Raw genomic sequence first — 57,671 nt, 5'->3', positions numbered from 1 at the left:
ATTTTAAACTTCTGTATAATTCGATTTCTTGTTCTTCAGTTACTAATTTTATTTTATGAGGGGCAGTACATGTTTCAAAATAAATTATATCGCTAAATGGGATTCTCCAAAGCTCAAATTTTCTATAAATAACAAAAAAATTTTCTGGATAATTTATTTCCTTTAAATATCTTTCATGAGAGGTTTTAATACAAGCTCTTATTCTGCCTTCAGCAATATCCATATCGTATTTAGATATAAAATCCATAGCTTCAAGCCTATAATAAAAAATACTCATACTTATTTCAACATAATTTGAAATAAATATAATAGGACTTAAATAGTCATTTCTTCTAATTTCTTGGGCCAACCATAGTCCATCACACATATATTTATTTAAGTTATATTCAAAATCAACTCCAATAAAAAATATCCTTACTTTATTTTTTGCATCAATATCCTTTAACAATAAATCTACATTATGATATAGTTTTACAATATCATTATCAAATCCCTCTTTAATTAGTATGTTATTTATACAGTCTTTTAACTTTCTTCCAAAATTTACATCGTTATCAAACAATAATATATCCATTCATATTCCTCCTATTACAATAAAATTTTCGAATATTCAAAAAAAAGAAAAATATATAAATATATATATATAATATAACGTTTTGCAAACTACATCAATAAAATATTTTATTTTTGTAGTTTACAAATAAAATATTTTTTTTCTTTATTCACTTAATTTATTAAAATACATTTCTAAATTTGTTAATTAAGTCAATTTTTAAATTATATATATTCTAGAAACTATTGCAACTATATAATTTATTTATGCATAAATGTTGTCAAATCCCAAAAAAAAATATCATTATACATATAAAAGGGGATGATTTTATGCAAAAGTCTTTTTATGAATTAATTATTTTATCAAGAAGTAATTCAGCAGAAAATTTACAAGAACTTCTAATTACATTTAAACCATTAATAAAAAAACTTAGTAAATTTTTATATTATGAAGAGGGAGAAACAGACTTAATAATATTTTTTATTGAGTTAATAAAAAGTATTAATTTAAATAACTTCACAAAACAAAATGATGCTATTATAGTTAAATATATTCATAAATCTTTATTAAATAAGATGTTTCAGTTGTCTAAAAAACAATCTAGATCAAAACTTCAGTTCTTAGAACTTAATGAAAATATGCTGAATTTAAGAAATAATTATCCAAATGAGTATATATTTGAAGAAGATATTTGTTTTCAGGAATATATTTTTAACGAACTATCTGGTATTCAGAGAAAAGTTATTTTTTATAAATATTTAGAAGGATATTCTGACATAGAAATATCAATAAAATTAAAAATATCAAGGCAAGCTGTCAATAAAGCTAAAAATAGAGCCTTTAAAAAAATAAAAAAGGACTATGAAGATTATTTTAATTTATAACTAATGTATTTAAAATAATGCTTGCTCATTGAAATAAGATTTTAAAATTAAAATTAATTTAAAACTGATAATTTAATTCAAGAATATCTTAATTTTTTATATTATACTTACAAAAATGTTTACACATTTGTCTAAAATAATATCCTTATTCAATAGAAGATCAAATTAATCAATTTAATATCTTCAATTTAAAATGTTAGGAAGTGAATATATATGAAAACTTAAATTAAGATTAATCTATTCTTCAATTAGAAAGGAGGATATATAATAAAATTTTATAGTTTATAGGTAGAATAATCCAATAAAAATAAATAGTAAAGGAGAAGTTTTTATGAGCTTAGTTAACAGAAAGCAATTAGAAAAAATGGCAAATGTGAGATTTCGTGTTCAGGAAGATGAATATGTAGCAATATTAGATGCATTAGAAGAATATCATAATATGTCAGAAAATACTATAGTTGAAAAGTATCTAAAATTAAAAGATATAAACAGTTTAACAGATACCTATATAGATACATATAAAAAATCTGGTCGAAATAAAGCCTTAAAAAAATTTAAAGAGTACTTAGTTACAGAGATATTAGAATTAAAAAATAGCAATTTAACTCCAGTCGAGAAAAATTTACATTTTATATGGATTGGAGGGCAAATAAATGATACTGCTATTAATTATATAAACCAGTGGAAAGATGTAAATAGTGACTATAATGTTAATGTATTTTATGATAGTAATGCATTTTTGATAAATACATTGAAAAAAACTATAATAGAATCCGCATCAAATGACACTCTTGAATCATTTAGAGAAAATTTAAATGATCCTGAATTTAACCACACTGCATTTTTCAGAAAGCGTATGCAAATAATCTATGATAAACAGCAAAATTTCATAAATTACTATAAGGCTCAGAAAGAAGAAAATCCTGACCTTATAATTGATGATATTGTGAAATCATATCTTTCAGATGAGTATTCAAAAGATATAGATGAACTTAATGCTTATATTGAAGAGTCATTAAACAAAGTCACAGAAAATAGTGGAAATGATGTTAGAGACTTTGAAGAATTTAAAACTGGAGAAGTATTCAATTTATATGAACAAGAGCTAGTAGAAAGATGGAATCTTGCTGGTGCATCTGATATATTAAGAGTCGCTATATTGAAAAATATTGGTGGAGTCTATCTAGATGTTGATATGTTACCAGGAATACACCCCGATTTATTTAAAGATATAAACAAGCCTGATTCAGTAAAGACAGCTGTAGATTGGGAAGAAATACAATTAGAAGCCATAATGAAATATAAAGAATATATACCAGAATATACTTCAAAACATTTTGATACATTGAATGAAGAAGTTCAAAGTAGCTTTGAATCTGTTCTAGCTTCTAAGTCTGATAAGTCAGAAATATTTTTACCACTAGGAGATATAGAGGTATCACCTTTAGAAGTAAAAATTGCATTTGCCAAAGGTTCTATTATAAATCAAGCTCTAATTTCTGCAAAAGACTCATATTGTAGTGACTTACTAATAAAACAAATCCAAAACAGATATAAGATACTGAATGATACTTTAGGTCCAATTATTAGTCAAGGTAATGATTTTAATACTACAATGAACAATTTTGGTGAAAGTTTGGGAGCTATAGCTAATGAAGAGAATATAAGTTTTATAGCAAAAATCGGAAGTTATTTAAGGGTTGGATTTTATCCTGAAGCTAATACTACAATTACTTTAAGTGGTCCTACAATATATGCAGGAGCTTATAAAGATTTATTAACATTTAAAGAGATGAGCATAGATTCTTCTATATTGTCATCTGAGTTAAGAAATTTTGAATTTCCTAAGGTTAATATATCTCAAGCAACAGAACAAGAGAAAAGTAGTTTATGGCAATTTAATGAAGAAAGAGCTAAAATTCAATTTGAAGAATACAAGAAAAATTATTTTGAAGGTGCGCTTGGAGAAGATGATAATCTTGATTTTTCTCAAAATACAGTAACTGACAAAGAATATCTTTTAGAAAAGATCTCTTCATCAACGAAGAGTTCAGAAAGAGGATATGTTCATTATATTGTTCAATTACAAGGAGATAAAATTAGCTATGAAGCAGCATGTAACTTATTTGCAAAAAATCCTTATGACAGTATACTATTTCAAAAAAATATAGAAGATTCAGAAGTAGCATATTACTATAATCCTACAGATAGTGAAATACAAGAAATTGATAAGTATAGAATTCCTGATAGAATTTCTGATAGACCTAAGATTAAATTGACACTTATTGGTCATGGCAAAGCTGAGTTTAATACTGATATATTTGCAGGTCTTGATGTGGATTCATTATCTTCAGAAATAGAAACAATAATAGATTTAGCTAAAGCAGATATTTCTCCTAAATCTATAGAAATAAACTTACTGGGATGTAACATGTTTAGCTATTCTGTAAATGTAGAAGAGACTTATCCTGGAAAATTATTACTTAGAGTTAAAGATAAAGTATCAGAATTAATGCCATCTATAAGTCAAGACTCTATTATAGTAAGTGCAAATCAATATGAAGTTAGAATAAATAGTGAAGGAAGAAGAGAATTATTGGATCATTCTGGTGAATGGATAAATAAAGAAGAAAGTATTATAAAGGATATTTCATCAAAAGAATATATATCATTTAATCCTAAAGAAAATAAAATTATAGTAAAATCTAAAAATTTACCTGAATTATCTACATTATTACAAGAAATTAGAAACAAGTCTAATTCAAGTGATATTGAACTAGAAGAAAAAGTAATGTTAGCAGAATGTGAGATAAATGTTATTTCAAATATAGAGACACAAGTGGTAGAAGAAAGGATTGAAGAAGCTAAAAGCTTAACTTCTGACTCTATTAATTATATAAAGAATGAATTTAAACTAATAGAATCTATTTCTGATGCACTATACGACTTAAAACAACAGAATGAATTAGAAGATTCTCATTTTATATCTTTTGAGGATATATCGGAGACTGATGAAGGCTTTAGTATAAGATTTATTGATAAAGAAACTGGAGAATCTATATTTGTAGAAACTGAAAAGGCAATATTCTCTGAATATGCTAATCATATAACTGAAGAGATTTCTAAGATAAAAGGTACTATATTTGATACTGTAAATGGTAAGTTAGTAAAAAAAGTAAATTTAGATGCTACACATGAAGTGAATACTTTAAATGCTGCATTTTTTATACAATCATTAATAGAATATAATAGTTCTAAAGAATCTCTTAGTAATTTAAGTGTAGCAATGAAAGTTCAAGTTTATGCTCAATTATTTAGTACTGGTTTGAATACCATTACAGATGCAGCCAAAGTTGTTGAATTAGTATCAACTGCATTAGATGAAACTATAGATTTACTTCCTACATTATCTGAAGGATTACCTGTAATTGCAACTATCATAGATGGTGTAAGTTTAGGTGCAGCAATCAAAGAGCTAAGTGAAACAAGTGACCCATTATTAAGACAAGAAATAGAAGCTAAGATAGGTATAATGGCAGTAAATTTAACAGCAGCTACAACTGCAATAATTACTTCATCTTTAGGAATAGCTAGTGGATTTAGTATACTTTTAGTTCCTTTAGCAGGAATTTCAGTAGGTATACCAAGTTTAGTAAACAATGAGCTTATCCTAAGAGATAAAGCAACAAAAGTTGTAGATTATTTTAGTCATATATCATTAGCTGAGTCTGAAGGAGCATTTACTTCATTAGATGATAAAATAATGATGCCACAAGATGATTTAGTAATATCTGAGATAGACTTTAATAACAATTCAATAACTTTAGGTAAATGTGAAATATGGAGAATGGAAGGTGGTTCAGGTCATACTGTAACTAATGATATAGATCACTTCTTTTCATCACCATCAATAACATATAGAGAACCACATTTATCTATATATGATGTATTAGAAGTTAAAAAAGAAGAACTTGATTTGTCAAAAGATTTAATGGTATTACCTAATGCTCCAAATAGAGTGTTTGGCTGGGAAACAGGATGGACACCAGGTTTAAGAGGCTTAGAAAATGATGGTACAAAACTGTTAGACCGTATAAGAGACCAGTATGAAGGCCAGTTTTATTGGAGATTTTTCGCTTTTATAGCTGATGCTTTAATAACAACATTAAAACCAAGATATGAAGATACTAATGTAAGAATAAGTTTAGACAGTAATACTAGAAGCTTTATAGTCCCAGTGATAACTACAGAATATATAAGAGAGAAATTATCATATTCTTTTTATGGTTCGGGAGGAACTTATGCATTATCTCTTTCTCAATATAATATGAATATAAACATAGAATTAAATGAAAATGATACTTGGGTTATAGATGTCGACAATGTTGTAAGAGATGTCACTATAGAATCTGATAAAATTAAAAAAGGAGATTTAATAGAAAATATTTTATCTAAATTAAGTATTGAAGACAATAAAATTATTTTAGATAATCATGAAATTAATTTCTCTGGAACATTAAATGGAGGTAATGGATTTGTATCTTTAACATTCTCAATCTTAGAAGGAATAAATGCAGTTATAGAAGTTGATTTATTATCTAAATCATATAAAGTTCTTATTTCTGGTGAACTAAAAACATTGATGGCAAATTCAAATTCTGTTCAACAGAAAATAGATTATATAGGATTGAACAGCGAATTACAAAAAAATATACCTTATAGTTTTATGGATGATAAAGGAAAAGAAAATGGATTTATTAATTGTTCTACAAAAGAAGGTTTATTTGTATCTGAATTATCTGATGTAGTTCTCATAATTAAAGTTTATATGGACAATAGTAAACCTCCATTTGGATATTATAGTAATGATTTGAAAGATGTTAAAGCTATAACTAAAGATGATGTTATTATATTAACAGGGTATTATTTAAAAGATGATATAAAAATCTCTCTTTCTTTTACTATACAAGATAAAAATACTATAAAATTAAATGGAGTATATTTAGATGAAAATGGAGTAGCTGAAATATTGAAATTTATGAATAAAAAAGGTAGTACAAATACTTCAGATTCTTTAATGAGCTTTTTAGAAAGTATGAATATAAAAAGTATTTTCATAAAATCCTTAAAATCTAATGCTAAGCTTATATTAGATACTAATTTTATAATAAGTGCTACTACTTCTATTGGTCAATTTGAGTTTATTTGTGATAAAGATAATAATATACAACCATATTTCATTAAGTTTAATACGTTAGAAACTAAATATACTCTATATGTAGGTAATAGACAAAATATGATAGTAGAACCAAATTACGATTTAGATGATTCTGGAGATATCTCTTCAACTGTCATTAATTTTTCTCAGAAATACCTTTATGGAATAGACAGTTGTGTTAATAAAGTTATAATTTCGCCAAATATATATACAGATGAAATAAACATAACACCTATATATGAAGCAAATAATACTTATCCAGAAGTGATTGTATTAGATACAAATTATATAAGTGAAAAAATCAATATTAATATCAATGATTTATCTATACGATATGTATGGAGTAATGATGGAAGTGATTTTATTCTTATGTCAACTGATGAAGAGAACAAGGTATCACAAGTTAAAATAAGATTCACTAATGTTTTTAAAGGTAATACTATATCAGATAAGATATCTTTTAATTTTAGTGATAAGCAAGATGTATCTATAAATAAAATTATTTCAACATTTACCCCTTCATATTATGTGGAAGGATTACTTAATTATGATTTAGGTCTGATTTCTTTATACAATGAGAAATTTTATATTAATAACTTTGGAATGATGGTGTCTGGATTAGTATATATTAATGATTCATTATATTATTTCAAGCCACCAATAAAGAACTTGATAACTGGATTTACAACTATAGGTGATGATAAATACTACTTTAATCCAGATAATGGAGGAGCTGCTTCAGTTGGAGAAACAATAATTGATGGCAAAAACTACTATTTCAGCCAAAATGGAGTGTTACAAACAGGTGTATTTAGTACAGAAGATGGATTTAAATATTTTGCTCCAGCAGATACACTTGATGAAAATCTAGAAGGTGAAGCAATTAATTTTACTGGCAAACTAATTATTGATGAAAATATTTATTATTTTGGAGATAATTATAGAGCAGCTGAAGAATGGCAAACATTAGATGATGAAGTGTACTATTTTAGCACAGATACAGGTAGAGCTTTTAAAGGGCTAAATCAAATAGGTGATGATAAATTCTATTTCAACTCTGATGGTATTATGCAAAAAGGATTTGTTAATATAAATGATAAGACATTCTATTTTGATGATTCTGGTGTGATGAAGTCAGGATATACTGAAATAGATGGAAAATATTTTTACTTTGCTGAGAATGGAGAAATGCAAATAGGAGTATTTAATACAGCAGATGGATTTAAGTATTTTGCTCATCATGATGAAGATTTAGGAAATGAAGAAGGTGAAGCACTTTCATATTCTGGTATGCTTAATTTCAACAATAAGATTTATTATTTTGATGATTCATTTACAGCAATAGTTGGATGGAAAGATTTAGAAGATGGTTCAAAATATTACTTTGATGAGAATACAGCAGAGGCATCTATAGGTATATCAATAATCAATGATGGTAAATATTATTTTAATGATTCTGGAATTATGCAAATTGGATTTGTCACTATCAATGATAAAGTATTTTATTTCTCTGATTCTGGAATAGTAGAATCTGGAATGCAAAATATAGATGATAATTATTTCTATATAAGTGAAAATGGTCTAGTTCAAATAGGAGTGTTTGACACTTCAGATGGATATAAATACTTTGCTCCAGCTAATACTGTAAATGATAATATTTATGGACAAGCAGTTGAATATAGTGGCTTAGTTAGAGTTGGTGAAGATGTATATTATTTTGGAGAAACATATACAATTGAGACTGGATGGATATATGATATGGAAAATGAAAGTGATAAATATTATTTCGATCCAGAAACTAAAAAAGCATATAAAGGTATTAATGTAATTGATGATATAAAATACTATTTTGATGAGAATGCCATAATGAGAACAGGTCTTATAACATTTGAAGATAATCATTACTATTTTAATGAAGATGGTGTTATGCAATATGGTTATCTAAATATAGAAGATAAGATGTTCTACTTTAGTGAAGATGGTATTATGCAGATTGGAGTATTTAATACGCCAGATGGATTTAAATATTTTGCACATCAAAATACTTTAGATGAGAATTTTGAAGGAGAATCAATAAACTATACTGGTTGGTTAGATCTGGATGGTAAAAAATACTATTTCACAGAGGAATATATTGCAACAACTGGTTCAGTTACAATTGATGATGAGGAGTATTATTTTGATCCTGACACAGCTGAATTAGTAGTTAGTGAATAAATCAACTATATGATTTTATACTTGAATATAGAAAAAATGATTAATCAAATAAAGTTTTCTATCTAAAATAGAGATTTGAGAATAAAAAGGTGAACTATAGTTAATATATAGTAGTTCACCTTTTATATCCATAATAGTAGGAAAAATTTATCTTACTATAAAACCAGGAGGAATCATTAACATGACAGTATTTTCTTTGGTAGATAATATATTTATAAAATTAGTTATTTTAACCATTTCATTTGATACGTTATTGGGATGCTTAAATGCAATAAAAAATCATAAGTTTAATTCAAGTCTTGGAATAGATGGAGGAATTAGAAAAGTAGCAATGATAGCATGTGTATTTTTTTTGTCAGTGCTTGATGTTCTTACAAATTTCAACTTCTTATTTATGCTACCACAGGACTGGATCAACTTTCTAAAATTAAATCGCCTTGGAATATCTGAATTTTTCTCTATTTTATTCATTTTATATGAAAGTGTAAGTATATTAAAAAATATGTATTTATGTGGATTACCAGTACCTAAGAGATTAAAGGAAAAAATAGTAGTTTTACTAGATACAATAACAGATGAATTGAATGTTAAGGATGGAAAGTAAGCAATGGTAGATATAATAAAGATGTTAACAAATAAAAAGTGTTATCCAAACAAAAATAGCCCCAAATTTATAGTTATACATGAGACTGACAATGAGGACAAGGGAGCAGATGCTAAGAGACATGCACAAGCACTTAATAATGGTAACTTAGAAGCAAGTGTTCATTATTATGTTGATGATAAAGTAATATATCAAACACTAGACCACAAAAATGGAGCTTGGGCAGTTGGTAAAAGCTATGGTACTGCACTAATTCAAGGAGTAACAAACTACAATAGCATAAACATAGAAATATGTGTAAATAAAGATGGAAATTATACAAAAGCAAGACAAAATGCAATAGATTTAACTAAAAAGTTAATGAAAGATTTAAATATAAGTTCAGACAAAGTGATTAGGCATTATGATGCTAAGAAAAAATATTGTCCTCGTAATATACTTGATAATCCTTCTCTATGGATAGATTTTAAAAATCAAATAAAAAATAGTAAAAAGGATGATAAAATAATAAGATACACAATTGTTTATGATGGAGAAGTGGATAAAATATCAGCTGAAGTCATTAGTTGGAATTATAAAGAAGAAGAATATTTAGTATGTGATATAAGAGATTACAAACCAGGCATGACACAAAATTTATATGTTGTAGGTGGAAGAGCATGTGAGAAGATAAATTCTATAACTAAAGAAAAATATACTATGATAAAAGGCGAAGATAAATTTGATACACTTTACAAGGCATTAAAGTTCATTAATAGATAGAGTTGGCAGCTTTAACATATATTCAGTAAATTTGTCTAAAGTAATGAAAAATGACATTAAGTAAGCTATACTTATAATGTAGAATATAAATAATTGGAGGGATAGACCAATATGTTTCAAATAGAAGTTGGTAAAAAATTAGAAGCAGAAGTACCAGATGGTTTAAGTATTACTTTTAGTGAAACTGGATTTAGAGCTATATTTAAATTAGACAATTTATCAGAAAAAGAAATAATGGAATTTCGAAAAGGTAATTTAAGAATAGATGTATCTTTTTTAGACAAAATTATTTTCTTCGTATTTACAAATACAATGGGTATAGGAGATGCAGATATACCATTTACAATTCATTTATCTAAATGTAAAGAATTTCAAGAACTTGAAGAAAATGAAGGATATGCAATGGATCTAATGTTAGTAGAAGCTAATAATAATATTGTAAAAGGTTTCAGACGTGTTGGTCTTAATGTAAATACATCTAAATATTTAAAAAAATGTGCAATGGAACAATTATCACATGATTTTAATAAGGATGAACATGTGAGAAAGATCAAGGAAATACAAAGAAAATACAACTCAAGAGAAATAAAAAAATTAGCAGGAGCATATTCTAAGTTTGAAAGAAAACAGTAATTATAATATAAGTATTAATAAATCATTGCAAAAAAAATTAATTATGTTTTATTCAAAGAAGATGTGAAAATAAATGACAATGTAGCTTTAAAAAATACATTGACACTGATAATATTATAGAGTTAGATATATGATTTGTACATATAAAGAGAAATAAAATATCTTAATTTAGTATTGTATAGAGAGTTACTTGATTAAAATTAAAATAAAAGCTACAGGATAAGAAAATCTGTAGCTTTTTAAGTTATTATTTATTTGATTAGTTTTAGCTTTGTTATATTTATCTAATTTATAAATTTAATTATAATATATGCTAATATTTTTGCTACAAACCATTTAAATTCAGGCTCGATTCCTAAATCCATTAATATATGGGAGATAAGAATTTCAATCACTTTACCTAAGAAAATATTTATAAACCTCGGAAATTTATAAGGTATTTTATGATTCATTATTAATATTTTGTTTACTTTTAAATTAAAGTTAATACAATTTTGTTTTCCATCGCAATATTTTAAAACTAATTTTAATTTACGTTTACCCATCCCATTAGTTTTAATCTTTCTTTTTTTCATATTTTTTTCCTCCGTTATTTGTAGTCAACATAAATTCGTAATAATTAATCGAAATAATCACAGAAATTTACATTGCTATATATATCAAGAAAATATGAAAAAAAAATTGCTGATTTTTTTGCTTTTTTATTTTTAAAGTTTTTTAATAAATCTGATTCGAATTAGGTTTTTTAATGTATAATTTAATAAGAAATTGATAAAGGAGAATTTTATGCTATTATTAAATATAATTTTTATCTGCATAGTATTTTTTATTTTATGTTTTTTTTTAAAAAACAAATTTACTTTTATGTGTACACTAATCACATTAACTTTTTACACATTTTTAATTTCATTTATAAGTTTATTCATTTTAATAAATTATAAATTTATGAAATCATCAATATTAGTATACTTTATACCTACATTTTCATTAATTGCATACTTATATTTTGGTGTCTTTATTAATAAAATAATGCTTATCTTTTTTAGTAGAAAATTTTATGCATTAAAAAATATTGAATATAATTTCAATATTTTAAGATACCATTTAATTTTAATTTTTGTAATACTCTTTATCTATTTAAATATTAATGGCTTTTTTTATAAAAAAGATTTAAATGACACAGTTTTTTTAGTGAGAAATGTTTTTTTTACAATCATTCCATTAGCTATGATAAATATAACTCCTATATTTGATATAGATTCTTTGTCAAATAGATGGATTAAGAGATTTGAGCCTACAAAATAATATACTTAAAACAAATGATAGTTTATCAATATAAGGAAATGAGTCCTGCTTTAAGAATTCATTTCTTTATTCAGCTTTTCTTACCTTTACTCCTTCTTTTTCGTTACTTAACCTTTTAAACTCCAATATATTAATAAATATATTCCCAATTACTCGTCTTTTAATCTATTAGTAATATAGAGCTTATTGTTTAAAGTGTTTAGTCATATATGCTGACTAATTGCTTTCCTGCATTTTTCAATTTTAAATAATTCAATTACTTTTATACCTCAAAAACATTTATATTAAAGTGCAGTAGGTCCTAATATATTAAAAGATTTTTCAAAAAAAAAATAAATCTGCCCCATATTATTTATGTAAATAAAAAATAAGCTATTTTAAGCAAACAAAGAATTAAATTGCATTAGTCAATTAAATAATGAGGGGGGTAATTATATTAAAAAGAGATTAATTAAGAAAAAATTGGTATAATAAAAAAAAGAGGTGTTAAAATGAAACAGATATTAGAAGAAAAATCTAAAATTACTAAAATATCAAAGGAATATAAGCGAACTAGAATTGAAGAAAAAAACAGAGAATGGACTCAAAAACTAAATGATATACTCAGTAAGGGTGATTTTTCTAATGAGGAATTACATAAAATCAAAAATTTAATTCCAGAAGAGATATTGACTAGTGAAAATGTTGGCGAAGTTGTGACAGAAGATGGTTACGCTAAGCCTGAATATGACGAAGTATTTAAATCATTATTTACTTTAAATAATGATTACGATTTACTCATTAACTTTATCAATGATATTCTCAAAGATGCTCCACATGCTAATAGAAATATTAAACCTTTTACTCAAATAAAAAAAATAATCCGAGTTGAAACTGATCCAACGATTAATTATGTTGGTGAGAAAAGACCTAGACTTGATATTTTGGCTGAAGATGAAGAAAATAATCACATTAATATTGAGATGCAAAGAGCTTTTGAGGACGATTACTTAGAAAGAGCTGAATATTATCTTAGTCGTGTGCATGGTAGAAAATTAGAAGAAGGTAAAGAATACAAAGAAATTGGAAAAACTATTGGAATACACATATTAAATCATGTAAAATATAATCAAATAGATGATTATATAAATTGTATGAGACTAACTATGGATGGTCATCCAAATATTTATTCAGAAAAAACGGCATTGTACTTTGTAGAGCTTCCTAAAATTAACAGACATAACAATATAGTAAATAGAATCATGTTGTGGGGAAAATTAATTAGTAATCCTTCTAATTTAGATGTTAGGTTTATAGCTAAGAATGATTCTGTTGTTAAGAAAGCTTTAGATAGGCTAAAAGAGCTAGGAAGCAATGAAGACTATTTATTAAATTTAAAGCGAGGTGCATATATTATGAATAAAAGTAGAAACTTCAAAGAAGAAATTTTTAAAGAAGGCATTGAAAAAGGGAAAAGAGAAGAGAAATTTAATTTTATCATAAAGTTAAAAAATAAAGGTTATAATTTAAATGAAATATGTGACATTATAGATGATTTAAATAAATCAGAGGTCGAAAAAGTATATAATCAAAACTAATAAAAATAAAACATTAACTAAATAGTTAATGTTTTATTTCTTTAAATCTAAATGTAATAGTTTCGCAGTTATATTTTACTCCATAAAATAATAGTTCACCAAGAAATGTTAAACTTGAATAAAGGTGGTATATTTATATGAGTAAAATAGAAAATGTAATTAAAATTATATTACTTCTAAGAAAAAATGAAAATTTAAACTCTAGTGAAATATACAAAACTAGGTATACTGGAGAGAAAAGTAAAGGAATATATATGTCAACTAAGAAAGGCTGGAGTTGACATCAAAAGTAAACCAGGTATTAAGGGAGGATATTGTATAGAAGAGTGTTCATTTTGTATTAGATAAATGAAGATATTAAAATATAAGAAGAAATTTTAAAGAAGGTACGAAAGATAGATGACTATTAGAGTTGCAAAAGAAAAAAATTATAAACTACTTTAAAGGATAGGTGTTTAACATGAAAAAGGAACTATTAGCTGGACCATGTAATTTAAATGTCAATAAAAAAGAGCAAACATTAGTTGAACATATTAAAGATTTATTTGAAGTATTAGAATCTATATTAGACCCAGATTTGTATTCATATAAAGATATAGAAATACTAAAGATATGCTGTGCTTTGCATGATCTAGGAAAAATTAATTTAATTGTTCAACAAAAAATAGAGATTAATAATAAAATATCATCTAGTTTTTCAAAAGAAGAAATAGAAAAATTAGAATATAAAAAAAAATCTTTAGAAAAGATAGCAAGACACAATGTATTTTCTGGAGCATTTTTGCAATCAATATTGGAAAAAATGAATTTATCAGAAGAAGATAAGTTATACATATATAAAACTATAATGTTACATCATGGAAACTATATAGATTATATGAAATTAACTACTACTAAAGTGCAAGAAGAAATTTATAAGTATATTGAGAGTGGAATTTTAGAAAATAAAGATTCTTTCAATCTAGAAGATATAGAAAATTATATAAAATACATTTTAGATATAGAATTTAAATTCAATGAAGATATGTTAGATTATGATTATCTAGACAAAGTAAGCGAGAATATGGTTATAGAAAGTGATTATAACAATGGTCAAATAGATGACTCGGTTTTAAATGATAGAAGGTCTAAACATATTTTTTATAAAGGAATGTTAAATTTAATAGACCATAGAGCTCAAAGTATAAATAAAGATATAAAATTCTATAATGATTTTACAGATAAAGAAATTGATGAGATGATTTTAATTGATATCTGTAAGAATCATTCTGATTTAGAAAAAAGTAATGTAGAATTTAATATTATACAAAAAAGACTGAGAGAGCTATCTGGAAAAAATGTATTGACTGTTGACTTTACAAACTCAGTAAAAATGTATGCTGATGATAGAAAACGATTTAAAAGAAAATTATTTTTGGTTTCAAATCAATTATCATTAGAAAGTCTTTACATAAAAAATATATTTAAGAATAAAAATAATTTAGATAGAAGAAATGATGATTGTATTGGGTTAATTGATGGTGATATAAACTTATATTCATATACTGAAAACAATAAAGAACTAGATTTTGTAGTAACATCAAAGGATATAGATTTAAGTGTAAACTTTTGTAAACCATATATAATTGCAACAATTGACCAGTTATTACTTAGTATGTTTAAATTTCCAGGATATGAAATGACATTTGCAGCTATTAAAAATTCATCTATAACTGTTGATGAGGTACATTTGTTGCATCCAAAGATATTTTTGATTTTAATATATTTTATGCAATTTGCATGTAAATATTTAAACGTTGACTTTCACTTAATGACAACTATACTTCCAAAACCGTATAAAGATCAAATGATAAGTAAGGGCATTATTTTTCAAGAAGAATGTAATGAAAACATTACTGCTAAAGGAGAAATAGTTTTTATTGAGAGCAACAAGGAAGAAGAACTTTGTGAAGGTAAAAATGTAAAGGTCTCTTTTATAAAGGAAGAAGAAATTAAGTTAATAGTTGAAGAAGCTTTAGAAAAGAAACAAAGGATTCTAATAATAAAAAATACTATTGATTCAGCTAATAGTTCATATGAGTTTTTAAAAGAAAACTTATCAGATAAATATAATGGTATAGATATAAATGTTTTGCATAATAGATTTAAATTCAAAGATAAAAAAGATAAATATAGTAAAATATTAAATGGAAAAGGGGATATTTTGATATCTACTCAAGAAATATCATTAGACTTAGATTTCAATATAGTAATAAGTGATTTAGCACATATGGATTGTTTAATACAAAGGATGGGTAAATGTAATATAAATAATAAATATGAATATGGAAATTTTTATATTCTACCTAGTGAAGATAACTTTTATGATAATAAACTTAAGAATACAACTAAAGATATCTTAAATAATACCTTAAAGACTAATTCTATTTTTACAATGAGTCTTAGAAAAAATATTTTGGATTATTATTATGATAATGGTATAGTTAAAAAATATTTTGAAGACAGTTTTAGCAATTGTGATAAAGAAATTAAGAATATTTTTGGTATATATAAAACTCATTTTGATGGTTTAGACCTAATATTTAATTTTGAACCTTATAAAAATATTATTGATAATGAGAAAGAAGCATCTAAGCTTTTCAAATCTACTGAAATAAGCTGTAAAATAATTCTAGAAGAAGATTTTTATAAGGAAGATAGAGACTTGCGAAATGATTCAATTCAAGTATCAGGATTTATATTTAATAGATTTTATTATCTAGGATTAATAACTCCATTAGAAGGATATATGATACTAAAATCTAGCAATAAGTTTGAATATAATAGTACTGTAGGTCTAATCTTACAATAAATGTATATCAAATATATAAATAAAGACAATATACTATAATTTAGTGTATTGTCTTTATTATTAAGAAAGCTTTAGATAGGTTAAAAGATCTAGGAAGAAATGAAGAATATTTATTAAATCTGAAAAGAGGTGCATATATTATGAATAAAAGTAGAAACTTCAAGGAAGAAATTTTTAATGAGGGTATCGAAAAAGGTATTGAAAAAGGTAAAAGAGAAGAAGCTAGAAGAAAAGATCATAAGTTAATTGTAATGCTAAAGAAAAATGGTTTTAAATTAGATGATATATTAAGCAAATTTGACGATTTTGATTTAAGTGAAGATGAAATTAAAGAGATCTATAATAACAATTAATCTAAAAACATTAGCTAGATAGCTAATGTTTTTTCATAAAATTAATGTCTAATACGCTTTCCTTTGTTTTTGTAAAATGATATAATTCCTCCTTTCATGGCATAAGAAAAACAGTCAATCATATAGACTAACTGCTTATGGTATTTAATATGAAGTTATAGACAAGCTGGGATTTACTTTAGTCAATAATCATTTTAATAGACGAACATTTCCCGCTGTTACATTTGCTTTCAGATACGCTACAAGCGGCAACTCCCAATGTAATGTCCAACAATGCTTTTATTATGATTTTATCCCCGGCTTTAGAAATAGGCGTTTCCACTGAAATACTACCATTAGTATTGATTTTCGTGTGCATAAATAAATTGACAGGTGTAATAATGGCTCGCTGTTCTTCAAGGGCGTTATTGATATTGTCGAAACAGTTTGGGTGTCCTTCGCCATTATGGTAGAAGAAATCATACATTTCTAGTCGGCAACATGGGTGGAATAAATCATGTTCTCCAACATCATCAGAAAGGACTTTCATCATAGGTTGGTATAGATTGGTGTAAATAATATCTCCAATTTTTAATTTCAAAGACTCGTTACAATCAATCGTCACTCCAGTTGAAAGAAATTCATTTGGACTACCTGTCACTTCTGCAAAAAAATCAACCACTTGACCGCCTTCAATATCAATCACTGTAATATTTTGTCCTTGCTTAACATCAATTTTTATTCCTGAACATGCTGGTATTATATATTCTTTACTCATTCTCCTTCCCCCCCACAAATTCTAATTTATGAGGATATTATACAGCTATTCAATACTATTAGCAACTCAAAACAATAGTTACCTATTTTTTACCCTGTTTTTAAATAATTATTATATATTTTAAAAAAATATTTTACTTGGTACAGATATAGTTCACAAGCATTGTTATAATTAAGTTAAGATAACTTAGAAAAATTAATTTACTTAATTATAAAAATATTTTCTCAAAAAAAATATGAAAATGCCCCATATTATTTATAAGAAAAAATAAGCTAATTTTAGCAAATAAAAAACTAAGTTGCATTAGACAGCTAAATAAAAAAAGAGGTGTAAATATGATAAAATAAGTAAAGGAATTAAGTTTAAGAAGAACCTAAACTTAAAATTATATAAAAATAATCTAATTCGTAAAAATAAAAAATAATTGTATGAGGTGAAAAAATGAATGAAGAAATGAGATATGAATTTGAAACATCGAGAGGAATTTGCGAACTTGTAATATCAAAAAACTTAAAGGGAAAAAAATTTGAAATCGAAACATTGGTGATAGATGGGAATTTATTAAAAGATAGAGGAGAAAGGTGGGCTGAGTTTACTTATTACTGCATGGAATTTGTAATTGAACTTGGGCATGAGGTTGCTAAACAAGCAGGAAAATTATTTAATATGAAAAAAAAGAAATTTTATATTAAAGCTCCACCTGAACTTGAAAAAATGAGAGAAGCATTTTTAAAAGAAGCTTATAAAATAGAAAGAGACTATTATAACAATGTTTGGGAAAATTTAGGCGAAGATGAAACTATTGAATTAGTAATTGGAACATCTCGTTTTTACATTAACAACAAAGAAATAAATCAAAGCACTAATTTAAAAGAATTAATGGATGAAATAGATAAAGTTGCATATGAGGTAGGAGGAATATTTAAAAAAAGGAAAACTTTCGAGTTTGCAGATACTTGCCAAATTACTAAAAAAACTTTATTGGAAGCAGCAGAAAAAGCAAAACAAATTTTAGCTGAAAAGCAAGAAAAAATTGAGAAACAAAAAGAAGATAGAAAGCAAAAAGAACAGGAAGAAATAGCAAGATTAATTGAAGAGGCAAAAAGAACAGGACAAAAGCAAGTAGTAAAAAGTTGGGCTGTATCTTGCAACGACCCAAATGAAGCTTGCGACTTAGATATAATGACGGAAATGATAGACGAAAATGGCAAAATAGAGATAATTAGAAGCCACACATATTAAGCAATAAGTGTTAGAAGATATCTACATAGAGGTTGTATGTTAAAATTAAGTGTACAGCCTTTTTTAAATTAATATAAGAATATAGTTTAACAGTTATTATTATAAAAACAGAAGTGGAAAATAGAGACTTACAAAATGATTAGATTCAAGTATCAGTATTTATATTTAATAGATTTTATTACCTAGGATTAATAAGCATATTAGAAAGATATATGATACTAAAATCTAGAAATAAGAAAGATATAAATAAAGACAAGATACTATAATTTATTATCTTGTCTTTATAATTTAGTGTTCAAAAACTATAATTAAGTTTTTTAAAATTTATTATAATTAATATTATATCTACTAGGAATGTTTATATTAATATCACATAAAATATATTACTCCTGTTCTTTTACCTCTTCTATAATTTTAAAAAAGTTTTTGCGATAAATAACATCTACTTCAGTTATTGTATATAAAAATTCTTCTTCTCCTCCTTTTTCTAAAACTTTAATAGATAAATATATATTATTTAAAAATTCTTCAAATTTGTTTTGTAGATTATATTCAAGAACATCATATTCATCAATTTCATCAATTTCATTTTCATAATCACATTCAAAATTTCTCCAATAAGCCTCTTTAACTAAATCATCTATTTCTAATTTGTATAGAGTCTTACCTTGATAATTTTTTAGTTCTTTTATAAAATTATCTTTATAACCTTTAATTTTCACATATCTTTTAAGCATTTGATATATTTCAGTACAAATATCATTCTTTATTTTTTCTCTTGCTGAAAATTCACTTACTTCTTCTTGTTCTATAACATCTTCGATAATATCATCAAAAATAATAATAACATCATATAATAATTCATTTAGATTTATATAATTGTGTGGATTCATTTTATAATAATAAAAGAAAAACATTTTTTCATTTTTTATAAAAAATCCTCCTGTTATTTCTCCCAAATCTTCATAATCAACACGTTCTAACATACTATTTAATTTGTTTTCTATGTCTACTCCAAACATATCAAAATAATCATACTCTTTCATTTTTTTACTTTCCATTTTATCAACCTCTCATAATTAATTATTTTTTATTACTTAAGACACAATAGTTCTCATTTTTTATCTTTTTCATAATTATTCATATCTAAACATCTCCTTCTTATTGCTGACATATACAGCTTACTTATAATTACTAGAAAATCAGCTTATTTTTTCTTATAAGTAATATGGGGCATTTCTTGATTTTTTTTGAAAATATATTTGATTTCAGATATTTGTATAAAAATCATGTTATAATATATATGCTATAAGCATACTTTTTTATCTTTTAGATAACTTTTTGAATAGGGGGAAGTATTATTTATGTTTTTATCAATAGCCATTTGTGAAGATGAAGAATCTTGCATGGATATAATAAAAAAATATCTTGATAAAATTATCAATGGTATTGAAATAGATTATAATATAAATCTATTTTATTCAGCTGAAGAGCTTATTAAAAATTATCCTAATGAATTAGATTTACTTATTTTAGACATAAAAATGGAAGGTATTAATGGCATGGAAGCAGCAAAGACAATTAGAGCTTTTGACAAGATAGTAGATATTATTTTTATTACTTCAATGACAAATCATATTTTAGATGCTTTTGATGTGAGAGCTTATAGGTATTTATTAAAACCTATTGATTATAGAATCTTTAAAAACTATATAGATTCATTTATAAATGATTTCATATTTAGAAATAATAATATACATATTGAATCAAAACATGTAGGACACAATTCAAGTTTATTTCTTAAAACAAGTGAAATTATCTATATAGAAGTAATGAAAAAAACAGTAATTATACATACAGAAAAAAGAAATCATGTATTATCAACTAGTTTAAGCAGTTTAGAAGATAAGCTTAAAGATTATGGATTTTTTAGATGCCATAATAGTTTTTTAGTAAATCTAAGAAAAGTAGTAAAAATCGAAAAAAATACAGCATTTATGGAATATGACAATAGATTAATAGAAATACCAGTAAGTAAATATAAAGTCAAAGATTTTAAAAATAAAATAACTTTATTTTTAGGAGGATTATTATGATAAAAAACAACTTCTTCTGGACAGTTTTTATATTTATATCTTTTTGCATAGAGTGGTTTATGTGTAAAAAAACATTAGATTACAATAGTGAGAGTAAAAGTAATTCCAGGATAACATTTATGTTCATTCTGGTAATTTTTTTTGCAAATACACTATACATCTTAGATATATTTCCAAATACTAGAGTTATAATATCTATATTTACGACCATAATAATAGCTAAACTTGGATATAATATAAAACTAATAAAGGCAATTTGTATCTCAATCATATATTGGATGTTATTGATTTGTATAGATGCCTTAAGTATGAGCTTTACAATCTGGATAAATCTAATAAATGATATGAGTATTCTACTAACAAATAATATTTATAGAATTGAGTCAATTATAATTGGTAAAGTTCTTTTAATTACTGTTTTATATTTATACAAATCATACTTTTTTGAAATTGACTCAGATGTGAACAGAAAAATATTAACTTATATGTCAATTCCTATTTTCACAAATATAGTTTTATTTTTCATAATTTTTAAATATATCTTTAAGTATTCAGAAGGAACTTTAATAGACAAAAACCAGCTTTTTACAATTGCTACAGTATTATTCTTATCTAGTATTTCATTGATTTCTCTCATAAAGAAAATACAAACAGATAATAAATTACTCATGGAAAATAATATGATTGAGAAAATATCTAGCATGAAAAATGAATATTACAAAAACATTGAATCAAAACAACTTAAAATAGAGTTGTTAAGCCATGATATGAAAAATCATATTTCATGTATAGAAGGTATGTATGAAAACAACATTGATATAAGACCTTATTTAAATAATATAAAAAAAACAATTAGAAATAATAATATATATCATACAGGGAATGTTACATTGGATATTATACTAAACGATAAGAAAGATCTTTGTGATAAATATAATATAAACTTTATAGCATTAATAGATTTTAGCAAATGTAAATTTATTAAAGATATAGATATATGCGATATATTTTCTAACATATTAGATAATGCAATAGAGGCTTGCAATAAAATCACTTTAGATCCTAAAGAAATTATTTTAAAGGGGAATGTAATAAACGATTTTTATATAATTAAAGCAGAAAATACTAAAATAAATGACATCTTAATTAAAGGCAATGACATTTTAACCGACAAAACTGATACATTAAAACATGGTTTTGGAATAAAAAGTATAAAAAATTCAATTAATAAATATGATGGAACATGCTTAATTGAACATAATAAAAGTAGATTTACTATGATAATTTCTATACCTATGCCCAGTTAAGCCTTATATTGTCCAGTTGTGCTAAATTATTGAAACTACAGTTATAAAATGATATTGTTTATATATCAAAAAAGTAGGTGAAAATAATGTTCAAAAAAATGGCTATAAAGATTACAACTGCATTAGTTGAAAACAAACTAATTACTATTAAAGAATACAATATTTATAGTTATGGTTTCGAGGTAATAATTGCTTCATTCATAAATATAATATTAGCATTAACTTTAGCACTTATACTTCATAAATTTATTCATATATTGCTATTTTTAATATGTTATTGCTCAGTAAGGCAATTTTCTGGTGGATATCATGCTAATAATCACAAAAACTGTATATTTATTTTTTTATCAATTGTATTAATTACTATATATGCTTCAAATTATATAAGCACAGTAAATCACATTCCAATTATTATATTTTCACTATTAAATTACTTTGGTATATTTTTTTTAGCTCCTCTTGAACATAAAAATAATCCTTTAAACTTGGATGAAAAAAGAAGATATAGTAAAATATCAAAGTTATTAGCAACAATAATTTTATTTATTGTAGTTGCAAGCTTCATTTCAAGAACTAAAACTGACTATACTTTATTTTGTTTATCAGCTTTATTTTGGATAAATATAATGCTAATTTTAGGAAATATACAAATAAGGAGGGATAAAAATGAACAAATATTCATTAAAGATACTTAAATGTCTAAGTTTATTATCTTTAGTAACAGCTCTTATGTCAGTTAATACAACATGCACCTGGTTTAATCATCAACCAAATTTACCTGATGATTTAAGAAAATTTAAAAGTTATGGTAAGTAGATGAAAATATAATATAAGGTAGAGTATAAAAACACTAATACTCTATCTTAAGTAAAAAATACTTTATATACTCATTATTTTTATCAATAGGTACATCTAACATTATAGCTAAATTCATACAATCTATATGACCTTTTAAAAATAAATCTTTTATTATTAAGTTATTTAATTCATCATCTAATCTAATATACTCATTTAATATATCTCTATCTATATGTGATAGAAAATCATTTATATCTATCTTTGAAATAACTTCAGCAGCCTCTAAGTATTCAGAATTTTTTTCTCGAAAATTTTTAATTGCTATATTTGAGAATTTATTTAAATCTTCAAGGCTTTCAAATTTAGATAGCATATACAATTTAATAAAATTTTTATATCCTTTTTTATATTGGAAATCAAATTCTATGCCATTAATGATATTTTTTTGATCTCTATAAAAATCAAATTTTTCTCTTTCAGTTAATGATAGTTTATTATATATGGAATTAAAAAGCTCAAAATATGAATTAAAAAGTGCTTTATTTTTTCTTTTTAATTCTATTAAATTATTGTTTTGACACTCGCTTAAGAAATTATCAAATTCTTCACTGATACTAAATTTATAAACTATATCTTCCACTTTTTCATGCACCCCATCCACGCATTAATAGTATATATATTAATATTAAAAATACTGTTAGTATATTTTTTTGACACGTATAGTATATCATTAAAATAAATCATCTTCAATGAAGAATATAAAATTTTATAAACAATTATTAAAATTTAATCAGGAAGGATGTAAATGTTAGAATTGGATAAAATAGAAGTTATACTCGGTAAAAGAATAAGAAATTATAGAAAAAAACTAGGATATAGCCAAGAAGTGTTGGCACAAAAATCAGATTTAGTTACTACATACATTGGACAAATTGAAAGAGGCGAAAAAAGAGCCTCTCTTCAAACTATGTTAAAAATAGCAAGTGCATTAGAGGTGCCTTTTGAAATATTATTTGAAAATATTGTATTAAATGACAACTATGTTGATACTATATCTTCTCAATGCTATGAGTTAATTGATAGTCTGACATTAAAAGAACAAAAAGCTATTCTTAAACTTCTAAAAGATGTTATCGAATATAGAAATTTATAAAACATGAATTGTCAGTTTTTTCTAAACTACTGCCATTCATTCTATAATAGTAGTTTATTTTATACATTTATATAAGATTTATTAATTAGGAATATTTTTTAATTCAGCCTAAATAGTATATATATTTTTATAATAACACGCTACTAGCACATTGCAATGACACTTATAGTATATTATTTAGATATAATATTTTAAAATATTATAAACTACTTATATAATTAATTAGGAAGGGTGCAGATGTTAGAATTAGATAAAATAGAATCTATAATTGGAAAAAGAATAAGAAATCAAAGGAGAAGATTAGGATATAGTCAAGATGCATTAGCTAAAAAAATTGATTTATTTCCTACATACATTGGGCAAATTGAAAGAGGTGAGAGAAAGGCATCACTTCGCACAATATTAAAAATTGCAAATGCACTAGAAATGCCTCTTGAAGTTTTATTTGAAAATATCATACAAAATGAAGATCATATTGATACTATCTCCTCTCAATGTTATGAATTAGTTGACAGTTTGGAACTAAAAGAACAAAAGTCTATTCTTAAATTGTTGCAAGAAATCATTGAATATAGGAAACTATAAATATGGATACTGAAAGTAAAATTTTAATTGAAATTGGCAATAGGCTCAAAAAACAGAGAAAAAAACTAGATTTAACTCTTGAAGATATTGCTAACTTAACAGGTCTATCAAAAGGATATATTTCAAATATTGAAAAGGGAATAAAATCTCCTAGCCTTTTTACTTTTATAAAGCTTATTGATGTGTTAAATGTCTCATCTGATTACATTTTAAAAGAGAAAAATGAACTTAATAAATTCCAAATCAGCACTGATAACATAGATGAGAGTATAAATGATTTAGATGGTAAAGAATTAAACCTTCTAATTGATATTATAAGGTCAATTAAAAAAAATAGAAATTTAAAATAATAAAAATTTAGTCATAAAAAGATGTCTTAGTAAACTTAGACATCTTTTTTATTTTCAATTATTCTTAATTTTATTTACTAATATACACATGACTTTTTTACTCATTTTGTGTTAATATATACTTACAGTATATATTTTATATTTTTTGTGTCTTTACATGCTTAAAAGGAGTTCAATATGATAAAAATCGAAGGAAAAGATGGTAAAAAAATTATAAAAAAGAAAATTGAAATTGAGTATATAGATTTTAATATGAACAATGTTGGGGAATTAGTAAATGAAAATGTATGTGCTTCTAAGCTTAAAGAAGTATCACTTGATAATAATATAGAAGCTTTACATTTTATAGGTCCAGGAGGAGGCAATTTTGAAATTTTTATAGAAAAAATTATTACTTTGTCAACTAGAGATTCTACAGTGTATATTTCTGCATTTTGCCCAGATTTGTTTTTTTCTTGTAAAAAAGAATCTCTATTAAAACAAATCAATAGGACTAATATAAAGGTTTCTCCTATCTTAACTATTTTTGAAGATACAAAAAATATGGTAAGAATTAAAAGATTTATATTTCCTAGATTTTGGACAAAATACATGAAAATGATTTGGTTGAAAAATAATAATTATCCATCACATTCAAATAAATTTACTGGAACTTCTACTTTTTACAAGGTTCTATACATCAAAAACATAGTTATACTCAAATATTATATTAGAAAATGTCATAAGAACTATATTCATTTTACTAAAAAGAAAATATAAAAGTTCCTATATCAAAGTTTATAAAATTAGATAACTTCAATTTATATGTAGTTTATATGAAAGGAATATGGTTTTATATGTCTATAACAATAATAAAGATACCACAATCAGAATTAAAAATAATGAAATTTATTTGGGATACAGATTATGAAATATCTTCTAAAAATATAACAAGTGCAATGGAAAATGAATACAACTGGAATGCCTCTACAACACTTTCATTATTATCAAAGTTAGTTAATAGGGGGTTTTTAGAAGCTAAAAAGATAAAGAGACTTACATACTACAATATACTTATCAAAAAAAAGGCTTACTTGAGATTTGAAACTAAATATTTCCTTTGTACTATACATTCTAATTCAATCGAAAGTTTAATCAAGTCTTTAAAAGATTGTGATTTCATCAATGATATTTAAATAGAAATATTGAAGAAGAAAAATAAACAAGTATTCAGTTTTTCTTCTTCAATATTTTTATAAAATACATTAACTCATTTCAAATGTGACTTCAGAATATAATAACCTCCTAAAATAATTTTTTTCAAAAAATACTTCTAAATGCCCCATATTAGTTAAAAAATAAAGCTGATTTACAGTAAATAAAATATAAGCTGCATATGTCAGTTATAAGGAGGTATTTAGATATGAGAAGTTTAGTAAGCTATAAAGAAAGAGGAGATTATGGAAATGCTAGTTATCGTGGAAATACATCAGGTAAACTTATAGTTGATTTACTTAATGTTTATAATTCTGATTGTATTAGTGATTATATGTGTGGAAGTAATACAACTAAAGATGTAGCAGATACATTAGGAATTCAGTCTAATTGTTATGATTTAAACATGGGATTTGATTTAATGACAGATGAGATAAAGGAGCGAAATAAACTTATATTTTGGCATCCACCATATTGGGATATGTGCGTTTTGTTTCTGCACAACACTCTTGGAAACAAGAACTAAAAGCAGACATGAAATTCTTAGAATAGAAGTTCATGAACTCTATAATTGAGATTGCAGGTGAAAAACCTGAATGGTGTAAATGTAGGTACACTAGAACCTAATCCTCCGACATGCTGACCATTTCTATTAATAGTTGGTATGAAGCTCGGTGAAGTCACATAAAAATCGACCTGAGATGGTAGTTAGTAATGTGGGGTGCTATAAAATTACTATGTGTATTGGAGCTATCTGCTCGATAGCTAGGAAAAATCGTGGGAGGCACGCTTCGTAAAGTAGGGTAAATCGAACTGAAGATTTATAATCCCAAAAGGGATTTCAGTCACAGTAAAGGCTTATGTTCTCCTTGTTACTGTTTATATCCAAAAAGGATATAAGTTCTTAATCCACCTACAGAGGATAAATGAATGGCTGACGGAGTAGACACGGACACTAAGGTAATATGCAAAGCTAGATTGTAGGGAACAAAAGAAGCCTGATAGATAATGTTAAACATAATAGAATGTGATGTATCTAAATAGTAGGAAATGACTATTGAAATTGGGTGGCAGCAGCCCGTAGTAGTCTGAGATGGGGAAAGCCTATTACATGGCGAAGGGGCATAGTCAATTTTATTACTTATCAATTAGTAAGTTTTGAGGAAGCCGTTGTGCGTACCTGACTAAAACCTAAACAAAAATCCGAAAGGAGGAATGTTTATGGCTCAAAAATTCAAAGCACCTGAAAATGAAACAGAATTAAAGAAAATTCAAGATATAATGTATAAAATAACATCTAAATGCATTGAAGCTAAAGAAATACCTAAGTTTAAGGGTCTAGTAGAAATAATGTCTAGTGAAGTGGTCATAATGACTGCTATCCATAATATTAAAGCAAATAAAGGTTCTAAAACTCCAGGAGTTGACCGAAAGGTTATTGATAAAGATTACTTGCAAAAAGATTACTATAAAGTTATAACTGATATTCAAGATAGTTTTACAAACTATAAACCTGATATGGTAAGAAGAAAATGGATTCCTAAACCAGGAAAACAAGAAAAACGACCACTTGGTATTCCAACTATTAAAGATAGAGTCATCCAGGAATGTGTAAGATTAATCATTGAACCAATTCTCGAGGCTCAATTTTTCCAACATTCTTATGGATTTCGTCCTTGGCGAGATGCTCATATGGCTCTAGAAAGAATTAAAGACCAAGTTAATAGAGTTGGTTACTACTGGATAGTTGAAGGAGATATAAGTAAATTCTTTGATAATATTAACCATACAATATTACTTAAAAAATTATACCACATGGGTATAAGAGATAGAAGGGTACTAATGATTATCAAAGAAATGCTCAAAGCTGGAATAATGGATGAATGTAAGAAAAATAAACTAGGAGCACCACAAGGTGGCATCATAAGTCCTATTCTTGCAAATGTCTACTTACATCAAATGGATAAATGGATTACTAAGGAATGGGAAAACAAAACTACTAAAAATAACTACTCTAGTAAACGTAATCAATATCAATCTTTACGTAGATATTCAAAACTTAAGCCTACATATTTAATAAGATATGCAGATGATTGGATACTCTTAACTGATAGTAAAGAACATGCTGAAAAATGGAAATATAGAATTTCAAAATTCTTAGAGACTAATTTAAAGCTAAAACTATCAGATGAAAAAACACTAATAACTAATATTAAAGAGAAACCAATACATTTTGTTGGATTTACCTACAAAGTAATTAAAGAGCCTAAAATGCGAAAAGGATATAAGCCAGTTGTAAAACCAAAGCAAGAAAGAATTGATAATAAAATGCTAGAGATTATTCAAGACATTAAAATATTAAGACTATCAATGCATAAAGAAGATTTAATTGTACGTATTAGCAAAATAAACAGTAAGATAAGAGGTATTATAAATTATTACAGTGCAGCCAATATGGTATATTTCAGTTTAGCAAAATACCATAGAAGATTAACAACAGTTGCAATGAATTCACTAAGGCGAAAAGGAGTTATCTTTAAGCCTGCACATGAAGTAAATAATTTAATAGCATTGCATTCCAATTATTCAACATGGATACCAGCAATAAAACTACCCAATGAACAATTCATAGGTATAACATCACCAGCATTTTGTAAATATCAGAAAATTTATAATAAGAATCAGGATGAAACACCATTTTCTAGTAAAGGAAGGGAGTTGCATTTCAAAAGAACATGTAAGCAACTGCCTTTGGCAAGAATGGAAGAAATCTTACAAGCTCCTGATATTCTTAAATTTAATAAGTATGGTAAGTCCAAAGAAATCTATAATTATGAGTATTTCATGAATAGAATGTATGCTTTCAATAGAGATAAGGGAATATGTAAAATTTGCGGAGAACCTATAATAAATGGAGATAATTTTCACTGTCACCATATAAGCAAAAACCTTCCTTTATCACAGATAAACAAAGTTCAAAACCTATTATCTACACATAGTAAATGTAATAAGCTAATACATGAAAATATAAGCCAAGATGGATTTTCAGATAAAGCAATCAAAAACGCAATAAAATTTAGGAAAAAACTAATTGTTGATTAAATAAAATTGATGGAACGCTGGATGCGATGAAAGTCGCATGTCCGGTGTGAAACAGGGGAAAACAACTCTTAACAGGTAATGCTGAAGATGATTGTTACCTATTGTTATTATTAAATATAGTGGATATGTTTATGGAAATACTCCATTAAAAAATGATTTATCTCACATTAAAGACTATTCTCTATTTATGAAAAAAATAAATTATTGTTTATCAAAGCAATTTGCATCATTAGAAAAAGGTGGTAGACTCATAATTCTTACAGCTGATATAAAAAAACAAGGAAAACTATATTCTATGTTACTAGATATGGATAAAATAGGAACTTTGGAACAAATAATTGTAAAAGAACAAAATAATTGTCTTAGTGATACAAAATCTTATAAAAAAGAAAATTTCATAAGGATAGCTCATGAAACAGCAATAGTTCTTAGAAGGGATTATTCATATACATTAGATTTTTCAATAGTACAAAAAGGTACTTGTGACTTAAGAAATAGTATGAGCATAACTTGGAAAGACTTGGTTGCTACAGTAATAGAGAAGTTAGGAAAAGTAGCAAAGTTAGAAGATATCTATAAAGAAATCGAAGGTCATAAAAAATGTAATTCAAATAAATATTGGAGAGAAAAAGTTAGACAAACACTTCAAATAAATCATATTTTTATTAGGCAAGAAAAAGGTGTCTGGGCAATGTCATAAATTTTGATTTTTAAATTTATAGGAGGTACTTTTATGGCTGAAAGTTTAAAAATAAATATAAAATATTACAACAAAATCATAGATAGATACATAGAAACTTGCACATTAAACGAAGAAATTTTTAAATTTGGGGCTTTTATAGATAATAAAAAGCTATATCTTTCTCCTACTGATAGAGATCTTGATACAAGCATGTATAATGATTTCGAGCTATTTCACAATTTATTTAATAAGTATAAAACTCATCAAATATCATTATGTGAACTAAAAAATGCTATTAAAAAGCGTCTTCATTCATTACTTTATTACTATAATACAAGACAATATAATGTATCAAGTATAATATCTAGCTTAAAACATATGGTTGGTAAGATATATACATATGATATATTTATTGAGGAGGTAAGAGAAACTATTGATTTTTGTATTGGGATTTTTGAATGGTCAGAAGAAACCCCTAATTCAATTTTATCTGAATTAGAAAATGGTTTTTGTATTCGTGATCTTTATAATAACCAAGAAAATCTACAGATCAGTTTTATTCCAAAGATAATACATCCTGATTTTCCTTCAGAATCTTTAATAGAAGTTACTGAAGTTTCCTTATACTAAATTAATTATTTTATAAAATTGATATTATAAACTTTAAATAAAAAAGCTATATTCTATGAGAGTAATATTTTCTAGTAATATAGCTTTTTTGATTTTTTATTTTAAATTGTCCATACAAATTTTCAGGTACTTTCTTTCCTCATCTGTTAATTGCTCACAGGTCATTAATGAATCTAATAGACTTTCCAAAGAACCATTATGGACATTATCAATGAATTCTTTAGTTTCAAATTTTGCATATTCACTCTTTATAACTGTAGGTTTATAATATGTATACCTTTCAATTTTTTCTGAGCTTAAAAAACCTTTTTTAATTAATCTTGATAGTAGTGTTAATGTTGTAGTTTGTTTCCATCCATATTTTTCATACATAGCATTAGTAGCATTAATTGATGCTATTTTAGTATTTGAATCCCAGATAAACTTCATTACTTTTAGTTCTGCTGGTGCTATTTTTCTTGTTATCATACTATCCATTCCTCTCATACCTTCTTGGAAATATATTTTTTCTTCTTTATTTTTTACTAAACTTAGTAAATGAATAATCATTTGCTAAATCTCTAAAAGCCTTTTTTCTAAGTATATTTAGTTGCATATAGTCAGGGTTATTTAAAATAAACTCTTTATCTGATTCTATGTCTATATTCAAGGTATTTTTTTCATTTCTAGATTTAATTAGATTTCCATTTCCATCACAATCAATTAAAAATAAAAATTTACCAACTTGTACTATCTTAAAAAGCTCATATAGTCCACATTCTTCCTTATCTACAGATAAAAGCATATCCCCTATTTCTAAAGTATCCAACTTAACACCTGTTTCATTTTCTATGCTTTCTTTTAATAACTTTAAGCTCTCTTTGTTATTTTTCATAATATCACCCTTTATATTATTTTTACTAAATCTCTAACTGTTCAACCATACTTTTTCTCCTTTCTCTTTATTGACAATTACAACTTGTGTTTTTTTACTAATAAATAGCTATTTTTTTATCTCTTAACAAATATGGTTCATTTTAAAGATTTTTTTGAAAATAAATTAATTGATATGTTCCTTTTATGTTTTATATTAATAATTTAGTATATTATCTTGCATATTCTCCCATTTTAACCTTTTAAACGACCAGTTATGCGAAAATATTGACTTTTCAGAAAATTATTGTTAACATCTAAGTACAATTATTTTTATATATACAAATGTTAGGAGGATATATGAAAAAATTAATATTACTATTTTTATTAATTATAATAATCACTGCTTGTTCAAAATCTGATGATGAGGAATATAAGTATGCTACTATTAATACCTCTATGGAAAATAGCTCTGTAATTTCTTTATATGATTCAGAAGGCAATTATAAAGGTAATAAAAAAATAAAATATGGAGGAATAATATTAACAGGATTCAAAACAACAGGTGATGATACCAAAGAAAACATTTACTATACAGCACCTGCAACTAACAATAAATCAAATGACTTTGTTCTCCAAATAAACAAAGATACATTAAAACCTAAAACTATAATCTCATCCAAAGGTAATAATCCAACTTTTTTTGTATCTGATCAAAAAAATATCTACTCAGGATCATCTAGTCCAGACGAAGTTTTTCTTTCTAAAACAAATTTAAAGTCCAATGAAATATTAAAATCAACAATATTTAAAAATCTAGGTGTAGGAATAGTATTAGTTGAAAAAAATGAAAAAGTATATTTAATATCTTTTAAAGAAGTTTCCAGCACCTATAAATTAATTTTATCAGTTATAAATAAAGAAAATTTAAGTATCGAGAAAACTATTGATATATCAGATGGAAGTTATGCAACAAGTGCAAAAATTATAAATAACAACCTATATATATTAAAAAATAGAGATGGTAATGATATGCTTTCAAATAAAATTATAAGAGTTAATCTAGATGACTATTCATCTAAAATCATTGAATTACCCTTTGATAACTTATCTCAGATACTGGCTGATGAAAATTATCTTTACATAACTGAAAGCAGTTCTTTAGGTGAAACAACTCAACATAGAGTAGCTAGGTTAAATATAGATAGTTTAGAAATAAATCAATATGATACTGAAAATGAGCATATTTCAAGCTGTATAAATAAAGATGAATTTTTATCTTCTAATGGAGAAGAAATCTATATTTATAATTTAGGTGATTTTAAATTGAAGAAATCTATTAAATTAAAAAAATATGAGAATAAGACTTTTGTATCTTTTTTTATTAATAATTAACTGTTCTTTTGAATGGTTAAAATATATAAATACAAGGAGATGTGAACTATGAAAATTAAAAATTACGTTTCAGGTGTTTTAGTATTAGGCTTAATTCTTATCAATTCTAGCATGTTATTATTCGCAAATGAAGTCCAACATAATGAAAGTCAAAGTGATGAAGCTATAATTCAGAAACAATTAGATGGATTTAAAGAAATAGACCAAGAATTGCATAAAAATGGAATACAAAGTACAGATAAAGATCCAAATCTTACTAAAGCAACATCAGGTACATATCCAACAAGAATAGGTGCTATACTTGTTACTAAAGATGGATCATCAGGAAAACTTATAGGTCATGCAGGAATAGTTCATACAGCTAAAACTACAGTTGAATCTTTCTCTGATGGTGGAGTAAAAGTATATAATAATAATTGGCGTGATAGATATAATACTATTTATGGTTTAGGAGTAGGAAGTACTACAGCAAATCAAGATAAGACTGCTGCAACATGGGCATATAATAAGAGAAATTCTCCATATAACTGGATATTTGAGCAACCAGAACTTACAAATGCGTTTTATTGTTCTCAATTAGTTTATAAAGCATATAAATCAACAACAGGTGTTAATTTAAATTATGGAGGAGGAGCTGTATTTCCATATGATTTAGTAAGATCAGGAGAAACATATACTTCTTATACTAAAGGTGTTTAATTCATTACAATTTTATCTTAATATATAAAAATAAATAATTAGTCAGATAATATGTTCCTTTTATGGTAGATAGCTTAAACAAAACTACTATCATTAAGGGAACATATTTTTTATTAGAGAATTTAAATTTATTTCAAAAATAGTTAAATTTTATACCATATTATATGTAATAAAAAATTTAAGCATAGTTAATGCATATAAAAAATAAGCTATACATGTTAGCGATAAAGGGGGAATTTTCTTGATTAAAGCAAAAAAATTAAATAAATATAATATACTTTACATTGTAAATATTCTTAAAAAATTACGTATAAGCACTTACCTATTAATACCATTATTATTTTTTTTATTAGTTTTACCAAAACAACTAATTTACATTTCTATATTAACTTTATTATTTTATTCAATTAGCAAATTATATGAAAACAAGCCTTATAAATCTATTGAAGTTGATACTGAACCATTCAATAATGTTGAAACTACCAATGAATCTCATGAATCTAAATTTAAAGATACCTTATTCATCAATCAGATAATTGATAAAAAAGAACATTGTATATTACATAATTTTAAAGTGCATTGGAAAATCTATCTTGAGGAAATGGTTATAGATATAACTACTGTAAAATTATTTTATTATGATAATGGAACTATAGCAAAAATATGTGTATTTGATAATAACATAGACATATATTTTAATGATAAAATAACACTTGAAACGCTTTATTATAAGCTACAAGAATGCAGTTCTTTTTCAGATCTTACATCAATTTAAATCTATTTAGATAAAGTAATGTAAAGTCAATAAATTTTGATGGTATTAACTTTATAAATATACTTCAAGAGAGGAAATAGTTATTCAAGAATATAGACTAGATGTTCATTCTATATTAAAAGAATTTAAATTATGATATTAAAAAATAATTTTCAAAATTAAAACTGTTATTAAGTGATTATAAATCATTTTAATAACAGTTTTTTTATTTCTTATAAAAATTTTCAAAAAAGACTTCTAAATGCCCCATATTATATATGAATTAAATCAAAGCTATCTTCTAGCACTAAAAAAATAAGCTGTCACTATCAGCATAACAAATAAAAAGGAGGTTTTTTTAATGAAATCAAAATCTTTATTATTATCTTCACTCTATCGAAAAGATTTAGGTGAGATATTTAAAAACTTTAATGAGATTAACAGACAAAATATTTTTAAGACAAAAAAAATTTTATTCAATTTAGGATTCCCAGTAAGATATCCAGCTAAAGCAAACACTATATTAAAAAAATTAAAAATTAAAGAGAATAATATAGAAAAAGAAATTGCTTTATTTTATTCAAAACCAGACAATTCAAATGATATTATTACCATTACTAAAGAAAATACCATAAAAATACTTATGGAAGATGGTAATATCTTTGGGGTAAAAAAAATTCTATTCTATTTAGGATTTAAAGTAAATCACTCTAATAATACAGACATTAAATTTAGAAAAACTATATTTAAAAAAAATGCTGAAAAAAAATCAGCTGTACTACTTTATTTAAAATCTAGTAGAACAAATGGAAATATCATAATTTCTAAAGAAAATGCTTTAGGACTTTTGGACGAAGAAATCCATCTTGTAAAATGTATAAATTGTGGTCATTATGATGATTCACTGTATGAGCTATTAGGATTCAATATGCCTTGCTGTGATTTTATTAATAAAACAATTAATAATTGTATGAATTTTCATAAATGTAATTATTATTATGAAAATAAACTAAAAAAATCAAATTATAAAAATTAGGAGTGATTTATATGATTAATTTTGATGAACTACAAAAAAATTTGGACTCCCAAATAGAATTATCAGGAGATGATATATTAATAAGAAATTTATTAGAAATGTGCTCATCCCTTCCAAAAATTAATGAGAAAGTATTAAAAAAGATACCATCAAGAATTTTTGTTAAAGTATCTTCTATGCTATCTATAGATAATGTTGAAGAGAACCATATTATAAATGACATGATTGAATTTGAATATTTAAAAGAAAACTTATCATCAATTCCTCAATCTACTGATGAAGAGGAGGAAATATACTAATGTTTAAACATATTGGCCAATCTGAGAAAAATATATTGATGTATAATCTAAAAGAACTTTCAAAAATAAAGATCTCTTTCAAAGAAAATTATATCAATACAAAACAATTTATTAATATGAAATTATCATTTAATGATGCTTTAGATTTTTATATTAGTTTATTAAAATCTAATAATTGTTATTGTTGTGTAAATAGAAATAAAATCATCTTACAATATCTAAAAAACTTTAATATGATAAATACAAATATTATCAACATTATTCTTAAAAGCACTAGTGATATGATTTCAGAAGTTACTCAAGATGAAAATGCATTTGAGTTAGTTGAAGAATTATTTAATACACTTGAAAGCTTCTGTAATATTAATCATATTTTTACTAGTTATTATGATCTAATCACTTCTCGTTATGAAAAAACTCTTATGTACAATGATACTAATATGTATAAAATATTTGAAGATATTATTTTGTATATAGAAGATTGTTTAGAAATTAGTTCCAAAAAAATCGAAGATACTTATACATTTCATGATGAATTTTATTCTTATTTTACTAATGATATCATGGTTATAGCTATTAATATTGCTATAAAAAATAATATAATATCACTAATAAAAAACCTGTTTATAGATGATTATGGTGATGATTGCTATTGTTCAAGCGGATATACTTTTTTACGTATTTCTACAAATACTCTGAGTAAATCAGGAATTAGAACTGATGTTTTTATATTGATTTTATTAAGTATCTTGGAGGAGAGATATAATGAAAACTATATTATTTGAATTAATAGAGAATAGTAACACAGTTAACCTTATAGAAAATAATAATGGAAGAAAAAGAGTTAAAACATTGCTTGTCTCAGATTTTATAAGTAGTATACTCTCATCTTCTGAATTAAAAAACCTGTCAGATATACCTTTCTTCAGTCCTATATATCAAGAAAAAGATAACATGAAACTTATTCAGACAATTCAATTAAATAAAACAACAAAGATCTATATTATACTTCGAGAGGAACTATCTGCTCCTATGAGTTTTGGTAAAGATTTTTATAGTGATATAGGTATGCCAAATTTATTGTTTGCAATAAAAATTGTTAATAATATCTTTAGTAAATTATATGTATCAGTATCCAAGACAAAAAATATAAATGAAAATACTCAATTATTTATTTATCCATTTTCAAATGTATATAACAATGGAAATGTTTGTTTAGGTTCTAATCAAATTAATTTAGATTTCAACAAAATAGAAAATATTTTTCTAGTACCAAATATCTTTTTTAGCATGGCAAATACTATTGACTACTTTTCTGTAGAAAATAACACACAAAATCTAGATTATTTAGAATTACTAGAATATCTAAATCATAAACAATTTGACAGTAATCTATTAATTAAAAATTATACTTATAACGAATGGACCAAAAAACTTATTCAAAATAAATTATAAATTGGAGGTAAAATGTGATTTTAATATGTGGAAAAAATAATTTCAAAATAAAACGTAATTCATTAAATATAAAATACACTAATGATAAAGGAAAAATTATAGAAGAAGCTGTCAATGCAAATAGACTCTTTGACTTATATGTTTCTTGTGAGAAGGCTATGTTATTTGAATTATTAGATAATCAAGGTAATTATTTAGAATTTATCATTGAAGACATAGAGAATCTCTCAGAATATTTAATTAATGAAAATTCTAGTCTAAATTTATATCTATATTGTGCAGATTTAGAAAAAACACCTATAATATCAACAAAGAAAGAGCTAAAAGAAATAGATAAAAGAAATGTATGTGTTATAAAAGAAGAAATTACTGAAAATACCAAACTTAAAATTATTTCTTTTCCTAAAAATTGGACTAGAAAAATGCAACAATTTTGGTTAAGAAAAAACAAGTATCCTATAGTAACAGAATATTATAATTTTACTTATGATTGTTTCTTAACTCAATATTTAGCATGTTTTGTTAAATATAAAAAAAATATTGTAAGCCTATATTGGTATTCTCCTGAAGATTTATTTAATCCTCAGCTTTTTAATAAAAAATTTGCAATGAAGATAATTAATTAATACATTTATGGAGGTAAATAAAAATGAATTTTACAGAATTATTTAGTAAACAATTAAAAAATTTAAATGAAAAACCTAAAGAGGACAAAAACAATACACCTAGTATAAATGATAATAAAAATAATACAGGTAATGTAAATAAATACTTAAAGCTTGAATCAGAATGTAAAGAATACACAAAGATTATAGTAAAAGTGTTTGGTAAAGTTATAAAAGAAATAGACAATGAAGAAGATATAGAAAATATAAAGATAAAAGGTCTTACAGAAGAAGTACTTTATACTTTTGGATACGAGGAATTGGGTAAATCCCCTGATTGGAGATTGGAACCTAGTCATGATAAAATAGTTGCTTATTTATCTGCTACATATAGCAACTTTAAAAATAAGGGGTAGTACTATGATTTCAATAATAATAGTTGGATGTGGAGCAACAGGAAGTCATTTAATTACATTGCTATCTCAACTGGCCATTTCTGAAAAAAAAATTGATGAAATTATACTCATTGATGGTGATATAGTTGAATCTAAAAATTATCGTAATCAAAAGTTTACTTCTAAAGATTTAGGTATAAATAAAGCAGAGGTCCTTTCAAATAGATATAATAAATTAGGTATAAAAGTATCTTTTATTGATGAGTATTTAGTTGATAAAAAACTTGTTGTAAATTTAATTAAAAATTCTTTAAATGATTTTATACTTATTGGATGTGTTGATAACAATAAAGCACGTATCGTTTTAAATGATGTATTTTATGATAGTTGTATTAATTCTCTAGTTTACATTGATACTGGTAATGGAGAAGGAGATGAAAGAACTGGACAAACTGTAATTGGTGTTAAATGTGAAAATAACATAATACATCCACCTGTTTGCAATTATTTCCCAGAGATTTTGACTTCAAAAGAAGAGGTTAAAAATGAAACATATTCCTGTTCTGAAATACAAAAACATCCCCAAAATTTTGCAACTAATATTCTAAGTGCTACAACTGCTTTCATAATAACAAATAATATCATTTGCTTAAATAAATTTAATAAAAATTTATTTGTATTTAATTCAGATACAGTTTCTATTTTATAAAATAACAAATAAAAATAGCACAAACAAAGAAGCTCTTAAAGGCTTCTTTGTTTATATTATTATACTAGGAGGTAAAGCAATTGCTTAAACATATTGGATATACTGAAAAAATTGCTTTTAGAGAATTTTTTAAATTTCTTTTAAAATATAAAAAAATATGTATGAATTTAGACTTAGATATTATTAATCATACTTTCCAATTAGATGAACTTATAAAATATTATTCAAAAAAATTTTCAATAAATTATATGTTCCATGAAATATATAGTTTAGAATATTTATATATCTGCAAAACAGTATTAGAATATTTTATAAAAAATAATGTAGTTCTAAAAAAAGATATAGACTTTGTTATTCAAGGTGAAATACAAAATCATTTAGAAGATTATTTTGACTTTTGCGATGATTATTGTTCATCAAATTATGATTTAGATATCATTGTTAATTTATTTAAAAATTTCGAGAAGTTTTTTAAGATAAAGTTTTGTTATGAATCACTTAGTCATTTAGGTGTTGAACACATGCCATCTAGTCATGAAGATTATGAGATATTTAAATCTTTCATTATTGCTTTAGAGGATGATATAGGCGAGAATGCTACACATGATGATTTTTTTTCAAATTATAAGAATGATTCTTATGTAATTGCTATTAATACAACATTTAGTAAACATATAATAAATTTAATCAATTGTTCTTTTCCTATTTTAGATGATGATTATAATAGTTGTTATATAAAAGATGGATACACATACTTCATTCTTAGTGAAATCGGATTTCAATCATATTCAATTAACATAAATAGTATTATACTTATAATTTTAGGGTATTTAGAAATTTATTTAAATAAAAGTTATAAGTCTTATTTTAACTTATAGAACTAAAAAAAGTCAGAAATGATTTTATATCATTTTTGACTTTTTTGTTAGCTATTTATTACTAAATGGTTGAATGCTTTGCTTATTCTTTTGACTAAACACCATAATATTTGAATAATTCTCTTTTATTTCTTCCATTAGCTTACCTATTTGTCTGATGTTCTTTTTAGGTTATTCTCATTTAATAAACACTTTGATAAATTGTAATATTATGGAAAAAGTAGTTGACTTTTAGACATTAGTCTAATATTATATTAATTAAGGAAGACAATTGTCTAAAAATACTATAAAAGGGGTTTTATTTTATGAATATGAAAAATATTAAAAAAACATTCGCTTTTTCTTTAGCTGTTATGTCATTATTTTCTACTAGCGTTTTTGCTGATACAATTAACATTAATACACATTCTAAACAGCCTAGTTCTTATTCAATTGATTCAAAAGCAATTAGTGGTACTACTTCATTTACAGCTAATGGTAAAAACTATACTAATCATACAGGTTGTGCAAAATTAGTTGCAGGTGTTACAGGTGCTACCACAATAACTTGCAAATCTGGATCTGTTGATAGTGGAATAATGGGTGCACATGCTAATCTATATAATACAAATGGAACTGTTGTTAAAACTACTGGTTGGAAATATAATACAAATAAAACTAGTGGATTTACAGCTACAACAGGATCAACTACTTCAAAAGGAACATATTATACAAAAGGCACTACTAAAGCTTATAATGGAAGTGGATATAAAACAGTTGGAGCAAAACAAAGCCCAATTGCAACTATGAAGAGTTTAGATATAGAGATCTCAAATGAAGAACTAAAAGAACGTCAATATTTATATGAAACTAAGAATATGATATCAGCACTTGGCGTAGGTGATATTGAAGGTTATGTATCTCTTGATGATTTATATTCTGAAGACAGTCAACCAAATACACCAGAAGAAGCTGTTGCTTATATGAATAAAATAGCAAAATCTAATGAAAAATATAAAAGTATACCTCTTTATGATAAAGATGGAGAAACTATTATAGGAGAATATCATATAGACTTATAATATACATAAAAAAACTGATAGAATTATTTTCTATCAGTTTTTTATTTTAATCAACTTTAAATCTTCCTATAATCTTCACACCTTCTTTATCATAAAGAGGTATACTTTTTTTAAATATATTAAAACTTCTTTTTCTTGTATATAAAACGGCTTCTTCTGGTGTTCTCGGTTGATTATCACAATCGTACAAATCTCTTTGTCTTACATACCCTACTTTCTTTCCTATACCTAGAGCTTGTATAAGTTCTGGCTCAATTAGATTTCCATTTGAATCTGTTACAGATGGACCATATGTCTCTCCATTTTTATTATAGCTAATCTTACCATCAGTATCTCCTAATATATTTTCATTTGGCTCAGAATTAGCATTAATAGAAAACATAGACCCAACTATTATAAAAGTTAATAAAAACTTAAAACCTAGATTAATTTTCCTTTTATCTTCATTAAACATACGATTCAACCTCTTTTTTAAAATAATATTTTTTTCATTTCGAAACTGAGATACACATGTTGAATATTTTAATGTTTTTTTATATTTTATTGTATCTAATATTAGATATGCATATTCTTCGATTTCACTTGAAGTATATTCATCAATTACAATTTCATCACAGGATAATTCACATAATTCATTAAATTGTTTCTTTAGTAAATGACAAATTGGATTAAACCAGTGTATTGTACATACAATACTAACCATAGCTTTAAATAAGTTATCTTTCCTTTTATAATGAACTAATTCATGTCTAAATATAAAGTTTAACTCTCTACTACTATATTCTTTTTCTGGAATTATTATTTTATAATCTCTTAATCCTATAATAGCAGGAGAATAAATCCCTTTAACTCTATATACTTTAAATCTTCTATTTATATTTAATTTTTTTACTTGGGCATCTAATACATTAATAATATCTGCATCCAAAACTTCTTCTTGTAAATTTTCTACATAGTTATAAAATTTATAATTAGCTTTTAGATGGCAAAAAGATATTAATATAATACCTAGTATCCAAATATACATAAATATGTCTAGATTAATACTATAACCATATGATATATAGCTATCAATACTATGTTTATAACTCTTAATTATGTTATTGTTGATAGCCAATATATTTAAATTTATTTTAGATATAAATAACATTCTAAATATTATTAAAATACACATTAAATAATAAAACTTATAACCATATCTATTTACTTTTTTAGTAAATAAAATAAACAAAAGAATTGGTACACTTATATAAATGTTTAATTTCAAAATCTCGATAAAAAGTTCCATAAGATAATTCTCCTACTTTCTTTTTTTTATCCATTTTTCAAGCTCTTTTATATCATCATCTGATATTTCATTTTCACAACCTAGTGATGAAATAAAGCTATGCATAGAATTCTTATGCATAAATTTAAAGAAATCTTTTGTTTCAAACTTCAAATACTCTTCACGTTTAACCTTAACAGTATACACAGTATTTCTACCATCTTTTTCAAACTCTAGAAATCCTTTGTCGCTTAATCGAGAAAGAACTTTTCCTGTAGTCCCTTTTGTCCATTCATGATAATCTTCCATAAAATGAGCTACTTCTCTTGCAGGTATTTTATCCATATCTTTATCCCAGATAAAATTCATAACTAACAATTCAGATTTTGGTATTTTTTTCAATTTAATCACACACCTTTAAATTTATTTTATTAGACATATGTCTAAAAGTCAATATATAAATATCATGTTATATAAATATTATATTAATACAAAGAGATGAAGTAAAAAAGTTCTATTTTTTACACTCCATATTTAATTTCTATTGTTGCGATATTGATATATAACACCATATCATTACAATTCCAGAATTTCTAGTATCTCAAAATCTTTTCGTTACTTTATAAAATCTGTTAAATGAAATGTCATAGTATATAATCAAATTTTTATTCAAAAAACTTTAAAAATTGAACCATATTGTATGTAATAAAAAAATTAGCTATTAATTAGCAACTTAAATTTAAGCTGTATAAATCAGCTACATAAAATGGGGGGAATACATTATGAAAAAAATAAATATTTCATTAAAATTATCTGAAGAGTTAGAACAAATTGTATTTGATAAAGATGAAAGAGTAAGTCTTACTTTAAAAGGTGTATTTTATGTAAATAAACTAGTAGGAGCAAGTATTTTTGAACCAGATAAAATTTATTTTGATGGAGATTATAGAGAAAATCCATATATTATTAATAATGATGATGGTTCAATTTTTAAAGTAATTTCTACCTCACTAGCAGTTTCAAATTATAATAACAATCAAATAGTAACTAAAGCAACAGTAAGTTTTAATGTAGATTCATATCTTTTAGATTCATTTGGCCATATTATTTCTGAAGATTATACAGCTGGTGAAATTTTTAAAAAAGGTACTTCAAAACTTACTGATGACAATTATGTATTGCCTATTAACTCAACATTAGAAATATGTGTAAGTTTAAAAAATACAGAAATTCAAAGAGCTTTAGGACAATATTTATTTAATAAAAATCTTGCTGATAGAAAAGCTCAATCTTTAAGCCAACGAAATGCTTTAAAAAAATTACCTCAATTTAATTGTCCAATTACTAATATAACTGGTTCATCTGGATATAGGATGGCAATTATGACAATTCCTTATTTTTATGATGATGATAAAGAAATTAAAGAAATCATCAATTGTGCAAGAACATTAAATGCTAATGTTTTAAACTGTAAACTTATAAGCATTGATAATGATGAAATCATAGATGCAGTTGATTTAGAGTATCTTAAATCTATTCAAAATTATGATGAAGAAATAAATAAAAAAGAATATTCAAATGAAAGATTAGTATTGTCAACTAAATATGCAGAGTGTAAAAAGAAGATTCCAGAAAAAATAACAAAAGCAATAAATATATTGTTCCCTGACCTCGATTTAGAAGAAGTAAAAAGCTTAAATAATAAAGAAATAAAACTTCTAATACAGTATGCAGAAACATTATAAAATAATTTAACTTATAAGGAGAAAACAATGAGTAATTTAATAAATTTTTTTAAAACTAAATTTAATGAAATAAATCAAAATGGGAATCATAATAAAACCAAAAAAAAGTCAAATAAAAAGAAAAAACTTATCAAAAACCAAATTTCCTTATTTGATTTATACTTTGATAGAACAAATGATATAAAAAATTCTAATGATAATAATAAATCAAAAGAAATTATTAAAAAAGATATAAAAAAATCCTATAGGAACGATTTAAACAACTGTTTTCAAAATAATTTTACTAAACAAATTACAAATCTCAAATCAAAAATTAGTGAGAAGAAATCAGATATATCTGATTTCTTTTTATCAAGAGAAAATCTATCAACTAATAACTCAGACCGTTATCAAAATAATTTAAATGCTATAACTGTATTAAATAAATTAAATAACTCACAAAAGGATATTACTCTTAATGATAAAACTATTTTATCTAAGTATGTTGGGTGGGGTGGTCTTTCAAAAAAGTTTACTGAAGGTTCTAAAAGTGATGAAGAATTAAAAAAGCTTTTAGGTGATTACTATGACAGTGCAAAAGCTTCATGTTTAACTAGTTTCTATACTCCTGCAATAGTTATAAAGTTTATCTATAGAGTATTGAATAAATTAGGTTTTGAAAAAGGCCGTATACTTGATCCAGCTTGTGGAACAGGTAGATTTTTAGGATTCATGCCTGAAGATATGTATTATAATTCTAAAATATTAGGTATTGAAATGGATAAATTAAGTTCTGATATTGCTACACACTTATATCCATCTTCTAAAATAATAAATATTAAATATGAAGATAGCAAAATAAAAAATGAAAGTATTGATTTATGTATAACAAATGTTCCATTTAGTAATATTCATCCATATGATACAGAGGATAAATATCTAAATAAATATAATTTAAACATTCATGATTATTACTTTGTAAAATCAATTGAAAAAGTCAGAGATATGGGATTAATTATATTTATAACAACATCTGGGACATTAGATAAAACAGATACTACCATTAGAAAAATTATCAATGAAAAATGTGATTTTATAGGTTCTATAAGATTACCAATTGAAGTTTTTTGTGATACAGATACAACTACAGATATAATATTTTTAAGAAAGAACAAAAATAAATTATCTTCTGAGAACTGGATAGATGTTGTCAACTATGAAGATTTCTATATAAATAATTATTACAAAAATAATCCTCATATGATGTTAGGTGAAATGGAGATAGTTTCTTCTCAATTTGGTCCAAAACAAGTTCTTAAAAGTACAAAAAGTTTATCTATTAGTGATTATGATAAATTATTGAAATACTTTCCTTCAGATATCTATGAAACACCTCTAAATGATGCATATATGTATGAAGAAGAAGAATTAACGCTTTGTACTGATGATGAACTAAAAGAAGGTGAGTTCATATTAGAGAATGAATTGATTTATCAAAAGCAAGGAAAATATCTTATTCCTTCTTCTTTAATTGGTAAAAGAAAAGAAAAGTTGAAACAGTTTATAATAATTAAAGATACTATAAAAAATATAATACAAGCTCAACTTAATAACTGTACAGATAACGAATTAAATGACCTTCAGAGAAACTTAAATGCTAAATATGATAAATACATTAATGAATATGGTTTCATAAGTTCTAGAGGAAATAAGAAGCTTTTATCTGAGGATACTTTATACTATCTTGTAGCATCTTTGGAAATATATGATAAGCAAAATGATACATATAAAAAAGCTGACATGTTCTCAAAAAGAACTATAGGTAAATCAAAACCTGAAAAAAATCCTGAAAAAATAGAAGATGCTATTATGATTGCATTCAATAATTATGGATATTTAAATATGGATTATATCTGTAGCATAATGAATAAATCATATAATAATATCAAAGATGAATTATTATCTAAACAACTTGCTTATATTGACCCTTTGACAGGAGATTTAGTGGATAGAAATAGTTATTTATGTGGATATGTTAAAGAAAAATTAAAAATAGCCAAAGAAGCATCAATAAATAATAATGCTTTCTTAGTAAATGTTAAAGCACTAGAGGCTAATCAGCCTAAATATGAAACAGATGTATTTTTTAATATTTCATCTACTTGGATACCTTCCAATATAAAATCTGATTTTATTGAAAAAACATTAGAGCTTGAAAAAAATTCAATTCAACTATTATATTCAACACATCTTGGTTATTCAGTAAATTGTTCTGCTTATATACCTATAAATAAAAATGAGTTCGTATGGGGTACTAAAAGAAGAAAATCTCTATCTATTATTGAAGCAGCATTAAACATGAAGACTATAACTATTATTGATAAAGAAACACAAAATGGTAAAGAAGTTTCTGTCAAAAACTTAGAAGAAACTCAACTTGCTATGAATATATTAGATAAATGGCTTATAGCTTTTCATAACTATGTAACAAGTAATAGTTATATTCATAAAGAATTACTTGATATATACAATGAAAAGTTTATAGATTATAAAGAAAAAGAATACAAAAACATACTAAATGATGTTAGAATAAATCCTAATATAAAATTGCGAGAACATCAATTAAAAGCGGCTAGTAGAATAGTTACATCTGATTGTAACACCCTTCTATGTCATAGTGTTGGTTCAGGAAAAACTTATACAATGGTTACAGCTGCACAAGAATTAAATAGGATATCTAAAATAGATTCAAAAAGAGGTAATAAGAATCTATTTGTTATACCAAATTCGCTTTGTGAGTCTGGACAATTTGCCAAAGAATATTTTAATTTATATCCTCAAGCAAATATTTTAGCTACTACTTCAAAGGATTTCTCTAAAGCCAATAGAAGAAAAATTATAGCTAAAATCGTTACATGTAACTGGGATAGTATAATAATTCCACATTCTGTTTTAGGATTAATACCTTTAGAAGCTGAAACAGAACTAAAGTTAGTAGAATCAGACCTAAAGGAGTTAAATAAAACGCTTAAGTATTATAGAGATGAGTGTCCTGACTTTTCTATAAAAAAACTTGAAACAATAAAAGAAAGTTATTTAAATAGAATTAAGGAATTAAATGACATGCACAAAGATGAAGCTCTTCTTTCATTTGAAAAACTTGGTATAACAAACTTATTTATAGATGAAGCTCATAATTTTAAAAATTTATATTTTAATACTACTATGCAAGTACCTGGAATATCTTCTTTAAAAACAAAGAAAACTCAGGATTTATACAATAAACTAAGATATTTTAAATCTGTGAATGGAAATAAAGGTGTTACATTTGCTACAGCAACTCCTATCTCTAATAGTATTTGTGAAATGTATACTTTACTTACTTATTTAAATAAACCTTCTCTAGAACATTATGGAGTAGATACTTTTGATGCTTGGGCGAGTACCTTTGGTTCAATCATTTCTTCAATGGAAGTAGATCCAACTGGACAAGGTTTTAGATTTCAACAGAGGTTTGCTAAATTTTGTAATGTTCCAGAATTAGTTAATATATTTAGACAAGTTGCTGATGTGGTTAATATCTGTGATATAGAAAACTTAGATATTCCTAAAGTGACAGAAGGAAAACCTATAGTAGAAATTATAAAACCTACAAGCCAAATGAGAGAATATATAAATTCTCTTGTAGAGCGTGCAGAAAAAATTCATAAAGGCTCATATAATCCAAGAATAGATAATATGTTAAATGTAACTACAGATGGTCGATTAATGGCTGTGAGCCCTGCATTAGTTGGAATTAGTGGTATATCACCAAAAATAATAAAGGTTGGTGAAAATATAGCTTCTTTATATCATGAAGATAAAATAAGTACACATTTAGTATTTTGTGATCTAGGAACACCTACTGGTAATTCACATAATGTTTATGATGATATAAAAAATGAACTCCTAAAAAATAATGTTTTAGAAAAAGACATAGCATACATACATGATGCAAATACACCAGAAAAAAGAAAGAAGCTTATTGATGATTTTAATAATGGTATTATTAGAATATTAATTGGTTCTACTTCTAAAATGGGAGAGGGAACTAATTTTCAAAAACATTTAAAATCACTTCATCATGTAGATGTGCCTTGGAAACCTTCTTCAATTTCACAAAGAGAAGGTAGAATATTAAGACAAGGAAATTTAAATAAAGAAGTATCTATTTTTAGATATGTAGTTGAAGGTTCTTTTGATGCATATTCGTGGCAGACAATAGAAATAAAAGCAAAATATGTAGCTCAGATTCTTAATAATTCTTCATCTTCTAGAACTGCTGAAGATATAGGTAATCAGCTTATGAGTTATGCCGAAACAAAAGCATGTGCTTGTTCTGATGATAGAATTTTAAAATTATGTGAAATAAATAGAGAAATTCAGATAATTGAATTAAACAAAAAAGCATTTTTAAATCAAAATTTACTTACTTTACAAGATATAAAGTCAATAGAAAACTCTATAGAAGCTTTAAATATATCAATATCTAAATTAGAAGAAGATATTAAGGTATATGCTTCTAATTCTAACGATTTTAAAATAACATTAGATGGAAAAACTTATTTTGATAATAAAACAGCTATAGAAACTCTTGGAGAAATTATGGATAGTGGAAAAGTTGGTTTTTTAGGTGAAATTTATGGCCTAAATATAGTTTATGAGAAGGAGTTTACATTTGATAATAAAGTTAGAGAATTTATTTCACTTGGTAATAACTATAAATTTGAATTTTCTGCTTTGAAAACTCCTAAGACTTTAATTAAATATTTTATGGAGTATAGTAAAACTAGCACAGATAAATTAAAGAGCTTAAAAGGAATATATTTTTGTAAGAAAGATGAACTTGTATCTCTTAAGGAAGTTTTAAAAAATAAGTTTACAGAAGATGATAAATTAGAAACTCTTATGATTTCAAAAGCTAAACTTGAAAATGAGTTGAGAATTGGAAATACTGTAATAAAAGAAAATAAATTAGAAAATAATTCATCAAAAAAAGAAACGGAAAATGAATTAATAGTTATTTCAGATAATGATACAGATACATTAGATGAATCTGACATAGGACTATTCAATGGTAAAAAATATATTTCTAAAGGTGTGAAATCACAGATTTCACCTGAATTACAAAATTTTATTTGGGATCTAATAGAAAAATTAGAAGGTGACAAAGAATATATTCAAATATTTGATTTAATTCCTAGTGATTCTAATCATATATCAGTTATACATAAACAATGTTGCCCTAAATATATAGCTACCTATGAGTTACAACAAAGTATATGTGATAACTATAAAATTAATAGTGAAAAAACAATTATAGTAAAAGATGACATTAGTTATGCAGTGATGGCATTAAGTAGTGAAGATTAAGTAAATAAAAAAATGTATAAAACTTGAAAAATAGATAGATTTATAATCTATCTATTTTTCTTTTTCAGCGTTATTTTATCATTATAAATACTTATTGTAAAAATATCTTCCTCTTTTAATTCTAATCTTCTTCTCCATTTTAATGGTATCAGTATTCGTGGGCTTATTCTTCCTTCAGCATTAGGATGGAAATATATTAATTTTTCTACTTCATCTATTAAATTATTTTCTGGACCTTCATTGTCTATACTTTTTTCTATTGTAATTTTATCACTATAAAGTCTTAATCTAAATTTATCTTTTTCTTTAACATTTAGATATATTATCCAGGCTAATGGAATGCTTATTAATGATGTAATCCTTAATTTACTCTTTACAAAGATGAGTTTTTTATCTTTTTCATCTTCTAATGGCCATGCCAAGATTTTACAAATACTAACTAAAGTTGTTGTAGATATCTTATTTTTTAGTATCCTTGTGTATGTACTACTATGTATTCCTAGATATTTACAGAATTGTCCTTTTGTAAACTCAAAGTCTTTTCTCTTCAATTCTATTTTTTCAGCAATATTCATTATTTATTTTTACCTCTTTCAACAAATATTTATATTAACTACAGTAACATACTTTATGTTACTGTAGTTAATATAAAAAGTTTCAAATTTTTTTTTAAATAGCCCCATATTATAAGAAGAAATAAAAGTATAAGCTATGTATTTTAGCAAATAAAAATTAGCTGTATTTATCAGCTTAACAAAATAGGGGGTATTAAAATGTTTCAAAAACTAAACTTAACAAATGTAAAATGTTATGATGATAAAACAATAGATTTATCAAAGCCAATAGTCATAACAGGTAAAAATGGAGTAGGAAAATCATCTATCTTAGAAAGTCTTATATTTGCAATATTAGGATATATACCTGGTTGCGATAAAAAAACATCTGATATGATGAAAATATCAAAATATCAAAATGGATTTTCTGTAAAATTATATACAGACAATGGAATTATACAAAGATCCTTGAATTCAAAAAAATCAAGTGGTAGTGAAGATCTGTATTTTTCAGAATCTAAAGAGAGTAAACTTAGTGGTAAAAACAAAGATATAATAGATAAACTTGGAATAAATACAACTTTTTTTGATATTAATAATTTTCTTTCTTTAAACTCAAATGATAAATCTAAACTAATTTATTCTTTAATATCGACTGGTAAGTATGATAAACATTATCTAAGTTCAAAATTAGATAGTATTATCCCAGAAAACATATTAAATGAGTTGATGTATGCATATCAAGATAAATATTCATTTGAAGAAAATCTTAATAAATTATTAGATTATGTTTCAAATAATAAAAAGATTATATCCAATGATATAAAAGAAATTAAAGCAATTATCTTTCAGTTAACATCATTAAAATGTGATACAAAAATTGATATAAACAATAACATAGATAATGAAATTGAAAAAAAGCAGTCAGAAATTTATAAATTAAGAAATGATATAGATAATATAAAAAAAGAAACTCTAAAAAAATCTGAGATATTAAACAAATATAATAATCTCAAAAATAAAATTGAAGTAAATAAAGATAAAAAGAAAGACCTATATAGTGAAAAGGAAAAGTTGCAAAAAAATATTTTTAAACTACAAGATTTTAAATTTGATAATGAAATTAATACAAAGCTAACAGAGTTAAATAATACTTTAAAATCTCTAGAGCTTACTGGTATTGAAATTAAAAATAAAAAAACTAATATAGAAAATAAAATTAAAACTAATAATGATTTAATAAAAACAATAAATGAGAGAAATAAATTGAAAAAATGTATTATTGATGAAAATATATACTGTAACAACATGGAAGGCTTTAATTCATCAATAAATGCCTTAAACGATGAATTAAAATCCTTCTCCAATATTTATAATGATATATTAAATAAGTATAATTTAGCTAGAAAAGATTATCATGAAATTGGTAAAACTAAAAATAGTCTTTTAGAAACAATTAGTGAACAAGAAAATAAGATAAAAGAAAATAACATTGAATTATCAAATATAAAAGAAAGAATTAATAATATTGACAAAGAAATTCTGAATATAGATAATCTAACAGCTGAGTTGGAAGCATATGAGCATGCACTTAAATTATTTAATAACTCTGGTAATATAGATTTACTTGAAAAAATGTTATCTTTATCTCAAAAAGATTTAATTGATTTAAAAGATAAATGGAAACAACAATTAGATATAAAACAAAATATGATATTGTTAGAAAAAAATGAATCTATTAGAGAAGATAAAGAAATAAAATTAGAACATTACAAATCATTAGAGAAGCTTTTAAAACAAGAAAAATCCAATTTAATCAATAATGGTATAAAACCTTTTATACATTTGATGAACCAGGTTTTATTAGAAATTGGGATTAATAATAAAACTGTTTTTATTAAAAATGAAAAGAATAAGGTTGATTTTGGATTTATAATGAACTCTAAAGAGATATCTTTTGAAGCTCTATCAACTGGTGAAAGCTTGATATTTTTAATTGCTCTGATGGCTGCTATCTATCAAAGCAATGATTCATACTTTAAATTACTTGCTCTAGATAATTTAGAATTACTTGACCATGACAATTTAACATTTATTTTTAAGAACATTGATAAGTTAAATAAATACTTTGATAATATAATACTAATAGGAGTGTTAGATCACTTTAATTTAGAAGAATTCTCCAATAGTATAAATATTCATAGAATATAACATTAAAAGGGAGAGGTATTATAATACCTCTCCCTTTTAATGTTATAATGTAATGGTGTACCATTGTAGAGTTAAAATTTAAAGGAGACATATTCTATGCTAATATATTTATCATTAATTGATTCAGAAGATGACAAATTAAAGTTTGAAGAAATCTACATACAATATAAACAAATAATGTTTTATACTGCTAATAATATATTAAAAGATGAGCATCTATCAGAAGATGTTGTACATAATTCTTTTATAAAAATAATAAAAAACCTATCAAAAATTAATCAAGTTAATTGTCCCAAAACAAAAGCTTTTATCGTTATAATAGTTGAGAGAACAGCAATAGATTTATATAGAAAGAGAAAAAAACAAAATATAGTATCAATAGAAGATGATTTCTATAATACTGAAATATCAAAATCACTAATTGAAAATAATAATGAAGATTATGATGAAATTGATACAGCCATAGCAAATCTCCCACCAAATTATCGCCAAGTTATTCTCTTAAAATTTAGTCATGATTATTCTGATGCTGAAATATCAAAATTACTAAATATATCACAGGATAATGTACGTAAAAGAATACAAAGAGGAAAAAAGAAACTGAAAGAAATCTTAATTGAATTGGAGGTGCAAAGCGTTGAGTAAAATTAATATTACAGATGAGATGCTTTATAGACATGCTTCAAATGCTGAAAAAATTATTCTAGATCAATTACCACCAGACGAAGAATTAAATCATGTTTTTTCTAAAAGATTTGAAAGGAAGATGAAAAAACTAATTCGTCAAGAAAAAAGAAATCCTTTCATTAAATATACTGTTATCTATTTAAAACGAGTTGTAGTTGTATTTTTAATAGTTGTAACTGGATTATTCACAATAACTATGAGTGTTGATGCTCTTCGAAATCAATTTATCAAAATTGTAATAGAAATTTATGAAGATTTGACAGAATTTATTTTTTCTAAAGATATTCAAACTGATAAGGAACTTGATTTTATATTAAAAGAACCTAAATATATACCAAAGGGTTTCAAAGAAGTTGAAAGAGAAAGTTCTAAAGAAAGTATTTTTATTGGATATGAAAATACCAAAGGTGATGAAATAAGATACCGTTCAAATCAAATTAATTCAAGTTCTGTAATAATAGACACAGAAAACGCAGAAGTAAGTAATATAACTATAAACAAAAATAAAGCTAAGTATGTTGTCAAAGACGATACTATAATTTTATTTTGGAATGATGAAAAAGATACATATACTATATATCTAGATTCTATCAACAAAGAACACTTGAAAAATTATAAAGAAGAATTACTGAAAATTGCAGAAAACATAAAATAAAAAAATTTTTACAGAAAGTGTCACAAACCACCTTTTTATTTCGTTATCTAAGTGTAAAGAAAATAAGGGGGTGGTTTTTTGTACTATAAAAAAATCTTTTTTACAGGAGCTTGTGCCTTAACACTTATTTCATCATTTGGAATACAAGCACTGGCATATGAGCCTTTAGAAACTAGTGAATATCTAGAAGATGGAACTGTTTTTATGGTAAATATTAAAGGAGCTGGTTGTGATTTGAAAATTACTTCTGGAAAAGCTCATATCTCATGTTATGTAGATGGTAAATTAGGAACTTCAACATCTATTACAGCAAAATTACAACAAAAAAATAAATCTGGAACATGGACCAATATTTCTACCTGGTCAAATTCTAAAAAAAGTTCTTGTAGTTTATCTAAAGATGTTAGTGTATCAAAAGGACATTCTTATAGATTATCGGTAACTGTAAAAGCAGGAAATGAGAGCAAAACAATATTCAGTCCTATTAGAGTTTATTAGTTATAAATTCCATAAAATCTTGGATATTTATAAATTTAATAAAAATATTAAAATAAAAATTTGTTTTACATTAGAGGAGGAGTAAATATGAGTTTAAAAAACAGAAAAATGCGTACAATATCATTGGTTTTGATAAGTAGTTTTATGATTTCTAGTTTCCCAGTTAGTACATTCGCTTTAAGTAATAATGACAGTAACATAATATTAAGTCAAGATAAAAATATTTCTGTAAATATTCTTGAAGATAATAGTGAAAAAAGAGTTGTTGAAGTAATTAGTAATGATACAAAAACTGTAGTTACATATGATAAAATTAATAATATAATTACAGGAGATGAAGTTAATTTAAATACTGCTGAAAAGAATTATATAAATATTGATCTTAACGATACATCTTCATATGATAATGATAATAGTATATCTTCAAGAAAAGCTCAAATTACAAATTCTTCAAGATTTTCTAAAATCTATTATGCTGCTAATGGAAAGAAATGGTCAATAAAAAATACAAAAGGTTCACTTAAAGGTCGCACAGAAACAAGTAAGAACTCAGTTAATCTATACAGATTTAAAGATGCAGTAGATTCTTGCAGAAAACTAGAAAATGCATCTTCTCGTGGTATGGATACTACTAAACTTGGGTTAGCTATTGCTGGAGTTACAGCTGAAACAGGTGTTGGAGCTGTTATTGGTATTTTTACAGCTATAGGTGGAGCTTCAAGTGCTGCTTATAAGTTTTATGATTCTCTTCAGTATAGAAAAGAAGCAGACAGACTATTTAGTATGTTATAAATTATAGGAGTGGTTTTCAATGTTGATAAATTATTATGATAGGGGTTATTTCAAACAAATATATATTACAAGTATTCTTGTGATAATATTTTCGATAATATGTGCATTCAAAGTAACTTTTCTATTCTTGTTACTTGCAGGGTTTTATTTTGAACAAACATATAAGTTTTTAATAAAGTATAAAAATAAACTTTATATTTCAATTACAGATGATGATATTTTAATTGATAACAAATATATTTTCAGAGGTAAAAATACTAAAAACCATATAAAATTTGAAGATATAATAAGTGTTAATAAACAAGATAATATTATCGAAATTTTCACAAATGAAAACTCTTATTGTATATATCTAAAAGCTTTAAGCATTGAAAGCGAAGAATATCTAATAAGTAGACTAAAATAATTTTGTTGATTTTACATGTTCTAAATAAAAAGGAATATCTTTTTAGATATTTCTTTTTATTTAAGTTTTTTAAATGTTAATTTAGCACTTTTTTTTGCTTTTTTAATATAATATTTACTTTTTAAATCTTCAAATAAACAAAGCCCATTTTGAAATAAAGAATCAAAAACTACGAAAGTAACAAGTGCTTCAGTAAAAGAATCTTCTGATATAATTTTAAAAGCTTTATTTAAAATATCTGTATGAAAAAACTCCAATTTCATAAGAATATAAGATAAAAAAAGTATTAAGTAGATTAAGAGTTTTGTTAGTTCAAAAAATTTAAACTTAAATAAATCAGAAAATGCATATAGTAATATATATATATATATTGCTATAATTAGAGTAAAAGCATAACAAAAAAGTTTAGTATCATCTTGTAATGAATTAGATTTTATTTGTAACAGTATAATTAGAAAAAGAATCAATATAAAAAATACAATAATTATCATTAAAAAAATTAAAATAGATAAAATAGCTTCAAAACCTGTATTTGTTCTATTAAGAGATCTCTTTTTTAAGCTCTTAAATGTTACAATACTTGAAATGAAAATCAATAAGAGGTATAAATAAGTAATAAAATTACCAGGATAAAGACCTCTTAATTTTAATTCTAATATAATCATAATGCCTAAAATAATAGGAAAGCACTCTTCAAGTCTCAATAAATAATTAGTTACAACATTTCTAGCATCTTTTTTAAGAAAATTATATGATATAATAATAAAATATGCTAAAAGAAAAAATAGAAATTCTATAAAAAATCCAATTTTTAAAGACCAAAATTCTAAATCATAATTTATAAAAAGGAAAAAATACATAATTTCAAAAATTTGAATATTAAAACATATCCGAAAAATCCTAAATTCTTTTGAAAATTCAGTGTTAAGGCTAATTTTTTCTCGTTTTATTAACCCAAATAAAATTGTAAATAAAAAACATTCACTTAATACTAAAGATACAGACAATATAAAAGATATCTCTATATTCATATCTCTATCAAGAGATTTCAAATAATAACTCATTAAAAATGTGAGCGTTATCTGAAAGGCAATTATAAATATTATGTAATATGTATATTTGTCTTTTTCTTTGTAATACATAAAAGTCTATTCCCCCATTTCAAATTGAACACTAATTAATCTAATTTTACTATATGAGATAGAATATAAACTTTTGAAGAATCTTTCTATACATAAGTAAGTTGTATTTGACATAATACAAGTAAAGTAACTTAATAAAATATAAATTTATTCTTTGGGATATGGTAAATTATATTTTATTGCATATTCTATTGCAATTTTTTTAATTGGTGCTCCACAATTCCATTTATCTTCTACTGCCTTTTCATAAACTTTTTTATTAATATTATCATCCTCTTCTAAAATATCTTCTTTTTCTCCATACTTTACATCTTGAGAGGCTTTTATTTTTTCATTAATATAATTTTCATTTTTATTTTTTAAACTTCCATTAAAATTATCAAATTTATTTTTTGAATATTTTCTCTTAGATTTTTGTTCATTATATAATCTATTATCATTTTCAAATTCTTTAATTGTTTTAATATTTTTCTCTTTTAAATTTTCTAATATTTTCTTTATGTAGCTGTATTTTTTCTTAATATCATTTTCAGAAACATTTATAAAAATTTGTTCCCAAATTTCTATATCTAAATTATCAATGTTTTTTTCTATCAATTTTTTCATTCCTGGTTTTACTTCTTTATCAACTTTTAATTTAACATATAGATTTTCAATTTTATTGATTTTATTTTCTTCATCAACAACAACCTTAAAATCAGTATCACTAGAATCAGTATTACTATACGGTAAATTTTCCCGTTCTTGTACGGTAGTTTTTACTGTTCTTGAACGGTAGTTTTTACCGTTCAAGATTTTTTTTAGTTTTTTCTCTGAACGGTAAAAACTACCGTTCAAAGTATTTTTAAGGTTTATGGACTTATTTTTTTCTTCTTTTTCTCTATATTTTAAAATTCTTTCTCTTTCAAGTATGCGTTTTTCTTCAACATTATCTTTAAATTTATCTATATACAATGATAGTTTATTTATTTTAACATCAACCTGTTTAAGATATAAAAGATTAGATTTGCCTTGCCCTGTTTTATCTTCTTCTAATAATCCAAAATTTATAAGTTCATTTTTATAACCACGTGCAGTTTTCTCACTTACTCCTAAAAATTCACTCATAGAGATCTGATCACATTTAATAAATAACCTATTTTTATCATCATACCATTGATTTGAAAGGGACAACTTAGTTCTATCTAATAAAAATCCATATAGTATTTTAGCTTGAACTGAAAGAGGTTTCTTGTCAGATGGCTTAATATATTTATCCTCATAAAACAAAGCTTTTGGAATTTGTATATGTAATTGTTTTAAATCTTCTTCTACTGTAAAATAATCTCCCAT

General features: G+C 24.6%; 54 protein-coding genes (1 of these 54 running past the window's edge). 43 read left to right on the top strand and 11 right to left on the bottom strand.

Annotated elements, in window-relative coordinates; translation table 11 throughout:
• Positions 1-574: the 5' portion of a response regulator transcription factor gene (locus ACTG45_RS20140; protein ID WP_054269367.1), read on the bottom strand. 188 nt of this gene lie to the left of the window's left edge; the window shows 574 of its 762 coding nt (coding positions 1-574); it begins with the start codon at positions 572-574; the stop codon falls past the left edge of the window.
• 308 nt (positions 575-882) lie between these two features.
• Between ACTG45_RS20140 and ACTG45_RS20135 the strand changes: the two genes are divergently transcribed.
• From ACTG45_RS20135 to ACTG45_RS20115, 5 genes are all read left to right on the top strand, one after another.
• Positions 883-1,437: an RNA polymerase sigma factor gene (locus tag ACTG45_RS20135; RefSeq protein ID WP_102822211.1), complete on the top strand. Its 555-nt coding sequence runs from the start codon at positions 883-885 to the stop codon at positions 1,435-1,437.
• Between the two features lie 331 nt (positions 1,438-1,768).
• Positions 1,769-8,872, top strand: coding sequence for a glycosylating toxin TcdB (tcdB, locus tag ACTG45_RS20130; protein ID WP_479920306.1), 7,104 nt, complete (start codon positions 1,769-1,771; stop codon positions 8,870-8,872).
• A gap of 181 nt (positions 8,873-9,053) precedes the next feature.
• Complete coding sequence (locus ACTG45_RS20125; RefSeq protein ID WP_330400438.1) at positions 9,054-9,476, top strand: phage holin family protein; 423 nt, start codon at positions 9,054-9,056, stop codon at positions 9,474-9,476.
• A 3-nt stretch (positions 9,477-9,479) separates the two neighbouring features.
• Entirely contained in the window at positions 9,480-10,238 is a 759-nt protein-coding gene (locus ACTG45_RS20120; RefSeq protein ID WP_102822265.1) for a peptidoglycan recognition protein family protein, read from the top strand.
• Between the two features lie 111 nt (positions 10,239-10,349).
• On the top strand, positions 10,350-10,871 hold the full coding sequence (locus ACTG45_RS20115; protein WP_102822264.1) for a hypothetical protein: 522 nt from the start codon (positions 10,350-10,352) through the stop codon (positions 10,869-10,871).
• Positions 10,872-11,155: 284 nt separating this feature from the next.
• Here the strand turns inward: ACTG45_RS20115 and ACTG45_RS20110 are convergent, their stop codons facing one another.
• Positions 11,156-11,446: a hypothetical protein gene (locus ACTG45_RS20110; RefSeq protein ID WP_102822263.1), complete on the bottom strand. Its 291-nt coding sequence runs from the start codon at positions 11,444-11,446 to the stop codon at positions 11,156-11,158.
• A 1,221-nt stretch (positions 11,447-12,667) separates the two neighbouring features.
• Between ACTG45_RS20110 and ACTG45_RS20105 the strand changes: the two genes are divergently transcribed.
• From ACTG45_RS20105 to ACTG45_RS20090, 4 genes are all read left to right on the top strand, one after another.
• Complete coding sequence (locus ACTG45_RS20105) at positions 12,668-13,753, top strand: Rpn family recombination-promoting nuclease/putative transposase (RefSeq protein WP_102822261.1); 1,086 nt, start codon at positions 12,668-12,670, stop codon at positions 13,751-13,753.
• A gap of 137 nt (positions 13,754-13,890) precedes the next feature.
• On the top strand, positions 13,891-14,034 hold the full coding sequence (locus ACTG45_RS20100; protein WP_158245590.1) for a hypothetical protein: 144 nt from the start codon (positions 13,891-13,893) through the stop codon (positions 14,032-14,034).
• 179 nt (positions 14,035-14,213) lie between these two features.
• Positions 14,214-16,604: a CRISPR-associated helicase Cas3' gene (cas3, locus tag ACTG45_RS20095; RefSeq protein ID WP_235684379.1), complete on the top strand. Its 2,391-nt coding sequence runs from the start codon at positions 14,214-14,216 to the stop codon at positions 16,602-16,604.
• A gap of 140 nt (positions 16,605-16,744) precedes the next feature.
• Positions 16,745-16,957, top strand: coding sequence for a hypothetical protein (locus ACTG45_RS20090; protein WP_235684378.1), 213 nt, complete (start codon positions 16,745-16,747; stop codon positions 16,955-16,957).
• Between the two features lie 178 nt (positions 16,958-17,135).
• Here the strand turns inward: ACTG45_RS20090 and ACTG45_RS20085 are convergent, their stop codons facing one another.
• The gene (locus tag ACTG45_RS20085; protein ID WP_102822259.1) at positions 17,136-17,714 is read right to left on the bottom strand and encodes a DUF1989 domain-containing protein; all 579 of its coding nucleotides are present in this window, start codon (positions 17,712-17,714) and stop codon (positions 17,136-17,138) included.
• Positions 17,715-18,155: 441 nt separating this feature from the next.
• Here ACTG45_RS20085 and ACTG45_RS20080 point away from each other — a divergent pair, with 441 nt between their 5' ends.
• Positions 18,156-18,956 carry an ATP synthase subunit B family protein gene (locus tag ACTG45_RS20080; protein ID WP_021383398.1) on the top strand — a complete coding sequence of 267 codons (801 nt, stop codon included), beginning with the start codon at positions 18,156-18,158 and terminating at the stop codon, positions 18,954-18,956.
• A gap of 383 nt (positions 18,957-19,339) precedes the next feature.
• Here the strand turns inward: ACTG45_RS20080 and ACTG45_RS20075 are convergent, their stop codons facing one another.
• The gene (locus tag ACTG45_RS20075; RefSeq protein ID WP_021383362.1) at positions 19,340-20,017 is read right to left on the bottom strand and encodes a hypothetical protein; all 678 of its coding nucleotides are present in this window, start codon (positions 20,015-20,017) and stop codon (positions 19,340-19,342) included.
• A 303-nt stretch (positions 20,018-20,320) separates the two neighbouring features.
• Between ACTG45_RS20075 and ACTG45_RS20070 the strand changes: the two genes are divergently transcribed.
• From ACTG45_RS20070 to ACTG45_RS20055, 4 genes are all read left to right on the top strand, one after another.
• The gene (locus ACTG45_RS20070) at positions 20,321-21,052 is read left to right on the top strand and encodes a LytR/AlgR family response regulator transcription factor (RefSeq protein WP_021383399.1); all 732 of its coding nucleotides are present in this window, start codon (positions 20,321-20,323) and stop codon (positions 21,050-21,052) included.
• Positions 21,049-22,359, top strand: coding sequence for a sensor histidine kinase (locus ACTG45_RS20065; protein ID WP_021383438.1), 1,311 nt, complete (start codon positions 21,049-21,051; stop codon positions 22,357-22,359). The genes ACTG45_RS20070 and ACTG45_RS20065 overlap by 4 nt, the downstream gene beginning before the upstream one ends.
• Before the next feature lie 86 nt (positions 22,360-22,445).
• On the top strand, positions 22,446-23,054 hold the full coding sequence (locus ACTG45_RS20060; protein ID WP_021383425.1) for an accessory gene regulator ArgB-like protein: 609 nt from the start codon (positions 22,446-22,448) through the stop codon (positions 23,052-23,054).
• Complete coding sequence (locus ACTG45_RS20055) at positions 23,026-23,175, top strand: cyclic lactone autoinducer peptide (protein ID WP_021383344.1); 150 nt, start codon at positions 23,026-23,028, stop codon at positions 23,173-23,175. Before ACTG45_RS20060 ends, ACTG45_RS20055 begins: the two co-directional genes overlap by 29 nt.
• A 34-nt stretch (positions 23,176-23,209) precedes the next feature.
• On the opposite strand, the gene ACTG45_RS20050 is transcribed toward ACTG45_RS20055, so the two are convergent.
• Positions 23,210-23,797, bottom strand: coding sequence for a hypothetical protein (locus tag ACTG45_RS20050; RefSeq protein ID WP_102822258.1), 588 nt, complete (start codon positions 23,795-23,797; stop codon positions 23,210-23,212).
• Between the two features lie 165 nt (positions 23,798-23,962).
• Here ACTG45_RS20050 and ACTG45_RS20045 point away from each other — a divergent pair, with 165 nt between their 5' ends.
• From ACTG45_RS20045 to ACTG45_RS20005, 9 genes are all read left to right on the top strand, one after another.
• Positions 23,963-24,310 carry a helix-turn-helix domain-containing protein gene (locus ACTG45_RS20045; RefSeq protein ID WP_021383388.1) on the top strand — a complete coding sequence of 116 codons (348 nt, stop codon included), beginning with the start codon at positions 23,963-23,965 and terminating at the stop codon, positions 24,308-24,310.
• 237 nt (positions 24,311-24,547) lie between these two features.
• The gene (locus tag ACTG45_RS20040; protein ID WP_021383402.1) at positions 24,548-24,895 is read left to right on the top strand and encodes a helix-turn-helix domain-containing protein; all 348 of its coding nucleotides are present in this window, start codon (positions 24,548-24,550) and stop codon (positions 24,893-24,895) included.
• Positions 24,896-24,897: 2 nt separating this feature from the next.
• Positions 24,898-25,245, top strand: a complete 348-nt coding sequence (locus ACTG45_RS20035; protein ID WP_021383385.1) for a helix-turn-helix domain-containing protein — start codon at positions 24,898-24,900, stop codon at positions 25,243-25,245.
• A gap of 177 nt (positions 25,246-25,422) precedes the next feature.
• Positions 25,423-26,004: a hypothetical protein gene (locus ACTG45_RS20030; RefSeq protein ID WP_021383407.1), complete on the top strand. Its 582-nt coding sequence runs from the start codon at positions 25,423-25,425 to the stop codon at positions 26,002-26,004.
• Positions 26,005-26,081: 77 nt separating this feature from the next.
• Entirely contained in the window at positions 26,082-26,420 is a 339-nt protein-coding gene (locus tag ACTG45_RS20025) for a BlaI/MecI/CopY family transcriptional regulator (protein ID WP_021383411.1), read from the top strand.
• A gap of 227 nt (positions 26,421-26,647) precedes the next feature.
• Complete coding sequence (locus ACTG45_RS20020) at positions 26,648-26,965, top strand: hypothetical protein (RefSeq protein WP_102822257.1); 318 nt, start codon at positions 26,648-26,650, stop codon at positions 26,963-26,965.
• 695 nt (positions 26,966-27,660) lie between these two features.
• Positions 27,661-29,541 (top strand): group II intron reverse transcriptase/maturase, encoded by a 1,881-nt coding sequence (ltrA, locus tag ACTG45_RS20015; protein WP_158245566.1) that lies wholly within the window; start codon positions 27,661-27,663, stop codon positions 29,539-29,541.
• 91 nt (positions 29,542-29,632) lie between these two features.
• Positions 29,633-30,241: a hypothetical protein gene (locus tag ACTG45_RS20010; RefSeq protein ID WP_102822256.1), complete on the top strand. Its 609-nt coding sequence runs from the start codon at positions 29,633-29,635 to the stop codon at positions 30,239-30,241.
• Positions 30,242-30,274: 33 nt separating this feature from the next.
• A complete protein-coding gene (locus ACTG45_RS20005) occupies positions 30,275-30,853 on the top strand; it encodes a hypothetical protein (protein ID WP_021383346.1) in 579 nt (192 codons plus the stop codon).
• Positions 30,854-30,949: 96 nt separating this feature from the next.
• Here ACTG45_RS20005 and ACTG45_RS20000 read toward each other — a convergent pair whose 3' ends face one another.
• Positions 30,950-31,402, bottom strand: coding sequence for a BlaI/MecI/CopY family transcriptional regulator (locus ACTG45_RS20000; protein ID WP_021383353.1), 453 nt, complete (start codon positions 31,400-31,402; stop codon positions 30,950-30,952).
• The gene (locus ACTG45_RS19995; RefSeq protein ID WP_021383381.1) at positions 31,368-31,727 is read right to left on the bottom strand and encodes a hypothetical protein; all 360 of its coding nucleotides are present in this window, start codon (positions 31,725-31,727) and stop codon (positions 31,368-31,370) included. Before ACTG45_RS19995 ends, ACTG45_RS20000 begins: the two co-directional genes overlap by 35 nt.
• A gap of 338 nt (positions 31,728-32,065) precedes the next feature.
• Here ACTG45_RS19995 and ACTG45_RS19990 point away from each other — a divergent pair, with 338 nt between their 5' ends.
• From ACTG45_RS19990 to ACTG45_RS19935, 12 genes are all read left to right on the top strand, one after another.
• The gene (locus tag ACTG45_RS19990) at positions 32,066-33,100 is read left to right on the top strand and encodes a YncE family protein (protein WP_021383355.1); all 1,035 of its coding nucleotides are present in this window, start codon (positions 32,066-32,068) and stop codon (positions 33,098-33,100) included.
• Between the two features lie 48 nt (positions 33,101-33,148).
• Entirely contained in the window at positions 33,149-33,799 is a 651-nt protein-coding gene (locus tag ACTG45_RS19985) for a YiiX/YebB-like N1pC/P60 family cysteine hydrolase (protein WP_021383440.1), read from the top strand.
• Between the two features lie 241 nt (positions 33,800-34,040).
• Entirely contained in the window at positions 34,041-34,574 is a 534-nt protein-coding gene (locus ACTG45_RS19980) for a hypothetical protein (RefSeq protein ID WP_021383391.1), read from the top strand.
• 340 nt (positions 34,575-34,914) lie between these two features.
• Positions 34,915-35,589, top strand: a complete 675-nt coding sequence (locus tag ACTG45_RS19975; protein ID WP_021383394.1) for a hypothetical protein — start codon at positions 34,915-34,917, stop codon at positions 35,587-35,589.
• An 11-nt stretch (positions 35,590-35,600) separates the two neighbouring features.
• Positions 35,601-35,888 carry a hypothetical protein gene (locus tag ACTG45_RS19970; RefSeq protein WP_021383382.1) on the top strand — a complete coding sequence of 96 codons (288 nt, stop codon included), beginning with the start codon at positions 35,601-35,603 and terminating at the stop codon, positions 35,886-35,888.
• Positions 35,888-36,673, top strand: a complete 786-nt coding sequence (locus tag ACTG45_RS19965) for a hypothetical protein (RefSeq protein WP_021383367.1) — start codon at positions 35,888-35,890, stop codon at positions 36,671-36,673. The genes ACTG45_RS19970 and ACTG45_RS19965 overlap by 1 nt, the downstream gene beginning before the upstream one ends.
• Positions 36,654-37,343 carry a prokaryotic E2 D family protein gene (locus tag ACTG45_RS19960; protein WP_021383400.1) on the top strand — a complete coding sequence of 230 codons (690 nt, stop codon included), beginning with the start codon at positions 36,654-36,656 and terminating at the stop codon, positions 37,341-37,343. The genes ACTG45_RS19965 and ACTG45_RS19960 overlap by 20 nt, the downstream gene beginning before the upstream one ends.
• 14 nt (positions 37,344-37,357) lie before the next feature.
• Positions 37,358-37,969: a hypothetical protein gene (locus ACTG45_RS19955; RefSeq protein WP_021383417.1), complete on the top strand. Its 612-nt coding sequence runs from the start codon at positions 37,358-37,360 to the stop codon at positions 37,967-37,969.
• 23 nt (positions 37,970-37,992) lie between these two features.
• On the top strand, positions 37,993-38,364 hold the full coding sequence (locus ACTG45_RS19950; RefSeq protein ID WP_021383437.1) for a hypothetical protein: 372 nt from the start codon (positions 37,993-37,995) through the stop codon (positions 38,362-38,364).
• 4 nt (positions 38,365-38,368) lie between these two features.
• Positions 38,369-39,052: a ThiF family adenylyltransferase gene (locus ACTG45_RS19945; RefSeq protein ID WP_021383416.1), complete on the top strand. Its 684-nt coding sequence runs from the start codon at positions 38,369-38,371 to the stop codon at positions 39,050-39,052.
• Between the two features lie 80 nt (positions 39,053-39,132).
• Positions 39,133-39,930 carry a hypothetical protein gene (locus ACTG45_RS19940; RefSeq protein WP_021383349.1) on the top strand — a complete coding sequence of 266 codons (798 nt, stop codon included), beginning with the start codon at positions 39,133-39,135 and terminating at the stop codon, positions 39,928-39,930.
• Between the two features lie 305 nt (positions 39,931-40,235).
• A complete protein-coding gene (locus tag ACTG45_RS19935; RefSeq protein ID WP_021383434.1) occupies positions 40,236-40,991 on the top strand; it encodes a hypothetical protein in 756 nt (251 codons plus the stop codon).
• A gap of 46 nt (positions 40,992-41,037) precedes the next feature.
• Here the strand turns inward: ACTG45_RS19935 and ACTG45_RS19930 are convergent, their stop codons facing one another.
• Together ACTG45_RS19930 and ACTG45_RS19925 are read right to left on the bottom strand one after the other, a co-directional pair.
• Entirely contained in the window at positions 41,038-42,279 is a 1,242-nt protein-coding gene (locus tag ACTG45_RS19930; protein ID WP_021383427.1) for a M56 family metallopeptidase, read from the bottom strand.
• Between the two features lie 12 nt (positions 42,280-42,291).
• Positions 42,292-42,660, bottom strand: coding sequence for a BlaI/MecI/CopY family transcriptional regulator (locus ACTG45_RS19925; protein WP_021383418.1), 369 nt, complete (start codon positions 42,658-42,660; stop codon positions 42,292-42,294).
• 380 nt (positions 42,661-43,040) lie between these two features.
• Here ACTG45_RS19925 and ACTG45_RS19920 point away from each other — a divergent pair, with 380 nt between their 5' ends.
• On the top strand, positions 43,041-44,003 hold the full coding sequence (locus tag ACTG45_RS19920; RefSeq protein WP_054269390.1) for a hypothetical protein: 963 nt from the start codon (positions 43,041-43,043) through the stop codon (positions 44,001-44,003).
• A gap of 27 nt (positions 44,004-44,030) precedes the next feature.
• Positions 44,031-49,394, top strand: coding sequence for a DUF960 family protein (locus tag ACTG45_RS19915; RefSeq protein ID WP_102822255.1), 5,364 nt, complete (start codon positions 44,031-44,033; stop codon positions 49,392-49,394).
• A gap of 47 nt (positions 49,395-49,441) precedes the next feature.
• Here ACTG45_RS19915 and ACTG45_RS19910 read toward each other — a convergent pair whose 3' ends face one another.
• Complete coding sequence (locus ACTG45_RS19910; RefSeq protein WP_102822254.1) at positions 49,442-49,969, bottom strand: AbrB/MazE/SpoVT family DNA-binding domain-containing protein; 528 nt, start codon at positions 49,967-49,969, stop codon at positions 49,442-49,444.
• 198 nt (positions 49,970-50,167) lie between these two features.
• On the opposite strand from ACTG45_RS19910, the gene ACTG45_RS19905 reads away from it, so the two are divergent.
• The 6 genes from ACTG45_RS19905 (at position 50,168) to ACTG45_RS19880 (ending at position 55,197) form a co-directional block, all read left to right on the top strand.
• Complete coding sequence (locus ACTG45_RS19905; protein WP_479920305.1) at positions 50,168-52,159, top strand: hypothetical protein; 1,992 nt, start codon at positions 50,168-50,170, stop codon at positions 52,157-52,159.
• 96 nt (positions 52,160-52,255) lie between these two features.
• Positions 52,256-52,804, top strand: a complete 549-nt coding sequence (locus tag ACTG45_RS19900; protein WP_021383439.1) for an RNA polymerase sigma factor — start codon at positions 52,256-52,258, stop codon at positions 52,802-52,804.
• A complete protein-coding gene (locus ACTG45_RS19895; protein WP_021383420.1) occupies positions 52,797-53,501 on the top strand; it encodes a DUF4367 domain-containing protein in 705 nt (234 codons plus the stop codon). Before ACTG45_RS19900 ends, ACTG45_RS19895 begins: the two co-directional genes overlap by 8 nt.
• Before the next feature lie 78 nt (positions 53,502-53,579).
• A complete protein-coding gene (locus tag ACTG45_RS19890; RefSeq protein WP_102822253.1) occupies positions 53,580-53,999 on the top strand; it encodes a hypothetical protein in 420 nt (139 codons plus the stop codon).
• An 87-nt stretch (positions 54,000-54,086) separates the two neighbouring features.
• Positions 54,087-54,791 (top strand): geobacillin-26 family protein, encoded by a 705-nt coding sequence (locus ACTG45_RS19885; protein ID WP_021383423.1) that lies wholly within the window; start codon positions 54,087-54,089, stop codon positions 54,789-54,791.
• A 19-nt stretch (positions 54,792-54,810) separates the two neighbouring features.
• Positions 54,811-55,197, top strand: coding sequence for a hypothetical protein (locus tag ACTG45_RS19880; RefSeq protein WP_021383350.1), 387 nt, complete (start codon positions 54,811-54,813; stop codon positions 55,195-55,197).
• Between the two features lie 1,289 nt (positions 55,198-56,486).
• On the opposite strand, the gene ACTG45_RS19875 is transcribed toward ACTG45_RS19880, so the two are convergent.
• Positions 56,487-57,671, bottom strand: a 1,185-nt coding sequence (locus tag ACTG45_RS19875; RefSeq protein WP_102822251.1) for a replication initiator protein A, incomplete at its 5' end; no start/stop codon positions are given.

The sequence above is a fragment of the Clostridioides sp. LIBA-7602 genome (assembly GCF_056688945.1).
The sequence above is the reverse complement of the archived record's forward strand: the minus strand, read 5'-3'. Positions and strand labels throughout refer to the sequence as shown.

Coding starts and splice junctions, on each gene's coding strand:
- ACTG45_RS20135 (WP_102822211.1), top strand. CDS start 883: ATGCAAAAGTCTTTTTATGAATTAATTATTTTATCAAGAAGTAATTCA.
- tcdB (WP_479920306.1), top strand. CDS start 1,769: ATGAGCTTAGTTAACAGAAAGCAATTAGAAAAAATGGCAAATGTGAGA.
- ACTG45_RS20125 (WP_330400438.1), top strand. CDS start 9,054: ATGACAGTATTTTCTTTGGTAGATAATATATTTATAAAATTAGTTATT.
- ACTG45_RS20120 (WP_102822265.1), top strand. CDS start 9,480: ATGGTAGATATAATAAAGATGTTAACAAATAAAAAGTGTTATCCAAAC.
- ACTG45_RS20115 (WP_102822264.1), top strand. CDS start 10,350: ATGTTTCAAATAGAAGTTGGTAAAAAATTAGAAGCAGAAGTACCAGAT.
- ACTG45_RS20110 (WP_102822263.1), bottom strand. CDS start 11,446: ATGAAAAAAAGAAAGATTAAAACTAATGGGATGGGTAAACGTAAATTA.
- ACTG45_RS20105 (WP_102822261.1), top strand. CDS start 12,668: ATGAAACAGATATTAGAAGAAAAATCTAAAATTACTAAAATATCAAAG.
- ACTG45_RS20100 (WP_158245590.1), top strand. CDS start 13,891: ATGAGTAAAATAGAAAATGTAATTAAAATTATATTACTTCTAAGAAAA.
- cas3 (WP_235684379.1), top strand. CDS start 14,214: ATGAAAAAGGAACTATTAGCTGGACCATGTAATTTAAATGTCAATAAA.
- ACTG45_RS20090 (WP_235684378.1), top strand. CDS start 16,745: ATGAATAAAAGTAGAAACTTCAAGGAAGAAATTTTTAATGAGGGTATC.
- ACTG45_RS20085 (WP_102822259.1), bottom strand. CDS start 17,714: ATGAGTAAAGAATATATAATACCAGCATGTTCAGGAATAAAAATTGAT.
- ACTG45_RS20080 (WP_021383398.1), top strand. CDS start 18,156: ATGAATGAAGAAATGAGATATGAATTTGAAACATCGAGAGGAATTTGC.
- ACTG45_RS20075 (WP_021383362.1), bottom strand. CDS start 20,017: ATGGAAAGTAAAAAAATGAAAGAGTATGATTATTTTGATATGTTTGGA.
- ACTG45_RS20070 (WP_021383399.1), top strand. CDS start 20,321: ATGTTTTTATCAATAGCCATTTGTGAAGATGAAGAATCTTGCATGGAT.
- ACTG45_RS20065 (WP_021383438.1), top strand. CDS start 21,049: ATGATAAAAAACAACTTCTTCTGGACAGTTTTTATATTTATATCTTTT.
- ACTG45_RS20060 (WP_021383425.1), top strand. CDS start 22,446: ATGTTCAAAAAAATGGCTATAAAGATTACAACTGCATTAGTTGAAAAC.
- ACTG45_RS20055 (WP_021383344.1), top strand. CDS start 23,026: ATGAACAAATATTCATTAAAGATACTTAAATGTCTAAGTTTATTATCT.
- ACTG45_RS20045 (WP_021383388.1), top strand. CDS start 23,963: ATGTTAGAATTGGATAAAATAGAAGTTATACTCGGTAAAAGAATAAGA.
- ACTG45_RS20040 (WP_021383402.1), top strand. CDS start 24,548: ATGTTAGAATTAGATAAAATAGAATCTATAATTGGAAAAAGAATAAGA.
- ACTG45_RS20035 (WP_021383385.1), top strand. CDS start 24,898: ATGGATACTGAAAGTAAAATTTTAATTGAAATTGGCAATAGGCTCAAA.
- ACTG45_RS20030 (WP_021383407.1), top strand. CDS start 25,423: ATGATAAAAATCGAAGGAAAAGATGGTAAAAAAATTATAAAAAAGAAA.
- ACTG45_RS20025 (WP_021383411.1), top strand. CDS start 26,082: ATGTCTATAACAATAATAAAGATACCACAATCAGAATTAAAAATAATG.
- ACTG45_RS20020 (WP_102822257.1), top strand. CDS start 26,648: ATGAGAAGTTTAGTAAGCTATAAAGAAAGAGGAGATTATGGAAATGCT.
- ltrA (WP_158245566.1), top strand. CDS start 27,661: ATGGCTCAAAAATTCAAAGCACCTGAAAATGAAACAGAATTAAAGAAA.
- ACTG45_RS20005 (WP_021383346.1), top strand. CDS start 30,275: ATGGCTGAAAGTTTAAAAATAAATATAAAATATTACAACAAAATCATA.
- ACTG45_RS20000 (WP_021383353.1), bottom strand. CDS start 31,402: ATGATTATTCATTTACTAAGTTTAGTAAAAAATAAAGAAGAAAAAATA.
- ACTG45_RS19995 (WP_021383381.1), bottom strand. CDS start 31,727: ATGAAAAATAACAAAGAGAGCTTAAAGTTATTAAAAGAAAGCATAGAA.
- ACTG45_RS19990 (WP_021383355.1), top strand. CDS start 32,066: ATGAAAAAATTAATATTACTATTTTTATTAATTATAATAATCACTGCT.
- ACTG45_RS19985 (WP_021383440.1), top strand. CDS start 33,149: ATGAAAATTAAAAATTACGTTTCAGGTGTTTTAGTATTAGGCTTAATT.
- ACTG45_RS19975 (WP_021383394.1), top strand. CDS start 34,915: ATGAAATCAAAATCTTTATTATTATCTTCACTCTATCGAAAAGATTTA.
- ACTG45_RS19970 (WP_021383382.1), top strand. CDS start 35,601: ATGATTAATTTTGATGAACTACAAAAAAATTTGGACTCCCAAATAGAA.
- ACTG45_RS19965 (WP_021383367.1), top strand. CDS start 35,888: ATGTTTAAACATATTGGCCAATCTGAGAAAAATATATTGATGTATAAT.
- ACTG45_RS19960 (WP_021383400.1), top strand. CDS start 36,654: ATGAAAACTATATTATTTGAATTAATAGAGAATAGTAACACAGTTAAC.
- ACTG45_RS19950 (WP_021383437.1), top strand. CDS start 37,993: ATGAATTTTACAGAATTATTTAGTAAACAATTAAAAAATTTAAATGAA.
- ACTG45_RS19945 (WP_021383416.1), top strand. CDS start 38,369: ATGATTTCAATAATAATAGTTGGATGTGGAGCAACAGGAAGTCATTTA.
- ACTG45_RS19935 (WP_021383434.1), top strand. CDS start 40,236: ATGAATATGAAAAATATTAAAAAAACATTCGCTTTTTCTTTAGCTGTT.
- ACTG45_RS19930 (WP_021383427.1), bottom strand. CDS start 42,279: ATGGAACTTTTTATCGAGATTTTGAAATTAAACATTTATATAAGTGTA.
- ACTG45_RS19920 (WP_054269390.1), top strand. CDS start 43,041: ATGAAAAAAATAAATATTTCATTAAAATTATCTGAAGAGTTAGAACAA.
- ACTG45_RS19915 (WP_102822255.1), top strand. CDS start 44,031: ATGAGTAATTTAATAAATTTTTTTAAAACTAAATTTAATGAAATAAAT.
- ACTG45_RS19910 (WP_102822254.1), bottom strand. CDS start 49,969: ATGAATATTGCTGAAAAAATAGAATTGAAGAGAAAAGACTTTGAGTTT.
- ACTG45_RS19905 (WP_479920305.1), top strand. CDS start 50,168: ATGTTTCAAAAACTAAACTTAACAAATGTAAAATGTTATGATGATAAA.
- ACTG45_RS19900 (WP_021383439.1), top strand. CDS start 52,256: ATGCTAATATATTTATCATTAATTGATTCAGAAGATGACAAATTAAAG.
- ACTG45_RS19885 (WP_021383423.1), top strand. CDS start 54,087: ATGAGTTTAAAAAACAGAAAAATGCGTACAATATCATTGGTTTTGATA.
- ACTG45_RS19880 (WP_021383350.1), top strand. CDS start 54,811: ATGTTGATAAATTATTATGATAGGGGTTATTTCAAACAAATATATATT.